Source organism: Klebsiella sp. 10, assembly GCF_018223925.1.
Classification (GTDB): Bacteria; Pseudomonadota; Gammaproteobacteria; order Enterobacterales; family Enterobacteriaceae; genus Klebsiella; species Klebsiella pneumoniae.
Map to the genome: position 1 here is coordinate 54,463 of NZ_JAGRRB010000002.1, position 54,205 is coordinate 108,667.

Consider the following 54,205-nt stretch of genomic DNA (forward strand, 5'->3'; position numbering starts at 1 on the left):
GCTTCCCACCTCGTTATTTACAGCGAATTCATAATGTTTTCAGGTCGTTCACCACGACAGACGGAGGTAATAATATTGTTGACGCAGCGCGCGCTAATATTGCTAATTGCGCCATCCGTATATCCAGCAATATGAGATGTTGGCGCAAAATTCGCCAGGGTAAATAAAGGGTGCGTAGCGCAAGGTTCCTCGAGAAAAACGTCAGCTGCGGCTCCGGCGAGGTGTCCTGATTTTAGTGCTTCATACAACGCTTGTTCATCAACAATACCGCCTCTGGAAACATTGATCAGGAATGCCCCTGATTTCATCTGCTGTAGCCGGGCGGCATTAAACATATTTTCAGTTTCCGGGGTTAAAGGGGTATGCAGGCTAATAAAATCACTTTGCGCCGTCAGGGTATCCAGTGAGACATATTCAATCTGGTGTTGTTGTGCAAATTCTCTGTCTGGCCAGGCGTCGGTCGCGAGCACTCGCATATTGAATCCGCGCGCACGTCGCGCCACTTCCTTACCGATATGGCCTAAACCGACGATCCCCAGGGTTTTGCCATATACATCAGTGGCAAAAATACGAGGCCAGTTGCCTGCTTTCGTTTCACTGATTGCCTGATAAATCTGGCGGGCAGTATTGAGAATTAAGCCAAAAGCAAAATCGGCCACCGCATGCTTGTTGGCATCAGGAACGTTAGTGACAAAAATTTTGCGCTGACGTGTAGCGTTAAGATCGATGTTATCCACACCAACGCCGTGTTTGCAGACAATTTTTAACCTCGGGGCCTTTGCCAGCAGCGATTCATTGATGTCGGTGAAGGCGACAATCATCGCTATGGCATCAGGCAGATGCTGAGCCAGCATCTCTATAGAGGCATCGGCAGGCAACATGACCAGTTCAAGATCGGCCTCTTTCAGTGCCGAAATGGGCGCATCGTCGTATTTGGCGAATGAGGGCGAGGTGCAAATTACTTTCATAACCGTTTCCTGTTTACTGGCGACAATGAGCGTCGCAAATACAAGACCTTGCCCCAGCCAGTGATGGCCGGGGCGGATACGTAAATTAGTGAAGGTAGGTGTTAATGATATTTTTAATCTGCTGCAGCTGGTGGTCACTAAACTGCACCGCGTAGCGGCTGTCGCCCACCTCGTGACCCATTAGCTGCAGGGCTTTCTTCACCGCCGCAGGTGAGAACGCCACTTTATACAGATCGGTGCGCAGGCCCGTTACCTGCTCCTGGGCCTGGCGCGATCCGGCGATATCCCCGGCGTGAAAGCGCGACCAGATGGCGTTAATTTCAGCGGGGGCGACGTTGGCAAGCCCCGAGATGCAGGCCGAGCAGCCGTCGACAAATCCCTGATGGATAAGCGAGTCCGGCCCGTTCAGAACGTCGAAACCGTCGATATCGCGCACCGCGTCGAGAAAGCCTTTCAGGCTGTCGTAGCTGCCGGCGCTATCCTTAATGCCGACGATATTCTCGTGGCGGGCCAGCTGGCGCGCGGTCTCCGGGGCAATAGTGTTCCCGGTGCGGGCGGGAATGTTGTAAAGAAAGAGCGGGACGCTCAGCGCGTCGGCGATCGCCGTATAGTGGTTAATCAGCTCTTCCTGCTTCAAGGGCACGAACCACGGGGTAATGGCCGATACCGCGTCAACTCCGAGGCGGGCGATCTGCTGGCCCAGCCGGCGCGTCTCCCGGGTGGAAACCTCCCCAATATGGGCCACCACCGGCGCGCGACCGGCCGCCTCTTCCACGCAGGTTCTGGCGACGGCGATCTTCTCTTCCTCATTGAGGACAAAAAACTCGCCGTTGGTGCCGCCGCAGAAAATACCGTTGCCTGCGGCGAGCTGGCGCTGCACCTGCTGGCGTAGCGCCGGCAGGTTAAGCGCTCCCTCGGCGGTAAAGGGAGTGACAATGGCGGTGAGTACGCCGCTAATAGCTTTCCTCATTTAACTTTCTCCTGTTAGGCATGTTCTGGATACAGCGTTTGGTAGATGGCCGCGATCTCTTCGCGGCTGACGCTGCATGGGGCATTGTTCATCAGGCGTTTGACGTTTTGCGCCGCTGCGCTGAGGGCGGAAATACTCTCCTGAGGCACGCCTAGCGCGGCCAGGTTGTCCGGCAGCGGCAGTCGTTTGACCAGCGCCGCCAGCCATGCGACCAGCGCATGGGATTTCTCTTCCGCGCTGAGCGTGCGATCTGCATCGGGGATCAGGTCCCAGACTTGAGCGAACTTCGCCACCGCGTGAGGGCGGACCACCCGCATGCAGGGCGCCAGCAGAATGGCGTTGGCCACCCCGTGCGGCAGGTGCCAGGTACCGCCAAGCGGATAGGAGAGCGCATGCACCAGGTGAGTGCCGGCATAGTTGATCGCTGCGCCGCCGTACCACGAGGCCCAGAGCATCTCCAGCTTCGCCGTCAGATCCTGCGGCTGATTTACCGAACGCTCGATATGGCGTACCAGCTTGTGTAAACCGATTAACGCCGCGTTATCGCTCACCGGGTTGGCGACGGTGGAGGTAAAGCACTCCAGCAGATGACACAGAGCATCGATTCCGGTCGACGCCGCGATGCTGGGCGGCATGCTGGTGGTCAGCTCCGGCAGCAGGGCGACATAGTCCGGAAGCAGCACCGGGGAGATGATCCCCACCTTCGTCTGCTGCTCGGGGATCGCCAGAATGGCGTTCGGCGTCGCTTCGGATCCGGTGCCCGCGGTGGCCGGGATTAACAATGAGCAAATTCGTCGTTGCGGCTGCTCGCCTGCCAGCAGGGACGTCAGCGAGGGCGCCTCAGGGTGCAGAAGTACTGACAGCAGTTTTGCTACATCCAGTACGCTCCCCCCGCCGATACCAACGACCATCTGCGGCTGGCTGGCGCCCAGCTGGCTGACGATCTGCGTAACATCGTGATGGTTGGGCTCAGCTGGCACGCTGTCAATGACCTCAACTTCACGTCCTTCAGCCGCCAGCAGGCGATGAATCGCCTGGGTTGCCTCCAGCGCCCCGACGTTCTTGTCGGTCACCAGCAGGATTGAGGTTTTACCGGCCAGCAGCGGGAGCAGGGCCGATGAGGCGCCAGCCCCGCTGATGATTGTGCTGTGTATCGTCGCCACGCGTTTCTCCTTGGTAGTAATTGATTGAATTCAATCATTCATAAATCTTGCCACTCGTCTGATGGGGAAAAGTTATAATTTATACGGCAGCTTAATAACTTGAGCTTGCTCACATTTAATCAAATATGATTGAATATAATCAATTTAAGATTTTATCGACTACAAGGCAGGACAATGAACGACGGCAATAACAGAGTGCTGGTGCTGGCGGATGACTTTACCGGGGCCAATGACGCCGGGGTCAGCCTGGCGGAGGCGGGTATGTCGGTGGAAGTGGCCTTCACCGCCGGACAGCCATCAACCGCCCGGGCATTAATTCTCAACAGCGACAGCAGGGCGATGACCGCCGCGGCGGCGGCGGACAAGGTCGCCGCTCTGCTGCGCGGCGCGGCGACATTCGTCCCGCACTGGCAGGTAAAGAAGATCGACTCCACGCTGCGCGGTAATCCCGGCGGCGAACTGGAGGCAATGATGGCGGCGCAAGGCTGCCGGATGGCGGTGGTGGCCCCGGCTTATCCGGCAGCCGGGCGGCATACCCGGGACGGGCGCTGCTATGTGCATGGCGTGCCCCTCGATCAGACCGAATTTGCCAGCGATCCGAAAACGCCGGTGAGCCGGGCGGAGATTAGCGAAATTATCGCTATGCAGAGCCGTCTTCCCTGTCTGACCCTGAACGCTGGCCAGCTTCCGGCGGCATTAGCGACGGCGGGCGAGGAGAAGCGAGTGTTGATTGTCGACGCCTGGGAAGACAGCCATCTGGACCAGGTGATCGACGCCGTTGCGCCCCATGCGCGGGAGACCCTGCTGGTCGGCTCGGCGGGTCTCTGCGAGGCGCTGGCTCGCCGCCTGCGCCGCAGCGAGCAGGGCCCGCTGCTGGCGGTGGTCGGTTCGATGAGCGAGATGGCGCAGCGTCAGGTTGCTGCGCTGCAGGTCCATTCCCGAGTACGGGTGATTGAAATTGATGTCGAACAGGCCTTTAGCGGATCGCCAAAGGAGGAAGCTTCACGGATCGCCGGGGCGCTGCGCGAGGGCCAGCACTGCGTGGTGACCACCCGCCCGAATCACGCCGTCCGGCAAGGGATTGAAGCCCGGTGCCGTGAACGCGGCCTCAGCCGCGCCGCCTACGGGGAGCACATCTGCGCCTGGCTTGCCGACGTCACGGCGCAGGCGGTGGCGCAGTCTTCCCCTGGCGCGCTGTATCTTTCCGGCGGCGATGTGGCCATCGCCGTCGCGCACGCGCTCGGCGCCACAGGGTTTCAGATCCGCGGCCGGGTGGCGGAGTGCGTTCCATACGGGCATTTTCTCGGCGGCCGCTGGTCGCGGCCGGTGATGACCAAAGCCGGAGGATTCGGCACCGACACCACGCTGTTACATGTTGTGAATTTTATTGAGGAGAAACTGAGTGTCTAAGATGATTGCAGTGACAATGGGCGACCCGGCAGGGATTGGTCCGGAGATTATTATCAAATCCCTCGCCGAGGGGGCGCTGAGCGGCGCGCCGGTGGTGGTGGTGGGCTGCGCGCAGACGCTGCGGCGGATCCTGGCGCTAAATATCACGCCGCGGGCGGAGCTGCGCATCATTGACCATCCCGCCGAGGCGAGTTTTTCCCCAGCGACCATCAACGTCATTGATGAACCACTCAGCGACCCGCAGGGGCTGCGCCCTGGCGAAGTCCAGGCCCAGGCAGGGGATCTCGCGTTTCGCTGCATCAGGCGGGCGACCGCGCTGGCGCTGGAGGGCGCGGTCGCGGCCATCGCTACCGCGCCGCTGAATAAAGAGGCGCTGCATCTCGCCGGGCACGCTTATCCCGGCCATACCGAACTGCTGGCCCACCTGACGCAGACTACCGATTACGCCATGGTGCTCTATACCGAGAAGCTTAAGGTTATCCATATCACTACCCATATTTCCTTGCGCCAGTTCCTCGATACCCTCAACCAGCCGCGGATTGAGACGGTGATTGGCGTGGCGGATCGCTTTCTGCGCCGCGTCGGCTATCCGCGTCCGCGCATCGCGGTCGCCGGCGTTAACCCGCACGCCGGGGAGAACGGCCTGTTTGGCGATGAAGAGATCCGTATCGTCGCCCCGGCGGTCGCCGCCATGCGGGCGAAGGGAGTGGAGGTGACCGGCCCCTGTCCGCCGGACACGGTGTTTATGCAGTGTCACGAAGGCATGTACGACATGGTAGTCGCGATGTATCACGACCAGGGGCATATTCCGCTGAAGCTGCTGGGATTCTATGACGGGGTGAATATTACGGCCGGGCTGCCGTTTATCCGTACCTCCGCGGATCATGGCACTGCGTTTGATATTGCCTGGACAGGTAAAGCGAAGTCTGAGAGCATGGCAACCTCCATTGAGCTCGCCATGCACATCGCGCAGGAATAACATGAAGGGATATAACCGGTTAGAGCAGATTATGGACTTCCTGAAAAGCCATAATCTGGTGACAGTCGACCAGCTGGTGGCGGCGACCAACGCCTCGCCGGCCACCATTCGCCGCGACCTGATCAAACTCGATCAGGAAGGGGTGATCAGCCGAACGCACGGCGGGGTGACGCTGAACCGGTTTATTCCTTCCCAGCCGACGACGCTGGAGAAAGCCCAGCGCAGTCCGCTTGAGAAGCAGGCTATCGCCAGTGCGGCGGCAGCGCTGGTGAAAGCCGGCGACGCCATTGTGCTTGACGCCGGCACCACCATGATTGAGCTGGCGCGGCAGATCACCCATCTGCCGCTGCGGGTGATCACCAGCGATTTACATATCGCGCTGTTCCTATCGGAATTTAAGCAGATCGAAGTGACGATTATCGGCGGGCGCATCGATGACAGCAGCCAGTCGTGCATCGGCGATCACGGCCGCCGCCTGCTGCAGACCATCTGGCCCGATCTCGCCTTCGTCAGCTGCAACGGCTGGGACCTTGAGAAGGGGATCACCGCCCCGACGGAGGAAAAGGCCGCCCTGAAGCGCGATCTGATGGCCAATGCCCGGCGGCGTATCCTGCTGGCGGACAGCTCCAAATACGGCGCCTGGTCACTGTTCAACATCGCTCCGCTGGCGTCGTTGACCGATATCGTCACCGACGCCCACCTGCCGGATAAAACCCGCGAGGCGCTGGAGACCCTTTCCCCGCAGCTGATCATTGCCGACTGACTCGCAGGCTGCCGTCAGGGCAGACGGGCGATATTGGCCTTGATCACCGCGATCGACTGGCTGAACTTCGCCTGCTCTTCGCCGGCCAGCTGCAGTTCGATGATCTGCTTCACGCCACCCTGGGCCAGCACCGCCGGCACCCCAGCCGCCGCGCCGCTGACCCCGTACTCGCCGTCAAGAATGCAGGAGACCGCCAGCGCGCGGTGGCTGCCGGTGAAGATATTGCGGCAGATCTCGGCGATGGTCCCTGCCACGCCATATTCGGTGCAACCTTTACCCGCGTAGATCTCAAATCCCAGCTTGCGCACTTTGTCAGCCATCGCCTCGCGATCGAGCGGCAGGCCGGTGCGCTGCTGGTAGAGGTCGGCGATTGGCGTGCCATATACCGAGGAGTGCGACCACACCGGAAACTGGGTATCGCCATGCTCGCCGAGGATAAAGGCGTCGATGCTCTGGGCGCCAATCTCCAGTTCCTGCGCCAGCAGGCGACGCAGGCGGGTGGTATCCAGCCAGACGCCGGTGCCCAGCACCTGGCTGCGCGGCAGGCCGGAAAGCTGCCATACCTGCCAGGTGATGATGTCGCAGGGGTTGGTGGCCACCAGAAAGATGCCGTTAAATCCGTTGGCCATCATCGTCGGCACAATGCTCTTCACAATCTTCGCGGTGGAGGTTAGTTCATCCAGCCGGCTCTGGCCGGGGCGCAGCGCGCCGCCGGAGACGGTGATCACCGCGATATCGACATCGGCGCAGTCGCTGGCCTCGCGGGTGGAGATGGTCATCATCCCCGGCAGGTAGGCCGCGGCGTCGCTCAGGTCCTGAGCGTGGGCCTCAGCGCGCTGTTGGTTAAGGTCGACGAGGATCAGCTCCTCGCAAATGCTCTGGTTGAGCAGGGCGTAGGCCGCCGACGCGCCGACATTGCCGGCGCCAATAATCATCACTTTACGGGCTTTGGTGTGCATATTCAGATCTCAAGTACGAACAGCAGGGGATAAAATTACTGTGTTTCAGTTGGTTAGCGCAATAGGCGGGCGGCAATATAAGTTAATGCTATGTCGGGAAAAGCCGCCGGCCGCGCTACAGTGGGGTAAAAAAGGAGCTCACCTATGTACACCATCACCGACATCGCCCCTACCGACGCCGAATTTATCGCCCTGATTGCCGCCCTCGACGCCTGGCAGGAGACCCTCTACCCGGCGGAGAGCAACCACCTGCTGGACCTTAGCCAGCTGCCGCCGCAGACGGTCATCGCCCTGGCGATCCGCAGCCCGCAGGGCGAGGCCGTTGGCTGCGGGGCTATTGTTCTCAGTGAGGAAGGCTTTGGCGAGATGAAGCGGGTCTATATCGATCCCCAGCACCGCGGCCAGCAGCTGGGAGAAAAGCTGCTGGCGGCGCTGGAAGCGAAAGCGCGTCAGCGCGACTGCCATACCCTGCGCCTGGAGACCGGTATCCATCAGCATGCGGCCATCGCCCTCTACACGCGCAACGGCTACCAGACCCGCTGCGCGTTTGCGCCGTATCAACCCGATCCGCTCAGCGTGTTTATGGAGAAACCACTGTTTGCCGATCTTCGTTCAGCAGCGCTATAAACGCCTCCAGCTGGCGGGTCTTGGCGCCCCGGCGCCACACCAGCCAGGTGGTGAGCCAGCGCCACTCTTCGGCCAGCGGCCAGGCGGAAACCTGCTGATGGCCGGGCATACTCTCCAGCATGCTGCGCGGGATCAACGCCAGGCCGGCGCCGGCGATGACGCAGGCCAGCATCCCGTGGTAAGACTCCATCTCGTGGATCCTGCCCGGGGTCGCTCTGTCGGCATGAAACCAGCTCTCAAAATGCCGGCGATAGGAACAGTTGGCGCGAAAGGCGTAGACGTTGGCCCCGTTCACTTCGCTGGCGCGGGTGATGGGTGCGTGGCCGTAGGGGGCGACGATCATCATCTCTTCAGGGAACACCGGCAGCCCCTCCAGGCCCGGATGCACCAGCGGGCCGTCGACAAACGCGGCGCTCAGGGCGCCTTCCAGTACGCCGTCGATCATCGTCCCGGAAGGGCCGGTTGAGAGCGCCAGATGAATTTTCGGGTAGCGCTGATTAAAGTGGGCCAGAGTGCTGGGGATCCGTACCGCCGCGGTGCTCTCCAGCGAACCAAGTGAAAACAGCCCCTGGGGTTCGTCGCCCGCCACCACCATTCGCGCCTCGTCCACCAGGGCGAGGATCTGCTGGCTATAGCGCAAAAAGCTGTGTCCCGCAGGCGACAGGCGCAGGCGCTGGTTCTCGCGGATAAACAGCTCAACGCCGAGGTCGGCCTCCAGCTGGCGGATGCGGGTGGTGAGGTTGGACGGCACGCGATGCACTTTCTGCGCCGCCTGGGTAATGCTGCCGGTGCTGGCGACAGCGTTAAACATCTCTAGCTGAGTCAGGTCCATGGTATTCTTCTTTTGTGAATGCGTTGCTTAATATTATTCATTTTCAATGAATGGAAAGGTAAGCCAGAATACGGACACTTCGCAAGCAACGAGAGAGAATAATGATGAATTTATCTGCAACGCACGCCGTCTCCGTCAATCCGACTACCGGTGAGGTGGTCTCCTCGCTGCCGTGGGCCAGCGAACGCGAGGTCGACGCGGCGATCACGCTCGCCGCGGCGGGCTATCGCCAGTGGCGTCAGACGCCGCTTGCCGACCGCGCCGATGCCCTGCGCCGCATCGGGGCCGCGCTGCGCGCCCGTGGCGAAGAGGTGGCCCAGATGATCACCCTTGAGATGGGCAAGCCGATCGCTCAGGCGCGCGGCGAGGTGGCGAAATCGGCCAACCTCTGCGACTGGTACGCTGAACACGGCCCGGCGATGCTGGCGACGGAAGCTACCCTGGTGGAAAATAACCAGGCGGTAATTGAGTATCGTCCACTGGGCGCCATACTGGCGGTGATGCCGTGGAACTTCCCGGTCTGGCAGGTGATGCGCGGCGCGGTGCCGATCCTGCTGGCCGGCAACAGCTATCTGCTGAAGCATGCCCCGAACGTGATGGGCAGCGCCCGTCTGCTGGGCGAGATTTTTGCCGCCGCCGGCCTGCCGGATGGTGTATTTGGTTGGGTGAACGCCACTAATGACGGCGTTTCGCAGATTATCAATGACGACCGCATCGCGGCGGTGACCGTCACCGGCAGCGTCCGCGCCGGGAAGGCGATTGGCGCCCAGGCGGGCGCGGCGCTGAAGAAATGCGTGCTTGAGCTGGGAGGATCCGATCCCTTTATCGTGCTCAACGATGCCGATCTCGATGAAGCGGTGAAAGCCGCCGTCACCGGCCGCTATCAGAACAGCGGCCAGGTGTGTGCGGCGTCGAAACGCTTTATTCTCGAAGCCGGCATTGCCGAGGCCTTCACCCGCAAATTTGTCGACGCCGTGGCAGCGCTGAAGATGGGCGACCCGCGCGATGAGCAAAACTACGTCGGACCGATGGCGCGGTTCGATTTACGCGATGAACTGCACCAGCAGGTAACGGCGACCCTTGATGAAGGAGCGACTCTGCTGCTGGGCGCGGAAAAAATCGAAGGGGCGGGCAACTACTATGCGCCAACGGTGCTGGGCAACGTCACCGCCGGGATGACCGGCTTTCGTCAGGAGCTGTTTGGTCCGGTAGCAACCCTGACCACCGCTCGCGACGCTGACCATGCACTGGCCCTCGCCAACGACAGCGAGTTTGGCCTGTCCGCCACGGTCTATACCACCGACGAGGCGCAGGCCCAGCGCTTTGCCCGCGAGCTGGAGTGCGGCGGCGTCTTCCTCAATGGCTACTGCGCCAGCGACGCCCGCGTGGCCTTCGGCGGCGTGAAGAAGAGCGGTTTTGGCCGCGAGCTGTCGCATTTTGGCCTGCACGAGTTCTGTAATGCGCAGACCGTCTGGAAAGACCGTCGCTAATCAACGTTAGCCCCTGACGACCGTCGTCCACGTCTGCTATACTCGCCCACCGAATTTTGATGGTGGGCAAGGAGCCGCGTGTGGCGACGGTTATCAATAATGCAATGCTGGAAGCCATTCTGGCAGAAATCAGGCCGCTGATTGGCCGCGGAAAAGTGGCGGATTATATTCCGGCGCTGGCCAGCGTCAGCGGCGACAAGCTTGGTATCGCGATCAGTACGGTGGACGGTCAGCACTTTGCCGCTGGCGATGCCCATGAACGTTTTTCCATCCAGTCAATCTCCAAGGTATTGAGCCTGGTGGTGGCCATGAACCACTATCAGGAGGAGGAGATCTGGCAGCGGGTGGGGAAAGATCCTTCCGGCCAGCCCTTTAACTCGCTTCTGCAGCTGGAGATCGAGCAGGGCAAACCGCGCAACCCGTTTATCAACGCCGGGGCACTGGTGGTCTGCGACATGCTGCAGAGCCGGCTCAGCGCCCCGCGTCAGCGGATGCTGGAGATTGTCCGCCGTCTGAGCGGCGTGGCCGATATCGCCTACGATCCGGTGGTAGCTCGCTCAGAGTTTGAGCATTCGGCGCGCAACGCCGCCATCGCCTGGCTGATGAAATCCTTTTGTAACTTCCATAACGACGTCGCCACCGTGCTGCAGAACTATTTCCACTACTGTTCGCTGGAGATGAGCTGCGTTGAGCTGGCGCGAACCTTTCTGTTTCTCGCCGACCGCGGCATTGCCCCGCATCTCGACGCGCCGGTTATTGCGCCCATCCAGTCCCGCCAGGTTAATGCCCTGATGATGACCAGCGGCATGTACCAGAACGCCGGTGAATTCGCCTGGCGCGTTGGCCTGCCGGCGAAATCGGGCGTCGGCGGCGGGATCGTGGCGATTGTCCCGCAGGAGATGGCGATCGCCGTGTGGAGCCCGGAGCTTGACGACGCCGGGAACTCGCTGGCCGGCGTGGCGATACTGGAAAAACTGACTCAGCGGATGGGGAGGTCGGTGTTCTGATGGTCGATCAGGATCGCTTGTTTGCGCGCCTGGCGCGCTCGACGTTTCGCTCACGCTTCCGTCTGGGGGGGAAAGAGCGGCAATATTGTCTCGATAAGGGACCGGAGGTTATCGATCGGCATGCCGCAGACTTTATTCGCCAGCGGCTGGCGCCCGCTGCGCCGATCAATGATGGCAAGCAGACGCCGATGCGCGGTCACCCGGTGTTTATCGCCCAGCACGCGACCGCTACCTGCTGTCGCGGCTGCCTGGAAAAATGGCATGCCATTCCCCACGGCCGCGCGCTGAGCGAGCCGGAGCAGGACTATATCGTGCAGGTCATCCACCGCTGGCTGGTGCTACAAATGAATGCGCCGTCTGTGCGCTAATTTGCATTTGATCGGCGCCGGAGTATGCCTGATAAATATTCTCATGTTATGATAATCCGCTAACTAACTATTAACATAATAATTTCCTGAAACAATTAGACGGATAATTACTGAATGTCTTCACTGTCGATTCGGTCATTTACGCTGTTTCGTGAAGAACAACCCGTGCGCGATGCATTGGTCTTATTTACGTTAACGCTACTGCTGCATTTTCTTGGCGCTATGCTGCGTCTGGTGCAGGAGCTCTCTTTCTTCTGGCCGCTCAATGCAGTGATGGCCGGGATTTTTGCACGCTATGTATGGCTTAACCGCAGCTATTTTTATGCCGTCTGTTTTGCGGCAATGCTGGTCTATGACGGATTAACCTCGCGCTGGGGTATGGGCTTTGCCTCATTGCTGATTAACTTTTCCAATATTGTCTTTATTGTGACGCTGGCGCAGCTGGTGCTGTGGGATAAACGTCGCGCCGACTCCATGCCGGGCCCGATAAACGCGCTTAATTTATTCTGTTTCTGCCTGTTAGCCGCCTTACTGTGCGCAGCGGTCGGCGCGCTGGGGTCGGTGGATGTTGAACGCGCCACCTTCGTTCCCCAGCTGGCGGACTGGTTTAGCGAACAGTTCTCAACGGCGGTATTAATCCTGCCCTTTATTCTGACCCTGACGCTGCCTTCGGCATTAAGCGGTTTTCGCTTTCGCCAGCTGCTGCCGGTGCTGGCGCTGGTCCTGTCAATTGCGCTTGGCGTGGCGGTAGGCGGCGCGGGCAGCATTACCTTCCCGTTACCGGCTTTGATCTGGTGCGCTGTACGCTATCCGCTGCCGCTGACCTGTCTGCTGACTTTTCTCACTGGCATCGGCGAAATACTGCTGGTCGCTAATTCGTTAATTCACTTTTCGCCAGATGCGCGAATGCAGCCGTGGCAGCTGTTCTCCACCCGCCTCGGAATTGCCGCCATGCTGATTAGCCCGGTGATTGTCGCATCCAGTGTCGAAGCGATTAACACGCTGGTGAAGCAGCTGGCCCTGCGCGCCGATTTTGACTTTCAGACCCGCGTCTATTCTCGTTCCGGACTGAGCGAAGCGTTGAAGCGTCAGACGCTGCCGGCGGATAAGCTGCTGACGGTGATGGTGCTGGATATCGATGGCTTCAAACGGGTGAATGATGCTCTGGGCCATGAAGGCGGCGATTGCGTGCTGACCCAGTTTGCCCAGCAGGTTCGACAGCTGGTGGGTGAGCAGGGGATGGTGGCCCGTATCGGCGGCGAAGAGTTTGCGGTGGCCGCCGTCGTCGACAGCGCCCAGCAGGGCTATTTGCTGGCGGAAAAGATCCGTCACGGGGTGGAGTCGCAGCCTTTCGGCCTGGGCCAGAACCCGATCCACCTGACCATCAGTCTGGGACTGGAGACGCGCGAGGTAGGCCACGCCCGCATCACCGAGCTGTTTAACCAGCTGCTGTTGGCGGCGGACGATGAGATGGTGAAAGCCAAACAGAGCGGTCGTAACCAAATTTGTATGCCGACGCTGACCGAAAGCGCGCCATAAGAAAATCCTATCGGGATCCTACTTGTGCTAATTTTTGGTTAAAAACATAGTGATGTGGTCGATAACAGGGAGCTTTTATGACCACATCCTTTTCACTGCGCACGCTCTCGCGTGACGATATTCTCCATGACCTCCCGGCATTAAGCGAGATCCTGGCAAGCTGTGTCAACGGCGGCGCCTCGGTGAGCTTTATGCTGCCTTTCGCGCCGCAAACGGCGATAACGTTCTGGCAACGCACTGCCGACAGCGTGGCGGCCGGGGAGCGCATTGTGCTGGCCGCCTTCGACGCGGAGGAACGTCCCGTTGGCACCGTGCAACTTATCACCAGTCAACCGGAAAACCAGCCCCATCGAGCGGATGTCGCCAAATTATTGGTTCACCAAAATGTCCGCCGCCAGGGGATCGCCCAGGCGTTAATGAGCGAACTGGAGCGCATTGCCCGGCGGGAAAGGAAGACGGTGCTGGTGCTGGACACGGCGACCGGCAGCGGGGCGGAACAGTTCTATGCCCGCTGCGGCTGGGAAAAAGTGGGGGAAATTCCGCGCTATGCGCTGATGCCCGACGGCGAAATGACTGCCACCTCACTATTCTATAAGTTTCTGCCCTGACGGCCGCTATTGCAGATTGCTTTGATCAAAACAGGGTTTCACTGGTAGCAAAACCTGATAACTTATTGGACCAATTACTCAGGTTGTATGACTACTATTAGAGGGAACCCATTGTGAAAACTTTAAACCGTCGTGATTTCCCCGGCGCGCAGTACCCTGACCGTATCATCCAGTTTGGGGAGGGTAACTTCCTGCGCGCATTCGTTGACTGGCAGATCGACCTGCTCAACGAGCATACCGACCTGAATGCGGGCATCGTGGTCGTGCGGCCTATCGCCACAGATTTTCCGCCTTCGCTGAACACCCAGGATGGCCTGTACACGACTATTATTCGCGGCCTGAACGAGCAGGGCGAAGCGGTCAGCGATGCGCGTCTTATCCGCTCGGTCAACCGGGAGATCAGCGCTTACGCAGACTTCGACGCTTTTTTACGCCTGGCGCATAACCCGGAGATGCGGTTTGTCTTCTCCAACACCACCGAGGCGGGCATCAGCTACCATGCCGGGGATCGGTTTGACGACGCGCCGCCGGTCAGTTATCCGGCGAAACTGACCCGTCTGTTGTTTGAGCGTTACCAACATTTCGCCGGTGCGGCCGACAAGGGATGGGTGATTATTCCCTGCGAGCTGATCGATTATAACGGCGAGGCGCTGCAGGCGCTGGTGCTGCGCTATGCTAGCGAATGGGAACTGCCGCAGGCATTTATCACCTGGCTGACCTCAGCGAATACCTTCTGTTCGACGCTGGTGGATCGCATTGTGACCGGCTATCCGCGTGATGAAGTGGCGGCTCTCGAGGCGCAGACCGGCTATAAAGATGCTTTCCTTGATACCGCTGAGCATTTCTACCTGTTCGTTATCCAGGGACCTGCCTCGCTGAAGGCCGAGCTGCGTCTCGATAAACTGCCGCTGAATGTGCGCATTGTGGACGATATCAAGCCGTATAAAGAACGCAAAGTGGCGATCCTTAACGGGGCGCACACCGCGCTGGTGCCGGTGGCCTTCCAGGCCGGGATCGACACCGTGGGTGAGGCGATGAACGATGCGGAGATTTGCGCGTTTGTCGAAAAAGCGATTTATGACGAGATTATTCCGGTGCTGGATCTGCCGCGCGATGAGCTGGTGTCATTCGCCAGCGCCGTGACAGGGCGCTTCCGTAATCCCTATATTAAACATCAGCTGCTCTCGATTGCGCTCAACGGCATGACCAAGTACCGCACCCGTATTCTGCCGCAGCTGCTGGCGGGGCAGAAAGCGCATGGCGCGCTGCCGCCGCGTCTGACCTTTGCCCTGGCGGCGCTGATCGCCTTTTACCGGGGAGAGCGGGATGGTGAGAGCTATCCAGTACAGGATGACGCCGACTGGATATCGCGCTATCAAACGCTGTGGGCCCGCCATCGCGATGGCCAGATGAGCATTCGCGAGCTGGTCACCGCCGTGCTCAGCGTGGCGGATCACTGGCAGCAGGATCTGAGCCAGATCCCGGGATTGGTGGAGCTGGTGACTGCCGACCTTGACGCTATCCTGACCTGCGGTATGCGCGACGCCGTCAAACCTCTTTGCTGATAGTCCATCTATACACCCGGCTGCGGCCGGGTTGTGCAGGATTTTTATTAGTTACAACATACTATTATACTAACCTGTAACAGCCGGTCAGTGGCTCCTCTGCATACGGCTTTTTAGTGCCAAATCGTTCCGAACAGCAGGAGAATTATGGCCGAAGCGCTTGAACAAATATCTGCGCAGGAAAATAATGACCTCAACTCATATCTCCTGCCAATATTCGCAGGCTAATGCATTCATCTGTAAGGAAACTCTCATGGTCATCGATATCCGGGAAGTACGGCCCCACGACAAAGCCGAATGGCTTCAGCTTTGGCAAGGCTACACTCGTTTTTACGGTAGCCCGCAGCCGGAAGAGGTGACCGAATACACCTGGCAGCGGATGCTGGATGTAAACTCGTCTGTATTGGGTAGAGTCGCGGTGGTGGATGATGCGGTGGTCGGCTTCGCTATCTGTGTTCTTCATGAGGGAACCTGGGTTACCACGCCGATCTGCTATCTGGAGGATCTGTTTGTCGATCCCGCCTTCCGTGGACAGGGTATTGCCAGAACCATGATTAAGTCGCTGCAAAGCGAAGGGGCGGACAAAGGCTGGTCGCGGCTGTACTGGCATACGCGCCGTGATAATCCCGCCCGTCATCTGTATGATGAGTTTACCCTGGCTGACGATTACGTACGCTACAGGATCACGCTTGAGTCCTGAAGCGGTAAGAGGTTGTTAAGCTTTTCCCGCTATAACAGGGGAAACAGGCTCAGGAGAAGCAACGATGGAAAAACGTCTTGAAACAGTGGTCAATGTGATTATGTTTCTTTCGCTATTGGCAACGGCCTGGGATCTCTCGCTGGTGCATCATCTCGCGTGGTAGTAAATTATATCATCTGAAACGCGGCGCCTCTTGCGGCGCCGCCTGTCTCATTCATCCGCCATCTTCCCTGGGCTAAAACTCCAGTCCTCCAGTTGGTTAAACTGGATAACCACCATCACGTCTTGCGGGCTGACCGCCATCTCGTCGTCTAACTGCGCGCAGAGCCGACGATAGAGTCCCTGTTTCTGCGCCCGGCTGCGCGGTTTTCCGGCGAAAATATGAAACAATACGAAGTAATAGCTAACCGAGATATTTTAAACCGGGCAGGGTGCGAGGGAATATAAACAAAAGAGTAGAGTCAATATTACTATCAAGGCCATCGTTTTATAAGTATATTGAAAGGCCAGATGATCATAAGAAATATGTGCCGGAACAATGAATGATCTAATAAAGGAAGGATCTAATTATGTATTATAGGAATTTCATCATTACCTCAATCGAGGCGGAGCGTATTCTGGCCATGAAATTTGATGAAGCATTTGCTGGAGTAAAAAAGAATGTTATTGATACACTGAATCAAATGGGAAATGGTATAACCCGTGCTTCGTATTATACTTCCTGCTTAATGGATAATTATCAGGATGTTTGTTCTAAGTTAAAGCAAGAGGACACAAGATTTATTGCAGGGCTGGCGCAGTTAGTTAAAAGCCGTGATATCATTTTCCAAATGATTAAAATATATAGAAACCTACTTTCAAAATAAAAAAGAAGAAAAAGCTCAATATATTCTCAAGAAGCTTGTCGGCGCGGGAGTTTACATATCATCTTCAGGATTAACTAATCGTATTTTAATAATGGCAGTAGCAACCATGATTTGCCAGACTTCCAGGTTTAATACTGTTGTATATGGGCGTATCAACAGGGCAAGGTCATTAGTCCTTAAAGGGAGTGTAACTACTACCGCAGTGGTATTAAACGTGTATGGATTGATTCAGGATGCCGCTAATAGCGCTGACAATTTGAAAATGCATAATTCATTTTATTACAATGCGTTATACGCTAACCATCTGGAGATGATGTACTTTCTCATCGAACCTGTCATCACAGGCGTTCCTTATTTAAATCCGATGATTATTTCTGATGATGAACTTGCTGAATTACTTATTAAATTAATGAGGTGAATGGATGGATTTCTTGAAAAGATGGTTAAAAGAAGAATTCATTCTTTTTTTATGGGGATGGGGTATTGTATTATTAATCATTATATTTAGCATGATTGCAGTCTCTCTTTTTCCTGACATTGCCATTAACTTAATAGGACTTTTTGTTTTATTAATCATTGGGTTTCACGTTGTCGTTTGGTTTAAAGTTAAAAACTGATATGAAAGAGGAGGGGTAATGTCAAATCCAGCATATTTATGGTTAACTGATGAGAATGATTCGCCTATTATAGGTTCTTGCCTGATGCCCACACGCACGGGTTCCATCGAATTGCGCGCAGTGAATCATCATGTTTGGTTACCTACCGATAATAATACAGGAAAGCTGACGGGAACCCGTCTTCATACACCGGTTAAAATTCAAAAAGAGTTTGACAGAACAACACCTTTGCTATTTAGGGCTCTTTGTGAAGGTCGAACATTAAGATCGGCAACGCTAAAAATGTACAGAATAAATGAGGCGGGACTGGAAGTTGAATATTTTAACATAGCGATGGCGAATATTAAGATTACAGCAATCACACCAAATTTACATCCGGCCGGAATGACAAGTACTCACCTTGAAGACATTGATTTCCGTTATGAGACGATCACCTGGATATACACAGAAGGGAACATCATGTATCGTGATTCATGGAACGATCGCTGTTGTGCATGGTAGCAAATGATATAGTGCTGAAACGCGGCGCCTCTTGCGGCGCCGCCTGTCTCATTCACCCGCCATCTTCCCTGCGCTAAAACTCCAGTCCTCCAGTTGGTTAAACTGGATAACCACCATCACGTCCTGCGGGCTGACCGCCATCTCATCGTCTAACCGCGCGCAGAGCCGACGATAGAGTCCCTGTTTCTGCGCCCGGCTGCGCGGTTTTCCAGCGAAAATATGAAACAGCACGAAGCGGGCGCTGCGTCCTTCGCTGAGGTAGTGCGGGTCGTAAATGCGCTGCTCATCGGCGGCCCGTTCGATAAACTGAAATCTATCTGCTGACGGAACGTCGAACTCCGCCACCAGACACTCATGAAAGAGCGCCGACAATTGAGCAAACTCCGCGGGACGCCAGGCGGTGCCAAGCGAAATTCGGGTCAGGGGCATGACGCCTCCTGCGCGTTCAGGCAGGTCAGGGCGCTGGCCGCCGCCGGCCAACCGGCATAGAACGCCAGATGGGTAAACAATTCGACAATTTCTTCCCGGCTCAGGCCATTCTGATAGCCGAGCGCGATGTGCCACGGCAGCTGTTCAGTTTTGCCCTGCGCCGTCAGGGCGGAAAGGGTGATCAGGCTGCGTTCGCGGGGCGACAGCTCGCTCCGCGCCCAGATATCGCCAAACAGCACCGTTTCGGTCAGCTCGGCTAGCTTTGGCGCGATAGCAGCCAGCGTTCGGCGATCGACAGGAGGAGTACTCATAGTGATTCTCTTTGCAGGTTAAAGGAGTCATCACTGTCGCACGCTGACTAAGATATTGAATATCGCAACGTTCGGGATTATCAATCCTGAAAATCAGGATGGTATAGCCGTTCCTTTACACCTTTCATCACTCCGCTTTTCTGCCCACCTATCCCAACGGTCAGGCGGCGATCTTTCGCGCCACGATAAACAGCCGTGGGAAACGCAGGAGCACCTTCCCGTTACACTGTAACGGGTAGTGTGCGGCCAGCAATGCGAGATAGCGTGTGAGAAACGCGCTTCCGGCCTGCTCGTCCAGGCCTGCCAGATAGGGGCGTAACCCGGTGCCCTGCAGCCAGTCGACAATCGCCTGATGAGAAGCAAGGGGATGAAAATAGGTGGTGCGCCAGATATCAACTTCGCAACCCTGGCGGCTGAGCAGATCGTACCAGGCGGCGGGCGGGAGTAACGGCTGGCGTCCACGGTCCGGCAACCCCATCTCGCTGGCAACCTGACGCATCAGGGTATGGGAAGGTTCCTGCCAGTTATCCGGCATCTGCACTGCCAGCGTTCCGTTGTCCGCCAGCTGGTTTACCAGATGGGGGAAAAGCGTCTCATGATCCGTCAGCCACTGCAGAGAGGCGTTGGCATAGATCACATCTGGCGGTTGCGCAGGCCGCCAGCGGGCAATATCGGCATCAAGGAATTCGCAGTCGGGTAAGGCCTGCGCCGCCTGGACCAGCATGGCCGGGGAGTTATCGATACCGACGATCGTCGCCAACGGCCAGGCGGCGCGTAGCAGGCGGGTGCTGTTTCCCGGCCCGCAGCCGAGGTCGACGGCGTGCTCGACCTGCAGATGGGCAATACGCGAGAGCAGGTCGGCCGCGGGGCGGGTACGTTCAGCGTCAAATTGCAGATACAACGAAGGATTCCAGTCGGCCATCGGGTGCAGTTCCTGTGTGAGGAGGGAGACAGGGTAAAGCATAGAACGCGTCAGGCGGCATGTCAGCGGTTAATGAACCTCAGCGGTCACCTTTGTGCGTGACAGTGTCACAAAATAGAACGTGGCTGGATTGCGCCTGCGCTGTTGGCCGAACCTGGGATTGAGACATGGCAGGGAAAGTCTCTGCGCCCGTGGCGGGCGCAGGAGCCTATTCGGCGTTTTTGAGCGCCTCGGCGCGGCTGGCGGTGGCGTAGACAAAATCCAGCATCGGCTCGAGATCGGTGTCATAGCCAGCCTGAATAATTTTTCCTCGCAGCCATTCGATTTCACTGGTGATATCGGGAGGAAAAATGTTGTTATCCTGCGCCCGGCGCAGCCATTTCAGCAGAAAGTTATTCTTTCCCCTGATACCACCCGCTTTTTTCGATTTTCCGTGCAACTTCAGCGCGACCAGGACGCAGTAATAGAAATGAACGCGCTGATTAAAACTTTGGTGCATGTCTGTGTTTCCCGCCAGAATCAGGAATTCACCGTGTGGGTCAGTGATTCGGATTGGACTACGGTACCGGGCTGGATCGTTGCGCGAACTCTGTTGTCTACCAGTACCGTCCATGCATCTGTTGCCAGACGCTGACGGGATGTTGGCACGGAAGCCGAATCGTCGTCAATTGCCGATTCATTTTTTGCCGGCGTCATCGGACCGCGGCGGCCCGCGAGCCGGGCCACACTACTCTCTGGCGACAAGCCGCTGTTGCCGATGTACGCGGAAAATCAGCAGGAATGCGAGCGCCACCACGATCGCCGCCAGCAGATACAGCGTGGCGAGATCGTAGAACCCGGCGACCCAGCCGGCCAGCGGCCCGGTCAGGCCCAGCGCCAGATCAAGAAACGCCGAGTAGGTGCCGAGGGCGGTTCCCTGATTTTGCTCTTCCACCTGTTTTACCGCCTCAACTCCTAAAGCCGGAAAGACCAGCGAGAAACCCGAACCGGTGAGAAAGGCGCCGACGCCGGCCATCCATGCTGATGGCGCCAGCCAGATAAGCAGCAGGCCGAGACTTTCGATGATGAAGCAGGCCAGGGAGACCGGGACTCCGCCAAAGCGGGTAATGGTATTTCCCAGCACCAGGCGAACGCAGATAAAGCCGACGCTGAACAGCGAAAGGGTAAACGCGGCGCCCTGCCAGCTGTGCGCGGCGAAGTAGAGGGTGATAAAGGTGGCGATAACGCCGAAACCGACGGTGCCAAAGGCCAGCCCCAGGCCGTAAGGCCAGATTTTTCGCACCACCGCGTGAAAGGGCGCTCTGGCGCCGGCGGTCACCTTGACGTCCTGGCGGGTACGAGCGAACAGCAGACCGATGGCCGCGACCAGCACTACCACCGTAGCAAAGCCGCTGATGCCAAAATAGTGATTGAGGGTAACTCCCAGCGGCGCCCCGACCGCCATCGCCACATAGGTCGCCACGCCGTTCCAGGAGATAACCCGTGACGTGTGGATCGCGCCGACGGTTTTGATCCCCCACAGGGTGGCGCCGGTGGCGGTAAAGCTCTCGCCGACGCCGAGAAACACCCGGCCCGCCAGCAGCGCGGCAATGGCCAGCATCGGCGTTGCCTGCAGGACTACCGCCAGTAGCGTGAAGGCGCCACTGAGCAGGCAGCAGACGATCCCAAGGCTGACCACTTTTTTCGGCCCCCAGATATCGGTATAGCGCCCGGCGTGCGGCCGGCTTATCAGCGTCGATATGTACTGCAGACTGATCACAATTCCGGCCACAAAGGTGCTGTAGCCCAGCTGATAGTGAATATAGCCCGGCAGTACGGCCAGCGGCAGACCAATGGAGAGATAGCAGATACAGGTAAAAACAACGATCGAAATAATGCGCAAATTGAGTTGTGTAGTGCTGACGGAAGTGCTCATAGGGATAAGAGGTTAATACAACGGGATGTGTAGCATAGCGCGCCGTGAGGGCGCTGGCGAGGCGCGACAGCGTTTTATCGGTAACCGACGGGAACGATATTTGTACGAATGTAAATAACTGCTTTTACAGCGCTTAACGCCCGCCTCGCTCAGCGTCAGCTCGCCGCCATACCCGACGAATCACACACCATGCCCCAGGCGCGGTTTTGCAATACCGTGCGGTAGCCGTCCCGGTCGACGAAAGTGACGCCATTGACCTCCCAGTAAGGGTTAAACGCCGTAACGCGCAGAAATCCGGCGGCATCCATGGCTGCGCACTGTGCCTCCCATGCCGCCTGCTGCGGATAGTACAGCACCAGCAGATCTTCATCGCCTGGCGAGGGGGTGACGGGATGGTGGCGGCAGTGGGTGAATTCCAGATGCCAGCCCGCTTCGGGCGCGCCGAGCATTATCCCGCTGAATCCTTCATGATCGGTAAAGCTGCCGAGCAGCTCGAGTCCCAGCCCGGCGCAATACATGCTGGCGGTGGTGTCCAGTTCACTGACCGGCCTGGCAATGCGCATATGACAGAACGACATAATGACTCCCGTGAGCATAAGTTGAGTTGATACTGTACCGGTAAATCGGCCCGGCGTGTGTTAAGCCGTGCCCAGGCGCACCTTCTCTCTGTAAATACCATAGCGGATTAACATCCGACTTGCGCCAACAATACCTCCTCATCATAATGAAAAAAGAATTATACAATATTATTGTTCTTAAATTGAGAATCATTGTGGGGTGGTGGATGAATAACCAATCGCGCCAGGCCTTATGGCTGGCACTGGCTGGATCGATAGTACTGATGATCGGCATGGGCTATGGGCGCTTTGCCTTCACCGGCGTGCTGCCGCTTATGCTTAATGAAGGTCTGTTAACCCTGCACGAGGGCAATCTCGCCGCGTCGGCCAATTACGCTGGCTATCTGGTCGGTGCGTTGCTGCTGGCGCGGGTGCAGCCTGGGGCCGCCACCCGACTGAGCATTATCTCCGCCGGGTTGACCATCGCCAGCCTGGCGCTGCTGGCCTGGGTGAGCTCGCCGTGGACCATTATTACGCTGCGCGCCGTCGCCGGCGCGCTGAGCGCGATAACGCTGATTGCAGGTTCGCTGTGGCTGCTGGAACATATGGGGCATCATCACGGGGCGCCGTTGCTGTATGCCGGGGTGGGGCTGGGGATATTTATCTCCGCGGAGGGGATCGCCCTTGGACATGCCCTGAGCCTCACCAGCCAGCAGATCTGGCTGCTCTGCGCATTATGCGCCGGTCTGCTGCTGGCGCTGGCGATCCGTTGGCTACTGACTCCGCCGGCTGCACTGGTGCGGGTTTCCCATGTTGAAACCTCCCTGCCTGCGTCCGGGAGCGATACCCGTCGCGCGGCGTGGCGACTCTTGATGGTTTACGGTCTGGCGGGCTTCGGCTATATCATCACCGCCACTTATCTGCCGTTGTTTCTGTCCGGTTCGCTGCAGAGCGTTGACCCGGTCCATCTGTGGGCGCTGTTTGGTCTGGCGGCCGCGCCGTCCTGCCTCATCTGGCATAAGCTGGTGCTAAAGTGGGGATACCGGCAAGCGCTGACCCGCAACCTGCTCGTCCAGGCGCTTGGCGTGATCCTTCCAGCCTGCAGCGCTTCATTGCTGTTTTGCGTGCTAAGCGCGCTTTTGGTGGGCTTTACCTTTATGGGCACCGTAACCATTGCGCTACCGAAGGCGAAAAGTCTCAGCCATCAGGTGAGCTTCAATATGATTGCCGCGATGACTGCACTGTACGGTGTGGGACAGATTGCCGGGCCGCTTATCGCCGGCGCGCTGTATCAGATCGCGGCTTCATTTAACCCGGCGCTCTATGCCGCGGCGCTGGCGCTGCTGATTGCCGCAGGGCTGGTCTTTACCGAACGCCAGGCTTAGCCAATCGCCACGCTTTGCAGCAGCTTGCGCCACTCGCTCAGGGCGGGGGCGCTCAAGCCGCTGCGCCAGATAAGCTGGGTGGTCGCCTCGCACAGCGGTTCGCTAAGGCAGTTTTCGGGAAGCGTCATCAGCGACAGCACGCTCTGCGGCAGCAGGCAGGCGTAGCGCCCGGACGCCACGCAGGCAAGCATGCTGTGATAGGAATTGACCTCATGCACCTCGACGGCCGCCTTCTGTTCCGCCAGCCAGCGTTCTCCCAGCGCGCGGTAGCTGCAGCCGCTGGCAAATGCCGCAAACCGCAGCGGACCCGGGGTCTGCGGACGGACCAGCATCAGGGTTTCATAAAACACCGGGGTGAATGCCAGCTCGTCGGGACAGGCCGGTTGCCCATCGGCCCCTGGCGGCAGGCAGACCAGCGCGGCATCAAGGGCGGCGGTTAACACCCCCTCGGTTAACTGGCGGGTCGGTTGGGTGATGAGGGTGATATCCACCTGTGGGCACTGCTGTTGGAAGCGGGTAAGCAGCGGCGGCAGCCGGCTGGCGGCGGTCGCCTCCATCGCGCCCAGACGCAGACTGCCGCCTGGGGTTGTCGGATGCAGAGCCTGCTTTGCCTCTTCCGCCAGGCTCAGGATCCGCCGGGCATAGCTGAGAAACTGCACGCCTGCCGGGGACAACACCATTTTTTTGTTGCCGCGAACGAAGAGCTCAACGGCAAGCTCCTCTTCCAGCTGCTGAATGCGGGTCGTGATATTGGACTGTGCGCGGCCCAGCCGTTTTGCTGCCTGGGTGACGCTCTGCGTTTCTGCCACCTGAATGAAGATCTCGAGTGTGCTGTGGTTCATATTTTTCTTCTCAATACGATAATAATGTTGATCTTACCATCTTTAAAGGAGATGGTAAGCCTCCAGCATCGTTAATGCATGAGGAAACCATGAGCAACCCGCTGCTTTCGCTTCTTGATATTGATTATCCCCTGATTCAGGCCCCGATGGCGGGCGTCTCCACCCCCGCGCTGGCTGCCGCGGTAAGTAATGCCGGTGCGCTGGGCTCGCTGGGGCTGGGCGCTTCAACCGTTGCCCAGGCGGAAGCGATGATAGTCGCCACCCGCCAGCTGACGGACCGCCCGTTCAATGTCAATCTGTTCTGCCATGCGCCGCCCCGGCGCGACGCCCGGCGGGAGGCCGACTGGGCAACAACATTACGTCCCCATTTTGCCCGCTATGGCAGTACGCCACCGGATTCGTTAAGCGAGATCTACCAGACATTTATCGGTCATGCGCCGATGCTGGAGCTGCTTCTCGACCTGTCGCCGCCGGTGGTGAGCTTTCATTTTGGTCTTCCTGAAGGTGAGACGATCCAGCGTCTGCGGCGGCAGGGGATCGTTACCCTGGCGACAGCGACTTCGCTGCAGGAGGCGCTGCTGATTGAACAGCAGGGGATCGACGTGGTGGTCGCTCAGGGCTATGAGGCGGGCGGGCACCGGGGGATCTTTGCTCCGCAGGCGCCTGACGCGCAGCTGAGCACCTTCACCCTGGTGCAACTTCTGCGGCGTCGACTAACCATCCCGGTGGTGGCCGCCGGGGGCATCATGGACGGAGCGGGGATCGCCAGCGTGATGCAGTTGGGGGCGCAGGGCGTACAGCTCGGTACGGCGTTTTTACTGTGTCCGGAATCGGCCGCCGACGCCGGCTATCGCGCGGCGATCCACAACAGCCTTGACGGGCGTACGGTGCTGACCTCCGCGATATCCGGGCGTCCGGCACGCTGTCTGGCGAATGCCTTCTGCGCGCTGGGGGAAGGCTATCCGGCGAGCGCCGTGCCGGATTATCCGCTGGCGTATGATATCGGCAAAGCACTGGCCGCCGCCGCGAAAGCCCAGGGTGTCCATGAGTATGGCGCCCACTGGGCCGGGCAGGGGGTGGGGTTGATCCGCGAGTGTGACGCCGCCACTCTGGTCCGCCAGCTGGCGGCAGAGAGCGGCTGGAACTAATGACTGACGGCTAGCGGCGGTGGGCCAGGCTACGCACCAGCCGATCGCCGGCCATTTGCACCCCCTGGACCATCGCCACCAGGATCAGCACTGTGCCAAACATGACTTCATTATTAAACCGCTGATAGCCGTAGCGGATGGCGAGGTCGCCAAGTCCACCGCCGCCGATCACACCGGCCATGGAGGAGAAACCAATCAGCATCACGATGGTCAGCGTGATCCCGGCCAGCAGCGTTGGCAGGGCTTCCGGCAGCAGGGATTTAAAAATGACGTGCCAGACGTTGCCGCCCATCGACAGAATGGCTTCAATTCTCCCGTAGTCCACCTCGTCGAGCGCGTTTTCCGTCAGACGGGCAAAGAATGGAAAGGCGCCGATGGTTACCGGCACGATGGCGGCGGTGCTGCCCAGCGTGGTGCCGACGATCAGCCGGGTAAAGGGGATCAGGGCGATCAGCAGTACGATAAACGGCAGCGACCTGCCGATGTTGATCACCGCGCCTAACAGCGCGTTCAGTTTCGGCATCGGCGCCAGCCCGTTGGCGCGGGAAATAAACAACAGCACGCCGGTGGGCAGCCCGATCAGCACGGTAAACAGGGCCGCCAGGCCCACCATATAGAGCGTATCCAGCGTGCCGTCGAGTAATAACGGCCACAAATCTTCCCAGCTCATGCTACTCCGCATAATGGCCTCCCCTGAACGCCGTGGCGGGTAAGAAATTCCTGTTCAGCCTGCGGGTCGTGCAGCAGCGACTGGCGCAGCCGCGACCATGGGGTCACCAGCAGGTCGGCAAGTTTACCGCTTTCGACAATCTCGCCCTGTTCCAGCAGCGCCGCGTGGTCACAGATGGTTTTCACCACCTCCAGCTGGTGCGTAATCAGCACAATGGTCAGATTGAGGCGCTGGTTAATATCCGCCAGCAGGGCCAGCACCGAGGCGGTGGTCTCGGGATCCAGCGCACTGGTCGCCTCATCGCACAGCAGCACTTCCGGCCGGGCGGCCAGCGCCCGGGCGATGCCGACGCGCTGCTTTTGCCCGCCGGAAAGCTGTGACGGGAAAGCAGCGGCCTTTTCGCTGAGATCCACCAGCTCCAGCAGTTCGCGCACCCGGGCCTCGCGAGCGGCCCTCGGCACTCCGGCAATCTCCAGCGGCACCGCGACGTTGCCAGCGACGGTGCGGGCATGCAGCAGATTGAAGTGCTGGAAAATCATCCCGGTGCGCAGGCGATAATCCCGCAGCGCCGCCTTGTTCAACTGGGTAATATCCTGTCCGTTCACCAGAATGCGGCCCGAGGTGGGCCGCTCCAGTAAATTGAGACAGCGGATGAGCGTACTTTTGCCGGCGCCACTGCGCCCGAGAATGCCGTATATTGCCCCTTTCGGTATCTGCAACGCGATATCGTTCAGCGCCGGTCGGCCGGTTCCGGCGTAGGTTTTGCTCAGCCCTTCGATGGTTATCATGACTGAGGGGCCACCGGGATCACCGAGCCGTTGTAGGTTTTACGGATAAACTCCGCCACCTGCGGCGAGGTCAGATCTTTCGCCAGCGCCTTAATGCGCGGGTCATTCGCCAGGGCTGGGGTGGTCACCAGAATATTGGCGTACGGGTTATGCTCGGCGCTTTCCAGCCCCAGGGCATCCTTCGCTGGCACCAGGCCGGCTTCCAGCGCGTAGTTACCGTTAATCACCGCCAGGTCGACATCGTCGAGGGAGCGCGGGATCTGCGGCGATTCAATCTCCAGAATCTTCAGGTGTTTCGGGTTCTCGACAATATCCTTCGGCGTCGCCAGGGTGGTGGCCGGGTCGGTAAATTTAGGGTCCAGCTTAATAAGCTTCTGCGCCTGCAGCAGGAACAGCGCCCGGCTCAGGTTGGTGGTGTTATTCGGCACTGCCACGGTGGCGTTTTCCGGCAGTGATGAGAAATCTTTATGCTTATGCGAGTAAATTCCCAGCGGCTCAATATGCACGGTGGCCGCGACGGCAAAGGTTTTACCCAGCGCTTTTTCCTGATCCTTCAGATAGGGAACATGCTGGAAGTAGTTGGCATCCACATCGCCACTGGCCAGCAGTTCATTGGCGTTGACCCCGCTGGTCAGCTCCACCACCTTCAGATCGAGGCTGGGATCAATTTTTTTGATGTAGTTGAGGATCTCCGCGTGGGGAACCGGGTCCGCGGCGACGCGCAGCGCGGCAGCCTGGGCAGACGTCCATGCCAGAGAAAGAGACAGTGCGACCCCTGCCAGTTTAAAAGCGGCATATTTCATGGTGTGTTCCTTTTTAGTTATGGTTAAACGATCAATTGCTCGGCGCGTTCGCGAAACACGTCCTGATAGTAGCGTTCCGCCACGTCCGGATGGGAACGCAGACGGCCCTTGAGATAATTCCAGCCGACATCGCGCAGCAGCGGATTGTGCGGGTCGCTGTCCGGCCCTCGCGCTTCACGCGCCAGCTCGGGCGGCAGGGTGTAAACCGGCACCACCGCGTCAAGCTGGGCGCCGAGGAAGAAGGCGATGGAGAGGCGCTGCTGCTGCGCCGGCGGCGACACCACGCGATGGACGGTAGCGCGCAAATACCCGTTGGTCGCCAGCTCCAGCAGTTCGCCAATATTGACCACAAAGCTGCCGGCCAGCGGCACGGCGTCGATCCATTCTCCAGGCGCGACCTCTACCTGCAGTCCTTTCTGCTCGTCCTGCAGCAGGAAGCTGAGAAACCCCGAATCTTTATGGGCGCCGACGCCCTGGCTGCTTTGGGTCTCCTGCTGGCCGGGGTAGCGGATCAGTTTGATATGCTCGTTGGGTTTGTCGCCGTAGAGCTGATCGAAAGCATTCTCCGGGAGCTGCAGGGCTTCGGCAAAGGCGCGCAGCAGGCGGATGCCCACCTGGGTCATTTGCTGTTGCCAGTGAAGTAATACCGGTTTAAGCGACGGCAGGGCGGCAGGCCACAGATTCGGACCCTGCAGGCGCTGCCAGCGCGGGGCGTCGTCGCTGAGGGTCAGCGCCGGACGTTCGGCGCCGATATCAAACTGCTCTCGCCAGTCAGGCTGGCCGCGCGTCAGCTCAGAGGCCGCGCGGTTATAGCCGCGAAAATGGGGGGAGTGGATCATCGCCACCTGCTGTTTTTGCGCCTCATCGAGAGCAAAAAAGCGCTGGGACTGGCGCTGAACTTCATATTGAAGCGCGTCGTCGACACCGTGGTTGATCAAATAGAAGAAGCCGATGTCGCGGGCGGCATGACGCAGGTCGGCCAGGAAGGCCGCTTTATCCGCGGGGTCCGCGTAGCGGGCCAGGTCGAGAATCGGCAGGGTGGTCGCGTTCATTGTGTTCTCCGAAAACGGGGTAATAAGTTATGGGTAGATTCAGGTTCTGGGTTCGGGCACAACAGCAGCGCATGGTGATTTCCTCTGTCCGGGGCTGAACACAGCTTGCCTCAAGGCCAAATAAGCAACCAATAACGTTATTTTCTAATTTATGACCGCGCGGGGTTCAGTGCTTTTGCGTTAAATAGATATAGGCGCGAAGCGCGTAATGAAGCCGGTTGCGCCCGTCGGTGAGAGCCAGTAAGGTAGGCGCACTTTTTAATGCGGAACGGACGTATCGTAATGCACAGCTCGAAAGATCCCCTGCACGGCGTGACGCTGGAAGCGCTGCTCAATGCCCTGGTGGCGCGCTATGGTTGGGCGGAAATGGCCCGCCAGGTCAACATTAACTGCTTTAAAAGCGATCCCAGCATTAAGTCCAGCCTCAAATTTCTCCGCCGGACGCCGTGGGCGCGCAAAGAGGTGGAGGCTATGTATCTCGCCTCCCTTGATGATGACGCGCCGGTGGAGAAAGCGGATCCCTGGGCAAACTGGCAGAAAAAATAACCCTTACCACAGGACACCATCATGCAGAGCTGGAGCAGTAAAGATTTCACCGCCGACCGCGCGTGGGGCGCGCTGGATATTGCCAATTTTTCCGGCACCACCGTGCGTCTGCACTGGACCGACCAACCCTATATCTGGCACATCAATGATGGTCAGGAGGTGTTTGCCGTGATGGATGGTCAGGTGGCGATGCATGTGAAAGTCGACGGCGAGGAGCAGATCATCATGCTAAACGCCGGCGATATCTTCTACGCCGGGGTGGGATGCGAGCATGTCGCTCACCCGCAGGGGGCGGCGCGTATTCTGGTGATTGAGAAAGAAGGGTCGGTCTGACCCCGTGGCGGGCGGTTCTTTGCCCGCCGTTTCATCGCCCATCAGATGCGACATACCGCGTTGATATAAATTACCTATCCTGCTTTCGATATATTTAATTCTTGTTTGCCATTCCCTTCACCCCAGCACTATCTTTTGCCGCAGACGCCTGACCAGGCACAACCGCGGGAGAGATCATGGCAACCTTACAGTGGGACCACGCCGTACAGTTTGTGAATCAGCCGGAAGCGGCCATTCAGACCTTTGCCGACCAGCAGCTGCGGGCGGTGGCCGGTGGGCGCCATCCGGGGTGGGGAACCCGCAATGCGCTGAGCTATTTTGGCCTGACCTATATCGAATTTCTCGCCATTTCCGACCCGGATGAACTGCGCGCCGCGACGGACAAATTCCTCCTTTCGCGCGACGCCGCACGGCTGCTGCCGGAGAATGAGGCGCTGTTTCGGGTGGCGCTGCGCAGCGACGACATCGACGCCACCCATAACCAGTTGCGTCGCACAGGGGTGACAGTGTCACCGATTGTCGATGGCCAGCGCAACGATCCGCAGGGCAATATCATCCGCTGGCGGATCTTCACCATCGATGGCGACACTGACGGGCTGGTCTATCCCTTTGTGCTGCAGTGGGAAGAAGACGACGCCACCCGGCTGACGCGGCTGCGCGCCCAGAGGCTGGACGCGCCGCATCCGCTGGGCGACATTACGCTTGAGCAGGCGGTGTTCGAGGTGGTCAATCCGCAGGCGGTGCGCGATCGCTGGCAGGCGCTGCTGGGCTTTCCGCCACTGGGGGAGCAGGGACTGGACGTGGGAGGCCAGCAATTTATCTTCCGTGAAGGGGCTGCCAACCAGCTGACCGAACTGGTGTTCCGCGTCGCCAACCCGGCGCTTAAGTGGCAGCGCTTTCGTGTCGGCAACGGCGTGTATCGCTTTACATAAAGACTGACTCTAGCGTGCCGTGGCGCGTAGGGCTCCCGGCGGCTGGCCGGTGATGCGTTTGAAAGCCCGGCTGAAGGCCGCCAGCGACTGATACCCGAGGCTGAAGGCGACTTTTTCCAGCGCCTGGCCTTCATGGGTGATGTACTGCACCGCCAGCCGCATACGCAGCTCGGTGAGATAGCGGGCGGGGGTGGTGCCGGTGGCGGCGAGAAAACGTTCCGCGAACAGCGAGCGTGAAAGACCCGCCTCCCGCGCCAGATCTTCCACTTTCCAGTTGACCCCCGGGCGCTGATGCATGGCGTAGATCGCTTTCGCCAGCCGGGGATCGCGCAGGACCTGTACCCAGCCGGTGGCGTTGCCGCACCCGCACGCTACCCAGCCGCGGACAATCAGCGCGGCCACCACGTCCGCCAGCCGGGCGAGGATCCCGGCATAGCCTGCCTGGCGGGTGAGGGATTCCCGCTCCATCGCCGCCAGCAGCGGCTGGATCTCCGGCCAGGTATTAAGCAGGCTGCTGACCCGCATCACCTCGGGCATGGCCTTGACCAGCGGCTGCATGCCGCCGAGCTCAAAGTCCATACAACCGCTGAAAATGACGGCGCGCTCCGGGCAGTCAGGCTGGTCGCCAGCGTTGATACAACTTACCGTGCTGCACACCGTTTCGCTGGGCAGCTGCGCCACATAGACCACCGTGGCCTGCGGATCCGAGAGCAGGGCGTGCCCGTCGCCGTTGGGAATAAACAGCGCATCGCCGCTCTCGAGGGTGAACTGTTCTCCGCTGGCCATGCGCAGCAGCACCGGCCCGCGGCTGATGAAATGGAACTGGGCTTTACCCGCCACGGCGCTAAAGCCGACGCCGAACGGGCGTGCGGTTTCGATGCGCCGGTAGTTAACGCCGGAGAGGCGCATACCGCGCAACAGTTCGCTGGTCAGGTCGATGGCAGGCTGGCTCATGGCAATTCCGGACGAATAATCAATAACTGAAGAGTATGCATCATATATCGTCCGAAAGTAAGTCCCTAAGATGACCAGGATGTTAATAAACCTGGAGAGTTGTATATGAGTTCCTGCATAGCTGCTGACGCGAGCCTGTCTCCCGCCAAACCTGCCTGGCGCGCCGTCTATGCCCTGGCCCTCGGGGTGTTCGGCCTGATCGTGGCCGAGTTTCTGCCCGCCAGCCTGTTAACGCCGATGGCCAGCAGCCTCGGCGTCAGTGAAGGGATGGCCGGACAGGCGGTCACCGCGACGGCGCTGGTGGCGTTAGTTACCGGCCTGCTGATCGCCACCGCCACCCGCAATATCGATCGCCGCTGGGTGCTGATGTTCTTTTCCGTACTGCAGATAGTCTCCAGCCTGATGGTCGCTTTTGCCGATTCGCTGGCGTTTCTCCTGCTGGGCCGTCTGCTGTTGGGGATCGCCATCGGCGGCTTCTGGGCGATGTCCACCGCCACGGCGATGCGTCTGGTGCCGGCGGCCCATGTGCCAAAGGCGCTGGCGATCATCTTTTCCGCGGTGTCTGTCGCCACGGTGGTGGCCGCGCCGCTCGGCAGCTACCTCGGGGAGCTGATCGGCTGGCGCAACGTGTTTATTCTCTGTGCGATACCCAGCCTGCTGGCGCTGCTCTGGCAGCTGTGGGTGCTGCCCTCCATGCGCCCGGAGAGCGTCGGGACCTTCTCCACGCTGTTCAGGGTGCTGCGCCGTCCCGGTATGCTGGGCGGCATGCTGGCGACAATCCTGATTTTTAGCGGCCATTTCGCCTTCTTTACCTACCTGCGGCCGTTCCTTGAGACCGTGGCGCAGGCCAGTATCGAAGGGGTTTCGCTGATATTGCTCGGCTTCGGTATCGCTAACTTTATCGGCACCTCGGTGGCGAGCTATCTGCTGAGCCGTAGCCTGCGCCTGACCCTGGCGCTGGTGCCGTTGATGATGAGCGTTCTGGCGCTGCTGATGGTGACGTTTGGCCATCTGACCGTGCTGGCCGGGCTGCTGGTCGCCCTGTGGGGATTTGCCTTCGGCCTGGTGCCGGTGGCCTGGTCCACCTGGCTTGCCACCACCGTGCCGGATGAAGCAGAAAGCGCGGGCGGTCTGCTGGTCGCCTCTATTCAGCTGGCCATCAGCGCCGGGGCCGCCGGCGGCGGGGCGGTGTTTGATTTGCACGGCGCCAGCGGCGTCTTCACCGGCAGCGGTCTGCTGCTGTTGAGCTCGATGGTGATTGTCTTCGCCGCCGTACGGGTGAAACCGGTCGCCCGCGCCGACCAGCCGGTGACGGGCCGCTTATCCCGCGAGATCGATAACTAAATTGGCCGACAGGCTGCGGGAGCAGCACAGCGCAATATGCTGCTCTGCGGCCTGTTTTTCCGCCTCCGACTGCACGGTATCCCGGTGGTCGACGGTTCCCTCGCGTACCGGCGTCAGGCAGGCGCCGCAGATCCCCATCTCGCAGGAGAGCGGCACCGCGACGCCATGCTCCTGCAGCACCTGGGCGATGGTTTTGTCCCCCGGCACCGGCCAGCGCTCCCCGGTGGAGGCGAGGGTGATGGTGAAGGTTCCGTCCGCCGCCGACGCCGCCGACGCCGCCGTCGGGGCGGGCGGCTGGAACGCTTCGCTGTGCAATTGCGCCTCCTCCCATCCGACCGCCCGCGCGGTATCGCGAACCCGGGCCATAAATCCGGGCGGACCGCAGAAGTAGACCCGGGTGTCGGCGTCCGGAGCCCCCAGATCCTGCGCCAGCCGCTGGCGCGGACTCTGCCCCTCGTCTGAGCAGTGGATCTGGCAGATTCCACCCGTTAGCTGGCGGGCGATCTCGGTGGCGAAGGCGGCCTCCTGCGCACGGCTAACGTAATAGTGCAGCGTAAAGCTGGCGCCGGACGCCGCCCGGGCGTGGGCCATCGCCAGCAGCGGCGTAATGCCGATCCCGGCGGCGAGAAGCACCACATGGCCGCCCTCGTGCAGCGGAAAGTGGTTGCGCGGGGCAGAGATCATCAATGGCTGTCCCGGGCGCAGGGTGTCATGAATATAACGGGAGCCACCGCGAGACTGCGACTCGCGGGCGATGCAGAGCAGATAGCGATCCCGTTCGGCCGGGCTGCCGGTCAGGGAGTACTGACGGATCAGCCCGCAGGGAAGATGGAGATCGATATGGGCGCCGGGCGTCCACGCCGGCAGCGGTTGCCCCTCGGCGCTCACCAGACGAACGGCCAGATTTTTCGCGCCCTGGCGCCACAGGCCATCGACCACCACCGGGAGTATGTCGCGCATATGACCTCCACTCATACCAGAAAGAAATCGCCAAAGCCCATCTTCTTCAGCCCGCGCCGGTAGGCGATAGAGCTGCGGTCCGCCGGAATATGCGCCTCCAGGGTCAGATCCAGCGGCAACCGTTCCGGACGCTGGGTCTCGACCATCAGGCGGTCCTCTTCAAATACCCGCAGGTTGAACGCATGTACGTCTTCCACCGGCACGTGCAGATCGAAGTTGCGGGCAATAGGGGCAAACATCCGCGTCACCCGGGACGACACCGGCGAGGCGGCGTTCATGATCACCAGCCTGGCGTCGGCGGGAAAATGGATGGTCAGCGTAGCGGTGAACGGCAGATGCATTTCAAAGTGACGCAGCCACTGGAACCCTTCCGGCGCGCGGAAATCGGAGCTGGCCGGGTAATTGCCCACCGAGCTCCAGTAGTCGGCAACAAAGCCGAACGGCGTCTCCTGCGGGGTATAGTCCGGCACCTGCTGGTTGTCCGGATCGGCGAAGGTGTCGGTGTGGATCCACGCGAAGTGGGCGACATCGAGAAAGCCTTCGACCTGGCGGCCGGCAAATCCCTTTACCTCGAAGGCCGGGCAGTTGATTTGCTGAAAGCCGGCGTCGTCCCAGTGCGGCATGGTCGGTAACGGCGGCGGATTGTCCGGATCGCAGGCCAGGCAGGTCCAAATCAGCCCGTAGCGCTCCTCCACGGCGAAGCTGGTGAGATGCAGTTTGGCCGGAATGGGTTGCCCCGGACTGGAGGGGATGCGGTTGCAGCGGCCATCCTCGCCAAAGCGCAGGCCATGATAGGGGCAGACGATGCCTTCCTCTTCATGAAATCCCAGGGTCAGCGGCACCCCGCGGTGCGGGCAGACGTCGCGGGCGACCACCACCTGGCCTTTAATACGATAGATAACCAGCTGTTCGTCCAGCAGGGTGGCTTTCACCGGGGCGCCGGCAATATCGCAGGCGCGGGCCACCGGGTGCCAGCAGCGGGCCAGCCGCAGCCAGTCCTCTGGATCAAAGGTGCAATGGGCGGGGGGCGTGGGGGTGGTTGTCTTCATGATTTCTCTTCCTGCTCACATCGGTGATTGTTTTATTGTTGTGAGATTATTGTTGTCATATTAGGGTGTTCACATCCATCACCATTAATTCACTCTGCTGTTGCAAAAAAGAGTACAGGGGCGCCATGAGTCCATTTTCCCGTTTCGCGCACTATTTCATCGCCGTGGCCCGCTGCGGCAGTCTGCGCCGGGCCGCCGAGCAGCTGCATATCTCCGCCTCGGCAATTAACCGCCAGATCCTGCAGGCCGAGGAGGCCTTCGGTACCCCGCTGTTCGAGCGCCTGCCGGAGGGACTGCGGATGACCACCGCCGGTGAACTGCTGTATGACAATCTGCTGCGCTGGCAGAAGGAATTTCGTCAGACCCGACAGAAATTTGATGAGCTGCAGGGGATGAAGCGCGGGAGCGTTAGCGTTGGCATGGTGCAGGCGCTGGCGGAAGGGGGCTTCGCCGCCGCGCTGGCGGAGATCATCGCCAGCTGGCCGTGGCTGGAGCTGGATCTGCAGGTGGCTGACAGCCACACCGTCAGCCAGAAAGTGCGTCAGGCGGACCTGGACGTCGGCCTGATCCTCGATCCGCAGGGGCAGGCTGGACTCAGCGTGCTGGCCTTTGCCGAACTGGAGGTGGGGATTGTGATGCGTCCGGACCATCCCCTGGCGGGGGCGAAGGCGCTGTCTTTGGGCGAGCTCAGCCTGGAGCGGCATATCGTGCCCGGCGCGCCGCTGATCGTCCATGAGCGGGTGGCGCTCCTCTATCGCCACCATGACTTTGCGCCGGAGAATACCATCAGCTGCAATGATATCCGGCTTATCAAGTCGTTGGTGCTGCGCGGCAGCGGCGTGACGCTCCTTAGCCTGCTCGACGTGCTGGACGAGGTCCAGCGTGGACAGCTGGCCTTTGTCCCGCTGCGCAGTACGCTGCTGCGACCGCTGACCCTGGCGCTGTGTACTGCACCCTCGCGTCAGCTTTCGCGGCCCGCGCAAATGGCCATTCAGACGCTGAGTGCGGTGATCGAATCCATGGCGACGGTCAGCCCAGCGGCCCGCTGAGGATGGTGTCGCACATGCCGTTGATAATGCGCTCCCCGGTCTCCTCGCGCAGCTCCTGGTACCAGGCTTCGGTGAGCTGCATATCCTTCCCGTGGGTAATATCGCACCGTTTGCGCGCCTTCAGCACCAGGTCACGAACCCGGTCGCAGCGCTGGGCTTCGTACTCGCACAGGGCGGCCGCAATATCTCGGGTCTGGCGGAAAACGGCGCCCAGCACCACTGCATCTTCCATCGCCGCGCAGCCTCCCTGGCCAATATCCGGGGTGGTGCTGTGTCCGGCATCGCCGAGCAGCGCGACGCGGCCGCGCACCAGGCGGCTGAAAGGTTCGATATCATGGATTTCAATGCGGTTGGTGGTCTGCGGGTCGAGGGCGGCGATCAGCTTCTGCACCGGCGGCGCCCAGCCGGCAAAGTAGCGGCTGAGGTCAGCGCGCAGGGTGTCACGATCCTCCGCCAGACCCGCCGGCAGCGGCACATCAAAGAAAAAGTAGAACCGGCCGGCGGAGACCGGCATCAGCGAGACGCGCTTGCCTTCGCCGACAAAGGTGGTCCACTGATCGCCGGGGGCCAGCGCTTCATCTATCTCCACCAGACCGTTCCAGTTGACGTAGCCGGCGTAGCGGCGCTGCGGGGTAAAGCCCAGCACCCACGGACGCAGTGCGGAATGGCTGCCGTCGGCGGCAATCAGCAGATCGCCGCTGGCGCTGCTGCCGTCGGTAAACCATACCGTCACGCCGTCGGCGTCTTCTTCACAGCGGGTGACGCGTTTGCCGAACTGCACGCTGTCCCGTCCCCAGTAATCCAGCATTTCCCGCTGCAGTTCTGCCCGGGAGACCGGGCAGGGGCGGCTGCCGGTGCGTTCGATCAGCGGGGCGAGACTGAACTGGGTCATGTTCTCGCCGCTGCGGAAATCACGATACGCCATCCGGCGCAGCGGCCCGCCGAAGGTCTCCATGATGTCGCCCATGCCGAGGTGGGCCATGCACTTCACGCCGTTGGGCCACACGGAAATCGCTGCGCCGACCGGTTTGATCTCTTTCACCGCTTCATAGACGTCGCAGTCGATCCCCGACTGTTTGAGCGCCACTGCCGCGCTTAAACCGCCGATGCCGGCGCCAATCACGATTGCTTTCATTTTTTTCTCCTTCTCCCGATGTTGTGACTGACTACAGCAATTTGCGTACCAGTTCGCTGGAGGGAGGAAAACCGCCTGCCTGAGGCACAGCGATGGCTCATGACGCACCGCATCGGTGCAATGTGAGGTATTGGTTGCCTTTTTATGAATCAAAAGTTTCTGTATGTTGCATTAAGAATCTATCGTTTCAGGCGCCTGGTTCAGCAGCGAAGAGGAGTGATGCATCACGAGCGTAATCTAAGTTGATGATTTTGGAGTGATAATAAATTTATTGGTGCCCTTTTGTCGTCTCTGGCCTGCTTTGTGCACAAGCCCATGCACTTCTCTTTACTACGGGATATCACTATGTCTGACGAACATCACAGTGGCCTGCTTTACGGCCTTGAACAGCGGATCCCACCGCTTCCGGCCTTTTTCAGCGCTCTCCAGCATGTGCTGGCGGGCCTGGTGGGGATCATCACGCCGCCGCTGATCATCGGCGCTACCCTCGGGCTTGGCGACTGGCTGCCGTATCTCATCAGTATGTCGCTGCTGGCCTCGGGCATTGGCACTTTTCTGCAGTCCAATCGGGTATGGGGCATCGGCGCCGGGATGATCTGCATGCAGGGCACCAGTTTTGCCTTCCTCGGCGTGACGGTGGCCGGAGGGATGTGGGTAAAAGCCCAGGGCGGCGGGCCGCAGGATATGATGGCGATGCTGTTTGGCGTTAACTTTGTCGCCGCTCTGGTGCCGGTGATTGTCAGCCGCTTTATCGAACCGCTGAAGAAAATCTTTACTCCCATCATTACCGGCAGCGTGATTGCGCTGATCGGCATCAGCCTGATCAAGGTCAGCGTCATCAACTGGTGCGGTGGGGAAAAGGCCGAGGATTTCGCCAGCATGAGCAATATCGCGCTCGGGGCGGGCACCCTCGGGGTTATCGTCCTGCTGAGCTGCGCCAAAAACCGCTGGCTGCGGCTCTCCTCGGTGGTGGTGGGCATTGCCGTGGGCTGCATCGCAGCGGGGCTGAGCGGTCAGTTCCATCTTCACAGCCTGGGCGACACTCTGTTTCGCCTGCCGACGCTGTTTCCGTTCGGCTTTCAGTTTAACAGCGCGATATTTCTGCCGGTCGCCCTGGTGTCGCTGGTCTGTATTCTGGAGGCGGTGGGCGATCTGACGGCCAACTCGCTGATTTCGCAACAGTCTGTTGACGATCGCGCTTTTCGTAACCGGCTGAAGGGCGGTATCCTGGCGGATGGCGTCAGCTGTATGGTGGCGGCCATGCTCTGTGCTTTTCCGAACACCACCTTCGCGCAGAACAACGGCGTGATCCAGATGACCGGGGTGGCCAGCCGCTATGTCGGACGCTACATTGGCGTGATTCTGATCCTGCTCGGGCTGTTCCCCCCGGTGGGCGAACTGCTGCGGCAGATCCCGGCGCCGGTGCTGGGGGGCGCCACGATGGTGATGTTTGGCTGCGTGGTGGCGGCCGGGATCCGGATTATTACCCAGACCCCGCTGAGCCGTCGCGATGTGCTGATCGTGGGGCTGGCGTTTGGCACGGGTCTCGGCGTGGAGTCGGTGCCGGCGTTTCTCAGCCATTTTCCGCCGATGGTCGGCGATCTGTTCGGTTCGGCAGCCACCAGCGGTGGGCTGGTAGCGATAGCGCTGAACCTTATTCTGCCGCAGGAGCAGGCGGCGGCGAAATCGTTAAGGAGTCAGGATGATCGCGCTGAGTCAGTTTAACAGCCTGAGCAAAGATGAGGCGGCGGGGCTGCTGGCCCCCTGCGTGGCGATCCCGGCCTGGGGCGAGACGCTGGTGAGCTTGCGACCTTTCGCCAGCCGCCATGCGCTGCTGCAGACCGCCCGGGAGGCGATGGCTAACTGGGGAGAGGACGAGCTGAACGCGGCGCTTAGCGCCCATCCGCGGATCGGTGAGAAGCCGACCGGTTGCCAGGCGCACGCGGCGCTGTCGCGCCAGGAGCAGTCGTCGGTGGACAGCGAGAATGAGCGGCTCGCGCAGGCCCTGCGGGAGGGCAATGCCCGCTACGAAGCCCGCTTTGGCTGGGTGTTTTTAATCCGCGCTAAAGGGCGCAGCGGCGAAGAGATGTTGCAGGCGTTGACGCGCCGGCTGCAGCATACCGCCGACGAAGAAGTGGCCGAGGCGCTTGCCCAGCTGCGAGAGATTACGATGTTAAGACTGGAAGGAGTGATTGGCGAATGAGCACCCTGAGCACCCATATTCTGGATATTTCCACCGGTACGCCGGCAGAAGGCGTAACGGTCAGCCTGAGCCGGGAGGGCGAGACGCTGGCGAACCTGGTGACCAACGCCCAGGGGCGTATCGCCACCTTTAGCGCCGCGCCGCTGCCGGCGGGGCGCTATTGCTTAACAGCGGAAACCGGGGCGTGGTTTGCCCGCGCCGGGCGCGAGAGCGTCTTTACCCGGGCGCAGATTGATTTTGTTATCGGCGAGGCGGCAGAGGACCATTTCCATCTGCCGTTTCTCATCGCCCCGGGCGGGTGGTCGACCTACCGCGGCAGCTAAGCCGGCTGCCCGCTGCCGGGCGGCGCTGCGCTTGCCCGGTCTGGAGCGTTACGGAGCGGGCATAGACAGCCCCGTAGGCCCGGTAAGGCGCAGCCGCCACCGGGCATTAAACCGGCAACAGAGCTGGCTGCCCGCTGCCGGGCGGCGCTGCGCTTGCCCGGCCTGGATCGTTACGGAGCGGGCAGAGACAGCCCGTAGGCCCGGTAAGGCGCAGCCGCCACCGGGCATGTACAGATGGCTCCGGCGATCATCCTTCCTGTTTTATCCCCACACAAGGATAATTATTCTCCTATCCCCTACAGGGGATAACCTTGACATTATCCCCTACAGGGTATAAAACCAAGTTTATCCCGACAGGGGGATAAATGATGGTGAGGAACAAGGCGATGAATTCCCCCCAGATATACAGTCCCGTGCAGCTGGCCAATTACCTGAAGCTGCTGCGCCAGCAGAACCACTGGACCCAGGATGCGCTGGCCAGGCGGATCGGCATTAAGCAGGCCACGCTGTCCAATTTTGAAAATCACCCCGACAAAACCACCTTAACCACGCTGTTTAAGATCCTCCAGTCGCTGGGGATGGTGATGACGCTGAACGCCAAAGCTGCTGAGACGGCGCCGGCTCCCGATAACAACACGGACCTTGACTGGTAATGGCGACGCTTACCACCTGGATGAACAATGTGCGCGTGGGAACCTTAACCCGCCAGGCTAACGGGGCGCACAGTTTTCGCTATGACGAAGAGTGGCTGCGCAGCCCGCGCGCCAGACCGCTCTCCCTCTCACTGCCGCTGCAGTATGGCAATATCACTGCCGACGCGGTGTATCACTACTTTGATAACCTGCTGCCCGACAGCCCGCAGGTCCGCGACCGGATCGTCAGGCGCTATCAGGCGCGCTCGAAGCAGCCGTTCGATCTGCTGGCCGAAGTCGGGCGGGATAGCGTAGGGGCGGTGACCCTCCTGCCGCCGGGGGAAGAGGCGCACCTGGAAGGATTACGCTGGCAGACGCTGGACGAGGCGCAGCTCACCGCTTTGCTGACCGCTTACCAGTCGGATATCCCCCTCGGGATGATTACCGGCCAGGACGATTTCCGTATCTCGGTGGCCGGCGCCCAGGAGAAAACGGCGCTGCTGCGGATGGGCGAGCAGTGGTGTATTCCGCAGGGCGCCACGCCGACCACGCATATCATTAAGCTGCCCATCGGCGAGATCAAGCAGCCCAATGCGACGCTGGATCTGCGTGAAAGCGTGGATAACGAGTTTCTGTGCCTGGCGCTGGCCAGAGAACTGGGCCTGGCGGTGCCGGAAGCGGAGATCATCACCACCCCGCGGATCCGCGCCCTGGCGGTAACCCGCTTCGACCGGCGCTGGGCGCAGGAGGGACGGGTGCTGCTGCGTCTGCCGCAGGAGGATCTGTGTCAGGCTTTTGGTCTTCCTTCAGCGATGAAATATGAGTCTGACGGCGGGCCGGGTATCGCCGCGATCATGACCTTTCTGCTGGGCTCGAGTGAAGCGCTGAAAGATCGCTATGACTTTATGAAGTTCATGGTCTTCCAGTGGCTGACGGGGGCGACGGACGGTCACGCAAAAAACTTCTCAATTTACCTGTTGCCCGGCGGCAGCTACCGCTTAACACCGTTCTACGACATTATTTCGGCGTTTCCGGTGCTGGGCGGCACGGGACTGCATCTGCGCGATCTGAAGCTGTCGATGGGGCTCAATGCCACAAAAGGGCGTAAAACAGAGATTAACGCCATCTATCCGCGTCATTTTCTGGCGACGGCCAAAGCGGTGAACTTTCCCCGGGAGCAGATGCTGGCGATCCTCCAGGAGTTTGCCGGGCATGTGCCGCAGGCAATCGAAAGCGCTCGCCGGACGCTGCCGGCGGACTTTTCCAGCCACGTCTGGCAGGCCATTACAGAGAACATGCTGAAGCTGCACGCCCGCCTGCAGCAAGGGCTGCAGGCGCTATAGCAGAGCCGGCTGGCGGCTAGCTCTGCGGCTGCCCCCAGCGGCTGCGCAAATAGTTAACCGCCTGCCGGGTTTGCGGCTGATTGAGGTTGTTTTCGCGGAACAGGATGGTGCCCTGGATCTGCGGCAGAGTCTCATTGAGATCGAGCTGCTTTTTCAGCTCCGGCACGCCGCCGTCCACCGTCCAGTCAGGCTCGTTTTTGGACGGTTCACCCACCTTGTACAGCGCCACGCCGATATACAGCCGGGTATGCGTCGGTTTAACCACCTCGGCCCACCAGTTGGCCAGCACATCATAGCGCGCGGCATCGCGGGCAAACGGCCAGTAGATCTGCGGCGCGATGTAGTCGAGCAGTCCCTGCTGCACCCAGCTGCGGGTATCGGCATAGGATTCATCATAGGCGGCCGCGCCACGGGTATCCGACCCCGCCGGATCGTGCGAGCGGTTGCGCCACACCCCGGCCGGGCTCACGCCAAACTCGACGTTCGGATTGAGCTTTTTGATGGTGGTGGAAACCTGGGCTATGAGCTGCTGGGTGTTATGCCGCCGCCAGTCGCCCTTCGAGGCATAGCCCTGCCCGTAACGGCGGAAAGTCTCGTTGTCGTTAAGCGGGGAAGAGGCGGTTTCGGTATAGAAATAGTCATCGAACTGCACGCCGTCAATCGGGTAGTTCTGCACCACTTCAGCGACGATGCTGGTGATCCAGTCACGCGCTTCGGGAATGCCCGGGTCGAGAACAAAGCGATCGCTGGCGGTGCGGATCCAGTTACGGTGCAGGACGAACACGCTGGCCGGTACCTGAGTAAGGGTGTTGTTCAGCTCGGCAATCGTCGACGGTTTGGTGTTGACCGAGACGCGGTAGGGATTAAACCACGCGTGAACCTTCATGCCGCGCTTGTGCGCTTCATCCAGCATAAACTGCAGCGGATCGTAGCCAGGGTATTCGCCGATTTTGCCGGTCAGCATATCGGACCACGGCAGAATATCCGACCGCCAGAGCGCCGTACCGTCCGGTTTCACCTGGAAAAAGACGGTGTTGATCCCCAGGCGCTGCAGGTTATCGAGTTTAGCGATCAGCGCCAGCTTCTGCTGCGTGATGCGACTCTCCGGCGTGCTGGCGATAATCGACCCGACCGGCGGCCAGTCAAGGCGCGAAACGGTGGTGAGCCACACGCCGCGCACCGGCTCCCGGTGCGCCTGCCCAGCTTTGACGGCGGCAGCGTTCGGCGGCGTGACAAGGGATTTAGGGGCTTTACTGGTGCAGCTGAACAGCATGCCAGCGGCGATGAGCGCCGCGCCTGCCAGCGCCACTTTGCTGGCTAAGGGGAATCGACGAGAATGGCTGATGATGAACTCCCGTGTACTCAGATCGTCGCGTGTAGGCGCTATTCTCTTACTATTCGCCGGTCAGAGCAATTCCTTCATCCGCTTCATCCGTCGGTTCGCCATCGCCTAGTCATAATGCAAGGTATAGGTCGCGACGGCCGACACCTGGCCGGCGGTGATCCGGGAACGTGTCTGGTAGTAGCGGGCAGTGAGCGGCAGGGTAAACCGGCCCGCGCTCGCGCTGCCCAGCGTCATCTCATGATTCAGTACGACCGGCTGACGATGGTAAAGCAACTGCACGCCAATACCCTGCGCCCGATCGTCGGTGGCGTCATTGCGCAGAACGCCATGCCCCCGGGCGGAGAGGGGCTCCGCGCCGTCAACTCGCAGGGAAATCGTGACCACGCTGTTGCAATCCAGCTGCAGCGCGAAAGGGGTGTCGCCGGTGGTTTTGCCGACGCCGCCGAAGTGGTCAAGCATCGCCGCAGGGAGCTTGATCAGGGCTGGCGTGGCGTCATTCACTGAACATCCCGCGGTGCTGATCCTGCCGGTTAAGTCTAACGCGGCCAGCGGGGTATGCTCCGCCATTAAAAAGCGCTCGCTGTGATACTCAAGCTCGCCCGGCGTCGCCGCGGGACCGGTTTTAATGAGCTCAATCGTCAGGCGGAAATAGCCCAGTTTCCACACCGCATCGGGCAAGGCGGCGGGATTGTCCACCCGTTGGCTAAACGGCGAGGGCGTCGGCCGGTCAGGAAAGCCGCCATAGCCGCCGATAGCGCGCAGCGATACGCGAACGCCAATGCCGGCGAGGTTAGTTTGATAAACCGTCGGTCGCGTCACTCCCCCGGACAGCAGACTGTCCAGCAGCAGCGGCGACAACCCGTGCGGGTCGTCCGCGCAGCGGATCCACTGTTCGCCGCCGTCGCTAAGGCGGTTCCAGGCGAAACTTTTATGATACAGCGGGGTGCCGGGTCTGGCGTCAGCCGGCACGGTGAGTTGCCCCACGTTCAGCCGAAGGGTGGAGGCCTGGCCGCGGACAAACACTGGCGTACAGGCCCATCCGCTGGCGGCCGGTAACAGAGTGAATAACAGCGTCAGGGCGACCCGACGCAGGAGAGTTAAAAAGGACATGATAACGTCTGCTGTAAGATGAGTGGATGGGGGGGCTGCGCCAGCGTCGGGGTGAGATCGTAGCGGGCGCTACAGCGCTGCTGAGGGCCTGGCCCCCATTGCGCATACAGGGTGCCTTTTGGCGCCAGGCCGGCCAGGTACACCTGACCCTCGCTGGCAACGATGCTGTTGGTGTCTTTGGCGCGTACTTCGCTGCCAAAGGGCAGCGGTTGTCCTCGCGACTGCAGCGTAAACAGCGCCTTATAGCCAACGTGGGTGTGAAAGCGCGCCAGAACCACCGCGTCTTTGGTAGGGACCAGCGTCACGGTGCTGTTGGCCAGATCCACATTCTCCGGCAGCGAATGGCTGTCGAGAGAGACGTCGTTGCGGTGATAGGCGGTGGCGAAGGGCAGCACGGCGTACCCGTCACCATTGGTGGCGATGGTTTTCTGGTTGGCGAGGGTCACACCCCCGGCGCCACCGGCGTCAATCAGGACGACAGCGCCATTCATTTCCGGCGTAAAGACTACCCCGCGGCGGTGAATCAGAATGCCCCCGCTGGCGCCGTAGTTCAGACGAGCGGACTGCGAATCGTGGCTGTAGCCGAGATTCAGATCGCCCCTTCCACTGCTGTACCCGGCCGTCAGGCTGCCGCTGGACCCGTTTTGCCGATCGCGGGTTTGGCTGACGGCGTAGCTAAGCGCGTGATTGTCCAGCAATGTGCCGTTGAGGCTGACCATCTGACTGCCAACGCTGTGGCGGGAGGAGGTCAGGGTATAGCCGGCATAGCTCCCCGGCAGCAGGTGGCTCAACGGCACGGAAAGTGACAACGTCACCACTTTGTCGGAATGCGGCTCGTCATCCTCCTCGTCACCGTGGCTGCTGCGGGAGTCGCTGTAGCTGAGCGACCACGCGATACCGTGAACCTGGCTGCTGATCCCCATATTGGCGGTACGCTGTGTGGCGCCCCCTGACCAGTAGCTGTCCTGGTCGAGACTCAGATAGAGGGTGATATCGTACGGCAGGCTCTGGCTGGCGGTGATTTGCAGGGTTGCTTTTTTGTTGTCGCTATCCTGCAAGTCGTCGTCGCTACCCGGGCTGGAAAACGCCTCGCTCAGCGTGGCATAGCGCTGATGCGAATAACGCCAGCCGGTGAAAGTCAACTGCGTGCCGAGACGATCAAAACCTTTGCTGTACTGGAGCTGCCAGGCCCGGCCATCGATCGGATCCTGCTGGTGCCGGTCGCGGGCGTTTAACAGCTGCAGCGAGAGCGCCCCGGCTTCTCCCAAACCCTGTCCTGCGCCGAGCGAGAGGTTATGGTATTGCGCCGCGCTCTGCAGTCCGCCAAACAGCGTCAGATTGTGGGCGAACCCGCGCATCAGCGACAGCTGCATCATCAACGGCCGCTGGCTGGCATCGTCGCTATGGTAGCGCCCGGCGACCAGGTTGTATTTCAGGCTGCCTTCGCGCTGCATGCTGGTCACCGAAGCATACGGCTGGGTGAAGCGGCGGATTTCGCCATCCGACTCTTTGACGGCAACCTCAAGATTGCCGCTGCTGGCGGTGGGATAAAGATCGTCAATCACGAACGCGCCGGGGGTGACGTAGGTTTGATACAGCACGTAGCCATTTTGCCGAACCGTGACCTGGGCGTTGGTTCTGGCAATCCCGCGGATGGTCGGGGCAAAACCTTTCTGCGAGTCCGGGAGCATCGCATCGCTGGAGGCGAGGGATATTCCCTGAAACTGTACCGCGTCAAACACATCGCCCGACGTGAAGGTATCTCCGAGGGTCAGTTCACTCTGCCAGCGCGTCAGGTCGCGCTCAAGCCAGGCGCCGCTGGTCATCCACTGGGGCTTATCATCGCTGTTGGCGGTCAGGCTATTGCTGGCGTGCAGGCGCCAGGCGCCGACGTTCACGCCGCTTTTCAACATCAGATAGTTATCGCGCTCGGTGCTGCCCTCGCGGGTACGCTGGCTGGCGCCTGAATAACGATAGTTACTCTGAAAGGCGCTAATACCTTCGTCCCACAGCGCAGAGGGAACATTATCCCTCGCCCGGTGCGTCATCAGCGCCTGAGGAATGGTCATTACCAGCCGCTGATGAGCAAAATCGAAATTGACCGTGCTGCCCGGCAGCAGCGCGTTGAGTTCGGGACATGAGCGGGACGTTGTGCCGGTCGCCTGGGACAGCACGGCCGGGTTAACTCCGGCCTGCAGCAGATCTTCCGGCTTAAGGCAGGGCGTGAGCTGTCCGCGATCGTTCTGGCGAAACGTGACGGTCTTACGGGCGTCCAGCGTGACGCCGTTGACCTGCCAGCTCACCGGATAGGCGCCTGGCGGCTGGCCCGCCTGCTGATTGAAGCGTTGCAGATCCACTGCCGGCAAATGGTCGTTTTTCTCCAGCAGATCCATATTAAAGGTCGCCTGGGCGTGCAAGAGCGCGCTCTGTCCGCCCAGCAGGATGGAGAGGCTGACGACGGTAACGGTATGAGCCGGGCCGTGGCGCATCGCGACATCAGACGCTTAGTGCGCCGAAACGGGGGCGCTAAACGTCTGCACAGCGCCAAAGTCATCCAGAATGCGCCAGCTCACCTCGCGGGCGCAGGCCTCGCCGGGGAGGGAATACTCTTCACGGCTGTGAGGAGCAATCACGCTGCGCTCAAGCGGCGTTTTCTGGTTCTGGCCCGCGCAGCTGAGCGTGGTGATAGTCACATAATAGGGGGAGGCATTCTCCGCCTGCAGGTGGTTGCCGCTGACCCGCCAGCGCAGGTGCTGCGCCGCGTCGAGCGCCGAGCCAGGGAGCCCTGCCGGGCGATAAATGAGCTTCAGTTGATTCTTTATAGCAAATTGCAGAATGTTCTCGCCAGCCGGCGCGGTATTGGCGGGAATCACTTTGATATTCAGGGTGAACAAACTTTCCCGATCGTTTGGCAGTTGCGCCGAGGTTAATAACACGCGCAGATCGTTGCTGTCTCCGGCATCCAGACGGAACAATGGCGGGGTGACGATAAACGGTGATTTATTATTATCAGCCAGATCGTCTACCCAGCTTTGAATAAGCACCGGATCGTGAGGATTGGTGTTTTTTACCGTGATGTCTGCCTCATGGCTTTGTTCATTATAAATGACACGTGTGCCGGCAATGGCAACCCCGGCGGCAGACGCCAGGAACGGGCAAAAGAGAAGGCTCAGGATAAAAGCCGCTTTATAACACTGCATAATTGAGGATCCGGTCACGAGGAATGAGAATAAGGGCAGGGGGACGCTGCCCTTGGAAAAGTGGCAATCAGGACATTCTATTCGTACACAATATCAATATTGGCCGTGGCATTAATATTGCCGGCAGTGACATCCTGTGAGGAATCGCTCTTCAGATCGGCAATAAAGTTAAATGCAATATCACCGTTTTCGTCGGCTTGCGAAACCGCCGTTTTGCTCTGCTTGTCAAAGGTCAGCTGAGTGCCTTCCGTTGAGCCGTCAGGGGAAGAGAAGACTTCAATGCCCACCCCTTTGGCGGTATCCGCGGCGTCGGAGAGCGCCAGCACGGCGGCGCTGGTGCCGTTAGCGTTGGTGTCCGGAGTACCTTCCAGGCTGATACTGATGTTCTGCGCCAGTGGGCAACCGGTGAGGTTGATAGTGAACGGCGTTTCTGCGGTTTTCGCTTCATGGGATTTCAGCGCCGACATATCGACGTTGCCAAAATCGACATTAACATCGCCACCGTTATTGGCGATCTGGCAGGACTCGTTAATAATTTTACCGGTGAAATTCAGTGTACCCGCCGCGCGGGCGGTGGTCACAGTAGCCAGACTTAAGGCCAGCAGTGAACCAACAACCAGCAGGGTGCCTTTTTCTTTCATACTCAAACCTTATTAAATAATCACAAGTTAACAAAAGCATTTAACATTTTTAAAGCATGTTTTTTATTTCTGTTCACAAAAAACGGTAAGCATCACTAATGTATATTACCGTCGGGGGCGGGATTATACGGAGAACATCGTAAAGGCCCATTGATAAGATGTGTTAAGCTGTAACATTATTTATTTTTTGGTGTAAGTATAATCTCATTAAATATTAAAAAGAGTCCCATATGTATAATGCATTATTTCCGGGAGATAACTGTTCTGAGCAAATTTTACGAAAAAGTTGCTGTTAATCCCGGCAGTTGACCGGGTGGCCCGGAATAATCATTTACGCTGCCGCTATTTTGCAGTAGCGTGGAGTGACGGCAGGAAGCCGCAGGTTGTAGGGCGCAGAAACGATGCTGTGCCGCGCAGTGTCACCCGTTATCAAGGAAGATTGCTATGTCTCCATTCCGTCTCGCTCTGCTATGTCTGTGCCTGGCGCCGCTGGCGTCGTCTGCTGCGCTTTCCGGCCAGGTTCATTTTTCAGGACGGGTCATCAATCCGGCCTGTGTTATCGCCCCCCGGCACGATCGTATCGATGTCTCGTGCCAGCACCATTCACCGGAACAGGTCGCCTTGACAAACAACCGTCCTCGCTACGCCATGCCGGACAATCGTGGTGAGGTCAGTATTCACTGGCGAAATGCGCAGCATAGTGAAGCGGATGTCATTATTCGCTATCGCTAAGGCAGGATAAAGGCAATGAAGAGTAAGCTGATGCAAGAAGGTAAAGGATAAACCGTTGTGCGGTTTATGCGCGCATCAGCCATAACCAGCGGGCAGGCGCGCGCAGAAATCATTCATGAAAACAATTATTGCCGCCGCCCGGCGGCAGAATCAGGTGTCGTCTGGCGCCCAAGCGAGCTCCGGGATCGGAAAGCGGCCCACCGTCATAGAGAAAGGGAAGCAACTCAGCGGATCCGCGACTGTTCATCGTCGCGTAACGTCAGCACCTCAAAACCGTTGGCGGTGACGGCCACGGTGTGCTCCCATTGCGCGGAGAGTTTTTTATCGCGGGTAACCACCGTCCAGCCATCTTTTTTGGTTTTGATACGGCTGTCGCCCTGGTTGACCATCGGCTCAATGGTGAACACCATGCCTTCCTGCAGCACGGCGCCTTCTCCGGGGCGGCCGTAATGCAGCACCTGCGGTTCCTCATGCATTTCCTGACCGACGCCGTGACCGCAATATTCTCTGACCACGCTATAGCCATGTTCCTCCACCCAGCGCTGAATAGCGTGGCCAATATCGCCCAGCGTCGCGCCAGGCTTCACCACCTCAATGCCTTTCCACATCGCTTCATAGGTAGTCTTTACCAGCCGGCGGGCCAGCGGGGAGACATCGCCTATCAGGTACATCTTACTGGAGTCGGCAATCATGCCCGCTTTCTCGAGGGTGATATCGACGTTAACAATCATCCCGGAGCGCAGATGTTCGGTCGCTTTGGGGATCCCGTGGCACACCACATCGTTAATGGAAGTGTTCAACACATAGGGAAAATCGTATTGCCCCTTGCTGGCCGGGCGGGCGTGCAGCTGGTTGACGATATAATCTTCCACTCGATCGTTAATCGCCATCGTCGTTACGCCGGGAACGATAAAAGTATCCAGCATATCAAACACTGACGCCAGCAGCTGGCCGGCATGGCGCTGCCGGGCGAGTTCGTCGGCGGTTTTAATGATTATTGATGGCATTGATCACCTCCAGCAGACGGTCAGAGCCGGATTTCAGCATCAGCAGTTTGATCTGCTGGTGGTTAAGCTCAGGGTAGAGTTCACTCATCATGCCCAGACGGATCCAGTATTCCGCCTGGGCATTGACGGAGCGGGACATGGCTTTGCTGGCATCACGAATATCATCGTGCAGCAGATCGGAGATTTTGACGATTCCCATAGATATATACCGTAATGATTCGTATATACATCGTATACAATCCAGCGCGGGATGTCCTTGGCATTTTGTGGCGTAGATGGCGAGCACCATGCAAAAAAGCCCGACCAGCGGGCTTATATTCAGCATTTTTTCGGGTTAAAAATTCGCGCTGTGCACCATGGCGAAAATTACCCATTAGATTATCGGTATGCAGAAAGAAAATAACATGATGGCGACGCATCAATATATTTTATGCAGGTGTTAATTTTGCGTATTAATATTCTCCCGTCAGGCCGGGAATCCGAAGGATTTACAGCGCGTCAGTGAGTTTATCCACCACCACTTTACCCGCATTATCGAACTGCGTAATGCGGAAACTGTCGCTCCAGGAGCGGCGGGTGGTGAAGCGGTCGAACAGGGATACCCGGCCTTTGCGCTGGCCATCTTTACTTAAAATAACCCATTCGGTCACCGAAGAATAATGCTGGCTATTGTCATGTCGACTCTGTTGTTCAACAAGCTGGTCTTCTTTTTCCACTTTTAAATAATCACGCAACATATTTAACCTCCATAGAAAGTATTATTAACATTACTCCTTTTATTTATTCTTTCAATCAAACTTTTTAATCAATAAAAGTAACTATTAGTGGGCGACCTAAGTGCAAAAATCGCGGGGAATATCACTCCTTCGGACGGCCTGGTCCACTACGCTTAACGAGAGCGTCCGCCGCGCCTACTGCGGTGTCCGGGTCAGAAAGAGGCCAACAAAAGGCCATATCCTTGTATTCTTAATAGGCGTAATTCTGCTATATCTAATGCGTTTTGCCACGACCGAGCCACAGAGAGCGCTGTACCATGAGTAACGATCACCTGACGGATATTGCCTATCGCCACTTTATTGAAAGCGTTAAAGATTATGCCATCTATATGCTGAGCGCCGACGGCACGGTCATTAGCTGGAATGAGGGCGCCCGCCGGGCAAAAGGGTACCTGAGCGACGAGATCATCGGTCGCTACTTCGGTCTCTTCTATAGCGAAGCTGAACAACTCTCCGGTGTACCCGCAAAAAACCTGGAAATCGCCCTGCGTAGCGGGCAGTTTGAAGGGGAAGGCTGGCGGTATCGCAAAGACGGGTCCCGATTCTGGGCGCATGTCATGATCGATACCATCCGCGATGAGCAGAACACCCTGCTGGGTTTTGCCAAAATTACCCGCGACATTAGTGAACAGAAGGCGATTAACGACCGCATCGCCTGGATGGCGCGCTACGATGCGTTAACCGGTTTACCCAATCGGGTGGAGTTTTTTGAACGGGTGGAGAAGCTGATCACTGGAAATGATGCCCGCCGCTTTGCCATTTTCACGATCGATTTAGACAAATTTAAAGAGATTAACGATCTGCAGGGCCATCTGATTGGTGACCAGCTGCTGCAGCGCGTGGCGGGCGCCGTGCTCAAAACGCTGCAGAAGGAGGAGATGGTCGCCCGCTTCGGCGGCGATGAGTTTGTGGCCGTTAAACCTTTTTCCGATGAGGGTGAAGTGGATGCCTTTGCTGCGCGCCTGTGGCACTGCTTTAGCGGTAAGCAGACGTTTGCCGCGACGGAAGTGGTTCTCTCCGCCAGCATTGGCATCTCAGTCTACCCGGAGGACGGCACGGATATTAATACGATACTGAGCAATTCCGATCTGGCTATGTATCGGGCAAAAAGCAGCCTCGACCATAAGATTTGCTGGTATGAACGTGAAATGGATGACAAGACGCGGCAGCGCAATATGATGGCCGCCGATATCCGGCGCGGTATTCACGCCGGGGAGTTTTCGCTCCACTATCAGGCTATCCGCAACATCAAAGATCGTAGCATCACCGGTTACGAGGCGCTGCTGCGCTGGCAGCATCCGCAGCTGGGGACGATCCCGCCGGACGTGTTTATTCCCATCGCCGAAGAGAGCGGCGCTATCGTGCCCTTAGGTTACTGGGTGCTCGAGCAGGTGTGTAACGAATCGCTGGAAAATGGTTTGAACAGAAAAGTTTCGGTCAATATCTCTCCGGTGCAGTTGCGCCATCGTAGCTTTATCGAAAAAGTCCGCGAGATCCTGATGCGTACCGCCTACCCGGTCAGTCTGCTGGAGTTTGAGGTCACCGAAACGGCGTTTGTGATCAATAAACAGCTGGCGTTCAGCGTTCTGCATCATCTGCAAAAAATGGGGATCAGTATTGCGCTGGATGACTTTGGCACCGGTTACTCCTCCCTGAGCATGCTGCGCGATTTTCATTTCGACGTCATCAAACTCGACCGCAGCTTTATGACAGATGTGGAGAGCAACCCTCAGGTACGCTCATTCGTGCGAGCCATTATTTCGCTGGGCAATTCGATCAATACGCCGCTTATCGCCGAGGGGGTGGAAACGGCTGGACAACTGCAGATCCTCGAAGAGGAGGGATGTGACGAGATGCAGGGATTTCTGTTCGGCGAGCCGGTCGATATCAAACACCTGCCCGACCGGCGCTGATGCGCCCACCCTCCGCTGGTGGGCGTAAGGGCGTTACTGATGCGCAAGCGCTGCCTGCCCGGAAAGATGCAGCAGCGCCGAGCGCAGCGAGACCTCGAACATCTGACCGTGCGTCAGACCGGGGTAGCGCCAGAAGGCTACGGTCAACCCTTTACTGGCAAGCTGCTGTTGGGTTTGACGCAACACCTCAAGCGAGGCCTCGTGCCCGGACGGCTCTCCACGGGCTTTACCGTCACCCTCGAGTAGGTACAGCGATTTCCCGCGAAAGCGGACGGCATCAAGACTTTGGCTTGCCTGCAAAGGCGATTGCAGGGCCTGACCTAGCGACGGGCTGGCGGAATAGTAGATCCCAAACGGCGAAGCCTTCCTCCACGCGTCGAGCACAAACAATCCGCCGTAGGAGTGGCCCCAGATAGCGCGCTGGTGGGGATCTATTTTCAGGTTAGCTTCCGTCTGGGGAACCATCGTTTCGGTTAGCAGCTGGCGAAAAACATCATTGCCGCCGGTTTTACGCGGCGGTAGCGCGGGTTTCCCGGCGCGAGGCTCACGCGTCTTTAGCGGTGGGGTGTAATCCCAGGCGCGGGCTGCGGTATCAAAGGGCAGCGCGGTCTGGTAGCCGATAGCGACGATCACCGGCGGGGAGCCAGCGAAGAGCTGCTGCAGAAACGCGTCGTCGAGTTTATCCATCACCGCGTTGCCATCCAACATATACAGTACCGGATAGCCGGCGGCGGGCGGGGCTTTGTCCGGCACTGCGGTCCATACCCGGTAGTGACGTTCGCCATCGGCAGAGTCATACTGGCGTTGCGTAAAGTGGTAAAACGCCGACCCTTTATCCGCAATGTTCGGCCCCAGCGGCTGAAGATCCGGCCGGGCAATACTGCCGCTGCTGTAGAAGAGTGCGCCAATCGCCAGCGTCAGCAGCCCGCTCGTACGACCTGTTGTGATGCTCCCTGAACTCAACTTCACCTCGTCTGTCCCCCTGTTTTGTTGCTTCTGGCGTTATTGTTGGGCTGACACGTTAGCACAGCTTTTATGATAATGGTTCTCATTTCTTTTTCTGGCGTTGCCACAAACTGTATGCTGGGGGAGCGGGTGGCGGGATAAACGGAGATGACGAAGAGAAGGCCCCCTGTAGGCGGTCATAAAAGAAAATTCAGGAACGATCGTGAAGGTGACTCAACAGTTTTTTGACCAGCGGAGTGAGCGCAATAAACAGCAGCGCAATAATTACGATCAGCAAGAGCGTCAGCCCTTTATGGTGGCTGATAAGCACCAACAGCATCGCCAGCGTCATGGTATGATCCTTTAATAAATGGCGTTAACCACCGCCAAGGTGAATAAAATTCAACAGAATGGTCATGACCACCCAGGCCAGCAGCAGATAGCGTCGTTTATCGCGTCGAGCTTCCAGCGCAGCAAAATAGTTAGCGCTGTACCAGGTCGATATGATAATAGCCAGCGTGATGATGACCTGCCAGATCGCCTCGCTGAAACCGGTGACGCTGCTTATGCCACGAAAGCAGAGGACAATCGCAATACCGTTAAACGCATTACACATCAGCCATCCCCACAGACTTGCGGGTCGGCTAAATAAATATCCCAATCGTAAAACCAATGTCGTATTCACCCTGCTAAAATAATCGCGCTGTAAAATGCATTTTAACGATCGAACAGGTATTGATATAAATCAAAACTAATGGAATACCGCAGGAATCACTGGCGTACGGTGCTAACAGCGCGAGCAATAAACCTGAGGGTCAGTAGCCCTGGAGAATATTTAACTCATTGTTTTAATGGTTTTTTAGTTATGAGATGCCTGCGCTAATGCGCGTACTTCAAGCAAGTAGCAATACGTTGGTTTCTCTGGTTATTATTACCATTGAGGTTATAACGGGGAGAATCAGATTATTCGCCATGTTTG

At 58.9% G+C, this 54,205-nt stretch carries 58 protein-coding genes and 2 pseudogenes; 28 read left to right on the forward strand and 32 right to left on the reverse strand.

All coding sequences use genetic code 11. From position 1 onward, the window contains the following. Positions 1–17: 17 nt before the first annotated feature. The 3 genes from KHQ26_RS03185 to KHQ26_RS03195 all read right to left on the reverse strand — a co-directional run bounded on the left by KHQ26_RS03185 (position 18) and on the right by KHQ26_RS03195 (position 3,101). Positions 18–968, reverse strand: coding sequence for a phosphoglycerate dehydrogenase (locus KHQ26_RS03185; protein ID WP_020805012.1), 951 nt, complete (start codon positions 966–968; stop codon positions 18–20). 85 nt (positions 969–1,053) lie between these two features. After that, complete coding sequence (locus KHQ26_RS03190; RefSeq protein WP_004179772.1) at positions 1,054–1,938, reverse strand: dihydrodipicolinate synthase family protein; 885 nt, start codon at positions 1,936–1,938, stop codon at positions 1,054–1,056. A gap of 14 nt (positions 1,939–1,952) precedes the next feature. Beyond that, the gene (locus KHQ26_RS03195) at positions 1,953–3,101 is read right to left on the reverse strand and encodes an iron-containing alcohol dehydrogenase (protein ID WP_004179774.1); all 1,149 of its coding nucleotides are present in this window, start codon (positions 3,099–3,101) and stop codon (positions 1,953–1,955) included. 174 nt (positions 3,102–3,275) lie between these two features. Between KHQ26_RS03195 and dtnK the strand changes: the two genes are divergently transcribed. Genes dtnK through KHQ26_RS03210 form a run of 3 tightly spaced genes read left to right on the forward strand, consistent with a single transcriptional unit; the run spans position 3,276 to position 6,253 of the window. Further along, positions 3,276–4,511, forward strand: a complete 1,236-nt coding sequence (dtnK, locus tag KHQ26_RS03200) for a D-threonate kinase (protein WP_014907629.1) — start codon at positions 3,276–3,278, stop codon at positions 4,509–4,511. Further along, positions 4,504–5,490: a D-threonate 4-phosphate dehydrogenase gene (locus KHQ26_RS03205; RefSeq protein ID WP_004151623.1), complete on the forward strand. Its 987-nt coding sequence runs from the start codon at positions 4,504–4,506 to the stop codon at positions 5,488–5,490. The genes dtnK and KHQ26_RS03205 overlap by 8 nt, the downstream gene beginning before the upstream one ends. 1 nt (position 5,491) lies before the next feature. After that, the gene (locus KHQ26_RS03210) at positions 5,492–6,253 is read left to right on the forward strand and encodes a DeoR/GlpR family DNA-binding transcription regulator (RefSeq protein WP_002904489.1); all 762 of its coding nucleotides are present in this window, start codon (positions 5,492–5,494) and stop codon (positions 6,251–6,253) included. Positions 6,254–6,267: 14 nt separating this feature from the next. On the opposite strand, the gene KHQ26_RS03215 is transcribed toward KHQ26_RS03210, so the two are convergent. Next, positions 6,268–7,212, reverse strand: a complete 945-nt coding sequence (locus KHQ26_RS03215) for an L-lactate dehydrogenase (protein ID WP_002904491.1) — start codon at positions 7,210–7,212, stop codon at positions 6,268–6,270. A 144-nt stretch (positions 7,213–7,356) separates the two neighbouring features. On the opposite strand from KHQ26_RS03215, the gene KHQ26_RS03220 reads away from it, so the two are divergent. After that, positions 7,357–7,839 (forward strand): GNAT family N-acetyltransferase, encoded by a 483-nt coding sequence (locus tag KHQ26_RS03220; protein WP_002904493.1) that lies wholly within the window; start codon positions 7,357–7,359, stop codon positions 7,837–7,839. On the opposite strand, the gene ptrR is transcribed toward KHQ26_RS03220, so the two are convergent. Next, the gene (gene ptrR, locus KHQ26_RS03225) at positions 7,793–8,671 is read right to left on the reverse strand and encodes a putrescine utilization regulator PtrR (RefSeq protein ID WP_002904495.1); all 879 of its coding nucleotides are present in this window, start codon (positions 8,669–8,671) and stop codon (positions 7,793–7,795) included. The genes KHQ26_RS03220 and ptrR overlap by 47 nt on opposite strands. A gap of 101 nt (positions 8,672–8,772) precedes the next feature. Between ptrR and sad the strand changes: the two genes are divergently transcribed. From sad to KHQ26_RS03260, 7 genes are all read left to right on the forward strand, one after another. Continuing rightward, a complete protein-coding gene (gene sad, locus KHQ26_RS03230) occupies positions 8,773–10,161 on the forward strand; it encodes a succinate-semialdehyde dehydrogenase (protein ID WP_015958390.1) in 1,389 nt (462 codons plus the stop codon). A gap of 59 nt (positions 10,162–10,220) precedes the next feature. Continuing rightward, positions 10,221–11,168 carry a glutaminase B gene (gene glsB / locus KHQ26_RS03235; protein WP_153677549.1) on the forward strand — a complete coding sequence of 316 codons (948 nt, stop codon included), beginning with the start codon at positions 10,221–10,223 and terminating at the stop codon, positions 11,166–11,168. After that, complete coding sequence (locus KHQ26_RS03240) at positions 11,168–11,536, forward strand: DUF4186 domain-containing protein (RefSeq protein ID WP_002904598.1); 369 nt, start codon at positions 11,168–11,170, stop codon at positions 11,534–11,536. Before glsB ends, KHQ26_RS03240 begins: the two co-directional genes overlap by 1 nt. 114 nt (positions 11,537–11,650) lie before the next feature. Next, a complete protein-coding gene (locus tag KHQ26_RS03245; protein WP_004148352.1) occupies positions 11,651–13,075 on the forward strand; it encodes a GGDEF domain-containing protein in 1,425 nt (474 codons plus the stop codon). Positions 13,076–13,152: 77 nt separating this feature from the next. Then, on the forward strand, positions 13,153–13,683 hold the full coding sequence (locus KHQ26_RS03250) for a GNAT family N-acetyltransferase (RefSeq protein WP_004224728.1): 531 nt from the start codon (positions 13,153–13,155) through the stop codon (positions 13,681–13,683). 113 nt (positions 13,684–13,796) lie between these two features. Then, the gene (locus KHQ26_RS03255; protein ID WP_004224730.1) at positions 13,797–15,248 is read left to right on the forward strand and encodes a tagaturonate reductase; all 1,452 of its coding nucleotides are present in this window, start codon (positions 13,797–13,799) and stop codon (positions 15,246–15,248) included. Positions 15,249–15,501: 253 nt separating this feature from the next. Continuing rightward, positions 15,502–15,948 carry a GNAT family N-acetyltransferase gene (locus KHQ26_RS03260; RefSeq protein WP_004224732.1) on the forward strand — a complete coding sequence of 149 codons (447 nt, stop codon included), beginning with the start codon at positions 15,502–15,504 and terminating at the stop codon, positions 15,946–15,948. 210 nt (positions 15,949–16,158) lie between these two features. Here KHQ26_RS03260 and KHQ26_RS03265 read toward each other — a convergent pair. Beyond that, positions 16,159–16,344, reverse strand: a pseudogene (locus tag KHQ26_RS03265) (tautomerase family protein); the annotation flags it as partial. A gap of 173 nt (positions 16,345–16,517) precedes the next feature. Here KHQ26_RS03265 and KHQ26_RS03270 point away from each other — a divergent pair. The 3 genes and pseudogenes from KHQ26_RS03270 to KHQ26_RS03280 all read left to right on the forward strand — a co-directional run bounded on the left by KHQ26_RS03270 (position 16,518) and on the right by KHQ26_RS03280 (position 17,932). Then, positions 16,518–17,232: pseudogene (locus KHQ26_RS03270) on the forward strand (hypothetical protein). 4 nt (positions 17,233–17,236) lie between these two features. Then, positions 17,237–17,431 (forward strand): hypothetical protein, encoded by a 195-nt coding sequence (locus KHQ26_RS03275; RefSeq protein WP_002904612.1) that lies wholly within the window; start codon positions 17,237–17,239, stop codon positions 17,429–17,431. Between the two features lie 18 nt (positions 17,432–17,449). Further along, a complete protein-coding gene (locus tag KHQ26_RS03280; RefSeq protein WP_002904614.1) occupies positions 17,450–17,932 on the forward strand; it encodes an Hcp family type VI secretion system effector in 483 nt (160 codons plus the stop codon). 48 nt (positions 17,933–17,980) lie between these two features. Here KHQ26_RS03280 and KHQ26_RS03285 read toward each other — a convergent pair whose 3' ends face one another. From KHQ26_RS03285 to KHQ26_RS03310, 6 genes are all read right to left on the reverse strand, one after another. Further along, the gene (locus KHQ26_RS03285) at positions 17,981–18,361 is read right to left on the reverse strand and encodes a tautomerase family protein (RefSeq protein WP_004190202.1); all 381 of its coding nucleotides are present in this window, start codon (positions 18,359–18,361) and stop codon (positions 17,981–17,983) included. Beyond that, entirely contained in the window at positions 18,352–18,672 is a 321-nt protein-coding gene (locus KHQ26_RS03290; protein ID WP_004143517.1) for a carboxymuconolactone decarboxylase family protein, read from the reverse strand. Before KHQ26_RS03290 ends, KHQ26_RS03285 begins: the two co-directional genes overlap by 10 nt. A gap of 160 nt (positions 18,673–18,832) precedes the next feature. Next, entirely contained in the window at positions 18,833–19,594 is a 762-nt protein-coding gene (tam, locus tag KHQ26_RS03295; RefSeq protein ID WP_004224735.1) for a trans-aconitate 2-methyltransferase, read from the reverse strand. A 208-nt stretch (positions 19,595–19,802) separates the two neighbouring features. Then, positions 19,803–20,093 (reverse strand): hypothetical protein, encoded by a 291-nt coding sequence (locus KHQ26_RS03300; RefSeq protein WP_004224737.1) that lies wholly within the window; start codon positions 20,091–20,093, stop codon positions 19,803–19,805. A gap of 228 nt (positions 20,094–20,321) precedes the next feature. Beyond that, positions 20,322–21,509, reverse strand: a complete 1,188-nt coding sequence (locus tag KHQ26_RS03305) for an MFS transporter (protein WP_004179791.1) — start codon at positions 21,507–21,509, stop codon at positions 20,322–20,324. Positions 21,510–21,664: 155 nt separating this feature from the next. Continuing rightward, entirely contained in the window at positions 21,665–22,087 is a 423-nt protein-coding gene (locus KHQ26_RS03310) for a VOC family protein (RefSeq protein WP_002904629.1), read from the reverse strand. Between the two features lie 206 nt (positions 22,088–22,293). Between KHQ26_RS03310 and KHQ26_RS03315 the strand changes: the two genes are divergently transcribed. After that, a complete protein-coding gene (locus KHQ26_RS03315; protein ID WP_004213417.1) occupies positions 22,294–23,451 on the forward strand; it encodes a YbfB/YjiJ family MFS transporter in 1,158 nt (385 codons plus the stop codon). Here KHQ26_RS03315 and KHQ26_RS03320 read toward each other — a convergent pair. Continuing rightward, positions 23,448–24,293: a LysR family transcriptional regulator gene (locus tag KHQ26_RS03320; RefSeq protein WP_020804985.1), complete on the reverse strand. Its 846-nt coding sequence runs from the start codon at positions 24,291–24,293 to the stop codon at positions 23,448–23,450. The genes KHQ26_RS03315 and KHQ26_RS03320 overlap by 4 nt on opposite strands. Before the next feature lie 89 nt (positions 24,294–24,382). Here KHQ26_RS03320 and KHQ26_RS03325 point away from each other — a divergent pair, with 89 nt between their 5' ends. Continuing rightward, entirely contained in the window at positions 24,383–25,441 is a 1,059-nt protein-coding gene (locus tag KHQ26_RS03325; protein WP_023316843.1) for an NAD(P)H-dependent flavin oxidoreductase, read from the forward strand. A gap of 10 nt (positions 25,442–25,451) precedes the next feature. On the opposite strand, the gene KHQ26_RS03330 is transcribed toward KHQ26_RS03325, so the two are convergent. Genes KHQ26_RS03330 through KHQ26_RS03345 form a run of 4 tightly spaced genes read right to left on the reverse strand, consistent with a single transcriptional unit; the run spans position 25,452 to position 28,754 of the window. Further along, on the reverse strand, positions 25,452–26,111 hold the full coding sequence (locus KHQ26_RS03330) for a methionine ABC transporter permease (RefSeq protein WP_004217626.1): 660 nt from the start codon (positions 26,109–26,111) through the stop codon (positions 25,452–25,454). Beyond that, complete coding sequence (locus KHQ26_RS03335; RefSeq protein ID WP_004224747.1) at positions 26,108–26,899, reverse strand: methionine ABC transporter ATP-binding protein; 792 nt, start codon at positions 26,897–26,899, stop codon at positions 26,108–26,110. The genes KHQ26_RS03330 and KHQ26_RS03335 overlap by 4 nt, the downstream gene beginning before the upstream one ends. Continuing rightward, a complete protein-coding gene (locus tag KHQ26_RS03340; protein ID WP_002904638.1) occupies positions 26,896–27,702 on the reverse strand; it encodes a MetQ/NlpA family ABC transporter substrate-binding protein in 807 nt (268 codons plus the stop codon). The genes KHQ26_RS03335 and KHQ26_RS03340 overlap by 4 nt, the downstream gene beginning before the upstream one ends. A gap of 23 nt (positions 27,703–27,725) precedes the next feature. Next, positions 27,726–28,754: an isopenicillin N synthase family dioxygenase gene (locus KHQ26_RS03345; protein ID WP_004143503.1), complete on the reverse strand. Its 1,029-nt coding sequence runs from the start codon at positions 28,752–28,754 to the stop codon at positions 27,726–27,728. 282 nt (positions 28,755–29,036) lie between these two features. On the opposite strand from KHQ26_RS03345, the gene KHQ26_RS03350 reads away from it, so the two are divergent. The 3 genes from KHQ26_RS03350 (at position 29,037) to KHQ26_RS03360 (ending at position 30,565) form a co-directional block, all read left to right on the forward strand. Next, complete coding sequence (locus KHQ26_RS03350; protein ID WP_002904643.1) at positions 29,037–29,300, forward strand: VF530 family DNA-binding protein; 264 nt, start codon at positions 29,037–29,039, stop codon at positions 29,298–29,300. 21 nt (positions 29,301–29,321) lie between these two features. After that, positions 29,322–29,633 (forward strand): cupin domain-containing protein, encoded by a 312-nt coding sequence (locus tag KHQ26_RS03355; RefSeq protein WP_002904646.1) that lies wholly within the window; start codon positions 29,322–29,324, stop codon positions 29,631–29,633. A 176-nt stretch (positions 29,634–29,809) separates the two neighbouring features. Then, positions 29,810–30,565 carry a VOC family protein gene (locus KHQ26_RS03360; protein ID WP_020804981.1) on the forward strand — a complete coding sequence of 252 codons (756 nt, stop codon included), beginning with the start codon at positions 29,810–29,812 and terminating at the stop codon, positions 30,563–30,565. 9 nt (positions 30,566–30,574) lie between these two features. On the opposite strand, the gene KHQ26_RS03365 is transcribed toward KHQ26_RS03360, so the two are convergent. Beyond that, positions 30,575–31,519, reverse strand: coding sequence for an AraC family transcriptional regulator (locus KHQ26_RS03365; protein ID WP_020804983.1), 945 nt, complete (start codon positions 31,517–31,519; stop codon positions 30,575–30,577). Positions 31,520–31,624: 105 nt separating this feature from the next. Here KHQ26_RS03365 and KHQ26_RS03370 point away from each other — a divergent pair, with 105 nt between their 5' ends. Next, positions 31,625–32,863, forward strand: a complete 1,239-nt coding sequence (locus KHQ26_RS03370; protein WP_020804970.1) for an MFS transporter — start codon at positions 31,625–31,627, stop codon at positions 32,861–32,863. On the opposite strand, the gene hpxE is transcribed toward KHQ26_RS03370, so the two are convergent. Both hpxE and hpxD read right to left on the reverse strand, forming a co-directional pair. Next, a complete protein-coding gene (gene hpxE / locus KHQ26_RS03375; protein ID WP_020804977.1) occupies positions 32,840–33,823 on the reverse strand; it encodes a molybdenum cofactor-independent xanthine hydroxylase subunit HpxE in 984 nt (327 codons plus the stop codon). The two genes, KHQ26_RS03370 and hpxE, sit on opposite strands and share 24 nt — an antisense overlap. Before the next feature lie 11 nt (positions 33,824–33,834). Further along, entirely contained in the window at positions 33,835–34,872 is a 1,038-nt protein-coding gene (hpxD, locus tag KHQ26_RS03380) for a molybdenum cofactor-independent xanthine hydroxylase subunit HpxD (protein WP_002904779.1), read from the reverse strand. 125 nt (positions 34,873–34,997) lie between these two features. On the opposite strand from hpxD, the gene hpxR reads away from it, so the two are divergent. Then, a complete protein-coding gene (gene hpxR, locus KHQ26_RS03385) occupies positions 34,998–35,921 on the forward strand; it encodes a LysR family hpxDE operon transcriptional regulator HpxR (protein ID WP_002904781.1) in 924 nt (307 codons plus the stop codon). Here hpxR and hpxO read toward each other — a convergent pair. After that, the gene (gene hpxO, locus KHQ26_RS03390) at positions 35,902–37,056 is read right to left on the reverse strand and encodes an FAD-dependent urate hydroxylase HpxO (RefSeq protein ID WP_020804972.1); all 1,155 of its coding nucleotides are present in this window, start codon (positions 37,054–37,056) and stop codon (positions 35,902–35,904) included. The genes hpxR and hpxO overlap by 20 nt on opposite strands. Positions 37,057–37,401: 345 nt before the next feature. On the opposite strand from hpxO, the gene KHQ26_RS03395 reads away from it, so the two are divergent. From KHQ26_RS03395 to KHQ26_RS03415, 5 genes are all read left to right on the forward strand, one after another. Next, entirely contained in the window at positions 37,402–38,781 is a 1,380-nt protein-coding gene (locus KHQ26_RS03395; protein WP_020804975.1) for a nucleobase:cation symporter-2 family protein, read from the forward strand. Continuing rightward, positions 38,759–39,259 (forward strand): 2-oxo-4-hydroxy-4-carboxy-5-ureidoimidazoline decarboxylase, encoded by a 501-nt coding sequence (gene uraD / locus KHQ26_RS03400; protein WP_020804988.1) that lies wholly within the window; start codon positions 38,759–38,761, stop codon positions 39,257–39,259. The genes KHQ26_RS03395 and uraD overlap by 23 nt, the downstream gene beginning before the upstream one ends. Continuing rightward, on the forward strand, positions 39,256–39,582 hold the full coding sequence (uraH, locus tag KHQ26_RS03405) for a hydroxyisourate hydrolase (RefSeq protein ID WP_002904788.1): 327 nt from the start codon (positions 39,256–39,258) through the stop codon (positions 39,580–39,582). The genes uraD and uraH overlap by 4 nt, the downstream gene beginning before the upstream one ends. A gap of 386 nt (positions 39,583–39,968) precedes the next feature. Next, positions 39,969–40,235: a type II toxin-antitoxin system antitoxin HipB gene (gene hipB, locus KHQ26_RS03410; RefSeq protein WP_029496892.1), complete on the forward strand. Its 267-nt coding sequence runs from the start codon at positions 39,969–39,971 to the stop codon at positions 40,233–40,235. Beyond that, the gene (locus KHQ26_RS03415) at positions 40,235–41,557 is read left to right on the forward strand and encodes a type II toxin-antitoxin system HipA family toxin (protein WP_016529318.1); all 1,323 of its coding nucleotides are present in this window, start codon (positions 40,235–40,237) and stop codon (positions 41,555–41,557) included. The genes hipB and KHQ26_RS03415 overlap by 1 nt, the downstream gene beginning before the upstream one ends. A gap of 16 nt (positions 41,558–41,573) precedes the next feature. Here KHQ26_RS03415 and KHQ26_RS03420 read toward each other — a convergent pair whose 3' ends face one another. The 5 genes from KHQ26_RS03420 to KHQ26_RS03440 form a co-directional block, all read right to left on the reverse strand. Further along, positions 41,574–42,866: a glycoside hydrolase family 10 protein gene (locus KHQ26_RS03420; RefSeq protein ID WP_002904794.1), complete on the reverse strand. Its 1,293-nt coding sequence runs from the start codon at positions 42,864–42,866 to the stop codon at positions 41,574–41,576. Positions 42,867–43,007: 141 nt separating this feature from the next. Next, positions 43,008–44,012 carry a fimbrial protein gene (locus tag KHQ26_RS03425; RefSeq protein ID WP_049123820.1) on the reverse strand — a complete coding sequence of 335 codons (1,005 nt, stop codon included), beginning with the start codon at positions 44,010–44,012 and terminating at the stop codon, positions 43,008–43,010. Continuing rightward, entirely contained in the window at positions 44,000–46,501 is a 2,502-nt protein-coding gene (locus KHQ26_RS03430; protein ID WP_032410312.1) for a fimbria/pilus outer membrane usher protein, read from the reverse strand. The genes KHQ26_RS03425 and KHQ26_RS03430 overlap by 13 nt, the downstream gene beginning before the upstream one ends. Before the next feature lie 15 nt (positions 46,502–46,516). Next, on the reverse strand, positions 46,517–47,212 hold the full coding sequence (locus KHQ26_RS03435) for a molecular chaperone (protein WP_004213066.1): 696 nt from the start codon (positions 47,210–47,212) through the stop codon (positions 46,517–46,519). Between the two features lie 77 nt (positions 47,213–47,289). Continuing rightward, on the reverse strand, positions 47,290–47,853 hold the full coding sequence (locus KHQ26_RS03440) for a fimbrial protein (protein ID WP_004143457.1): 564 nt from the start codon (positions 47,851–47,853) through the stop codon (positions 47,290–47,292). A 444-nt stretch (positions 47,854–48,297) separates the two neighbouring features. On the opposite strand from KHQ26_RS03440, the gene KHQ26_RS03445 reads away from it, so the two are divergent. Beyond that, positions 48,298–48,585, forward strand: coding sequence for a hypothetical protein (locus KHQ26_RS03445; protein ID WP_004176193.1), 288 nt, complete (start codon positions 48,298–48,300; stop codon positions 48,583–48,585). 224 nt (positions 48,586–48,809) lie between these two features. Here the strand turns inward: KHQ26_RS03445 and map are convergent, their stop codons facing one another. The 3 genes from map to KHQ26_RS03460 form a co-directional block, all read right to left on the reverse strand. After that, the gene (gene map / locus KHQ26_RS03450) at positions 48,810–49,592 is read right to left on the reverse strand and encodes a type I methionyl aminopeptidase (RefSeq protein ID WP_023327952.1); all 783 of its coding nucleotides are present in this window, start codon (positions 49,590–49,592) and stop codon (positions 48,810–48,812) included. After that, positions 49,573–49,791, reverse strand: a complete 219-nt coding sequence (locus tag KHQ26_RS03455) for a ParD-like family protein (RefSeq protein WP_002904808.1) — start codon at positions 49,789–49,791, stop codon at positions 49,573–49,575. Before KHQ26_RS03455 ends, map begins: the two co-directional genes overlap by 20 nt. Positions 49,792–50,080: 289 nt before the next feature. After that, entirely contained in the window at positions 50,081–50,329 is a 249-nt protein-coding gene (locus tag KHQ26_RS03460; protein WP_002904810.1) for a hypothetical protein, read from the reverse strand. 296 nt (positions 50,330–50,625) lie between these two features. Between KHQ26_RS03460 and KHQ26_RS03465 the strand changes: the two genes are divergently transcribed. Continuing rightward, positions 50,626–52,281: a putative bifunctional diguanylate cyclase/phosphodiesterase gene (locus tag KHQ26_RS03465; protein ID WP_004143447.1), complete on the forward strand. Its 1,656-nt coding sequence runs from the start codon at positions 50,626–50,628 to the stop codon at positions 52,279–52,281. A 33-nt stretch (positions 52,282–52,314) separates the two neighbouring features. Here KHQ26_RS03465 and iroE read toward each other — a convergent pair whose 3' ends face one another. The 3 genes from iroE to KHQ26_RS03480 all read right to left on the reverse strand — a co-directional run bounded on the left by iroE (position 52,315) and on the right by KHQ26_RS03480 (position 53,842). Further along, a complete protein-coding gene (iroE, locus tag KHQ26_RS03470; RefSeq protein WP_020804971.1) occupies positions 52,315–53,250 on the reverse strand; it encodes a siderophore esterase IroE in 936 nt (311 codons plus the stop codon). A 187-nt stretch (positions 53,251–53,437) separates the two neighbouring features. Next, positions 53,438–53,578: a hypothetical protein gene (locus KHQ26_RS03475; RefSeq protein WP_002904814.1), complete on the reverse strand. Its 141-nt coding sequence runs from the start codon at positions 53,576–53,578 to the stop codon at positions 53,438–53,440. Positions 53,579–53,602: 24 nt separating this feature from the next. Next, the gene (locus tag KHQ26_RS03480; RefSeq protein ID WP_002904816.1) at positions 53,603–53,842 is read right to left on the reverse strand and encodes a hypothetical protein; all 240 of its coding nucleotides are present in this window, start codon (positions 53,840–53,842) and stop codon (positions 53,603–53,605) included. Between the last annotated feature and the right edge of the window lie 363 nt (positions 53,843–54,205).

What these genes read in the sequence shown, in the direction of transcription:
- KHQ26_RS03370 (WP_020804970.1), top strand. Translation starts at nt 31,625, where the DNA reads ATGAGTTCCTGCATAGCTGCTGACGCGAGCCTGTCTCCCGCCAAACCT.
- hpxE (WP_020804977.1), bottom strand. Translation starts at nt 33,823, where the DNA reads ATGCGCGACATACTCCCGGTGGTGGTCGATGGCCTGTGGCGCCAGGGC.
- hpxD (WP_002904779.1), bottom strand. Translation starts at nt 34,872, where the DNA reads ATGAAGACAACCACCCCCACGCCCCCCGCCCATTGCACCTTTGATCCA.
- KHQ26_RS03415 (WP_016529318.1), top strand. Translation starts at nt 40,235, where the DNA reads ATGGCGACGCTTACCACCTGGATGAACAATGTGCGCGTGGGAACCTTA.
- sad (WP_015958390.1), top strand. Translation starts at nt 8,773, where the DNA reads ATGATGAATTTATCTGCAACGCACGCCGTCTCCGTCAATCCGACTACC.
- dtnK (WP_014907629.1), top strand. Translation starts at nt 3,276, where the DNA reads ATGAACGACGGCAATAACAGAGTGCTGGTGCTGGCGGATGACTTTACC.
- KHQ26_RS03250 (WP_004224728.1), top strand. Translation starts at nt 13,153, where the DNA reads ATGACCACATCCTTTTCACTGCGCACGCTCTCGCGTGACGATATTCTC.
- KHQ26_RS03430 (WP_032410312.1), bottom strand. Translation starts at nt 46,501, where the DNA reads ATGCGCCACGGCCCGGCTCATACCGTTACCGTCGTCAGCCTCTCCATC.
- KHQ26_RS03455 (WP_002904808.1), bottom strand. Translation starts at nt 49,791, where the DNA reads ATGGGAATCGTCAAAATCTCCGATCTGCTGCACGATGATATTCGTGAT.
- hipB (WP_029496892.1), top strand. Translation starts at nt 39,969, where the DNA reads ATGAATTCCCCCCAGATATACAGTCCCGTGCAGCTGGCCAATTACCTG.
- KHQ26_RS03305 (WP_004179791.1), bottom strand. Translation starts at nt 21,509, where the DNA reads ATGAGCACTTCCGTCAGCACTACACAACTCAATTTGCGCATTATTTCG.
- KHQ26_RS03315 (WP_004213417.1), top strand. Translation starts at nt 22,294, where the DNA reads ATGAATAACCAATCGCGCCAGGCCTTATGGCTGGCACTGGCTGGATCG.
- uraD (WP_020804988.1), top strand. Translation starts at nt 38,759, where the DNA reads ATGATCGCGCTGAGTCAGTTTAACAGCCTGAGCAAAGATGAGGCGGCG.
- KHQ26_RS03185 (WP_020805012.1), bottom strand. Translation starts at nt 968, where the DNA reads ATGAAAGTAATTTGCACCTCGCCCTCATTCGCCAAATACGACGATGCG.
- glsB (WP_153677549.1), top strand. Translation starts at nt 10,221, where the DNA reads ATGGTGGGCAAGGAGCCGCGTGTGGCGACGGTTATCAATAATGCAATG.
- KHQ26_RS03480 (WP_002904816.1), bottom strand. Translation starts at nt 53,842, where the DNA reads ATGTGTAATGCGTTTAACGGTATTGCGATTGTCCTCTGCTTTCGTGGC.
- KHQ26_RS03285 (WP_004190202.1), bottom strand. Translation starts at nt 18,361, where the DNA reads ATGCCCCTGACCCGAATTTCGCTTGGCACCGCCTGGCGTCCCGCGGAG.
- KHQ26_RS03275 (WP_002904612.1), top strand. Translation starts at nt 17,237, where the DNA reads ATGGATTTCTTGAAAAGATGGTTAAAAGAAGAATTCATTCTTTTTTTA.
- KHQ26_RS03460 (WP_002904810.1), bottom strand. Translation starts at nt 50,329, where the DNA reads ATGTTGCGTGATTATTTAAAAGTGGAAAAAGAAGACCAGCTTGTTGAA.
- KHQ26_RS03260 (WP_004224732.1), top strand. Translation starts at nt 15,502, where the DNA reads ATGGTCATCGATATCCGGGAAGTACGGCCCCACGACAAAGCCGAATGG.
- KHQ26_RS03280 (WP_002904614.1), top strand. Translation starts at nt 17,450, where the DNA reads ATGTCAAATCCAGCATATTTATGGTTAACTGATGAGAATGATTCGCCT.
- KHQ26_RS03220 (WP_002904493.1), top strand. Translation starts at nt 7,357, where the DNA reads ATGTACACCATCACCGACATCGCCCCTACCGACGCCGAATTTATCGCC.
- ptrR (WP_002904495.1), bottom strand. Translation starts at nt 8,671, where the DNA reads ATGGACCTGACTCAGCTAGAGATGTTTAACGCTGTCGCCAGCACCGGC.
- KHQ26_RS03395 (WP_020804975.1), top strand. Translation starts at nt 37,402, where the DNA reads ATGTCTGACGAACATCACAGTGGCCTGCTTTACGGCCTTGAACAGCGG.
- map (WP_023327952.1), bottom strand. Translation starts at nt 49,592, where the DNA reads ATGCCATCAATAATCATTAAAACCGCCGACGAACTCGCCCGGCAGCGC.
- hpxR (WP_002904781.1), top strand. Translation starts at nt 34,998, where the DNA reads ATGAGTCCATTTTCCCGTTTCGCGCACTATTTCATCGCCGTGGCCCGC.
- KHQ26_RS03325 (WP_023316843.1), top strand. Translation starts at nt 24,383, where the DNA reads ATGAGCAACCCGCTGCTTTCGCTTCTTGATATTGATTATCCCCTGATT.
- KHQ26_RS03445 (WP_004176193.1), top strand. Translation starts at nt 48,298, where the DNA reads ATGTCTCCATTCCGTCTCGCTCTGCTATGTCTGTGCCTGGCGCCGCTG.
- KHQ26_RS03320 (WP_020804985.1), bottom strand. Translation starts at nt 24,293, where the DNA reads ATGAACCACAGCACACTCGAGATCTTCATTCAGGTGGCAGAAACGCAG.
- KHQ26_RS03345 (WP_004143503.1), bottom strand. Translation starts at nt 28,754, where the DNA reads ATGAACGCGACCACCCTGCCGATTCTCGACCTGGCCCGCTACGCGGAC.
- uraH (WP_002904788.1), top strand. Translation starts at nt 39,256, where the DNA reads ATGAGCACCCTGAGCACCCATATTCTGGATATTTCCACCGGTACGCCG.
- KHQ26_RS03425 (WP_049123820.1), bottom strand. Translation starts at nt 44,012, where the DNA reads ATGTCCTTTTTAACTCTCCTGCGTCGGGTCGCCCTGACGCTGTTATTC.
- KHQ26_RS03335 (WP_004224747.1), bottom strand. Translation starts at nt 26,899, where the DNA reads ATGATAACCATCGAAGGGCTGAGCAAAACCTACGCCGGAACCGGCCGA.
- KHQ26_RS03245 (WP_004148352.1), top strand. Translation starts at nt 11,651, where the DNA reads ATGTCTTCACTGTCGATTCGGTCATTTACGCTGTTTCGTGAAGAACAA.
- KHQ26_RS03290 (WP_004143517.1), bottom strand. Translation starts at nt 18,672, where the DNA reads ATGAGTACTCCTCCTGTCGATCGCCGAACGCTGGCTGCTATCGCGCCA.
- KHQ26_RS03475 (WP_002904814.1), bottom strand. Translation starts at nt 53,578, where the DNA reads ATGACGCTGGCGATGCTGTTGGTGCTTATCAGCCACCATAAAGGGCTG.
- KHQ26_RS03300 (WP_004224737.1), bottom strand. Translation starts at nt 20,093, where the DNA reads ATGCACCAAAGTTTTAATCAGCGCGTTCATTTCTATTACTGCGTCCTG.
- KHQ26_RS03365 (WP_020804983.1), bottom strand. Translation starts at nt 31,519, where the DNA reads ATGAGCCAGCCTGCCATCGACCTGACCAGCGAACTGTTGCGCGGTATG.
- KHQ26_RS03360 (WP_020804981.1), top strand. Translation starts at nt 29,810, where the DNA reads ATGGCAACCTTACAGTGGGACCACGCCGTACAGTTTGTGAATCAGCCG.
- KHQ26_RS03190 (WP_004179772.1), bottom strand. Translation starts at nt 1,938, where the DNA reads ATGAGGAAAGCTATTAGCGGCGTACTCACCGCCATTGTCACTCCCTTT.
- KHQ26_RS03340 (WP_002904638.1), bottom strand. Translation starts at nt 27,702, where the DNA reads ATGAAATATGCCGCTTTTAAACTGGCAGGGGTCGCACTGTCTCTTTCT.
- KHQ26_RS03310 (WP_002904629.1), bottom strand. Translation starts at nt 22,087, where the DNA reads ATGTCGTTCTGTCATATGCGCATTGCCAGGCCGGTCAGTGAACTGGAC.
- KHQ26_RS03465 (WP_004143447.1), top strand. Translation starts at nt 50,626, where the DNA reads ATGAGTAACGATCACCTGACGGATATTGCCTATCGCCACTTTATTGAA.
- KHQ26_RS03350 (WP_002904643.1), top strand. Translation starts at nt 29,037, where the DNA reads ATGCACAGCTCGAAAGATCCCCTGCACGGCGTGACGCTGGAAGCGCTG.
- KHQ26_RS03330 (WP_004217626.1), bottom strand. Translation starts at nt 26,111, where the DNA reads ATGAGCTGGGAAGATTTGTGGCCGTTATTACTCGACGGCACGCTGGAT.
- KHQ26_RS03440 (WP_004143457.1), bottom strand. Translation starts at nt 47,853, where the DNA reads ATGAAAGAAAAAGGCACCCTGCTGGTTGTTGGTTCACTGCTGGCCTTA.
- KHQ26_RS03355 (WP_002904646.1), top strand. Translation starts at nt 29,322, where the DNA reads ATGCAGAGCTGGAGCAGTAAAGATTTCACCGCCGACCGCGCGTGGGGC.
- tam (WP_004224735.1), bottom strand. Translation starts at nt 19,594, where the DNA reads ATGGCCGACTGGAATCCTTCGTTGTATCTGCAATTTGACGCTGAACGT.
- KHQ26_RS03215 (WP_002904491.1), bottom strand. Translation starts at nt 7,212, where the DNA reads ATGCACACCAAAGCCCGTAAAGTGATGATTATTGGCGCCGGCAATGTC.
- hpxO (WP_020804972.1), bottom strand. Translation starts at nt 37,056, where the DNA reads ATGAAAGCAATCGTGATTGGCGCCGGCATCGGCGGTTTAAGCGCGGCA.
- KHQ26_RS03435 (WP_004213066.1), bottom strand. Translation starts at nt 47,212, where the DNA reads ATGCAGTGTTATAAAGCGGCTTTTATCCTGAGCCTTCTCTTTTGCCCG.
- KHQ26_RS03240 (WP_002904598.1), top strand. Translation starts at nt 11,168, where the DNA reads ATGGTCGATCAGGATCGCTTGTTTGCGCGCCTGGCGCGCTCGACGTTT.
- KHQ26_RS03210 (WP_002904489.1), top strand. Translation starts at nt 5,492, where the DNA reads ATGAAGGGATATAACCGGTTAGAGCAGATTATGGACTTCCTGAAAAGC.